The sequence below is a fragment of the Flavonifractor hominis genome (genome assembly GCF_040095835.1).
In the GTDB taxonomy this organism is placed as follows: domain Bacteria; phylum Bacillota; class Clostridia; order Oscillospirales; family Oscillospiraceae; genus Flavonifractor; species Flavonifractor hominis.
Map to the genome: position 1 here is coordinate 172,568 of NZ_JBBMFT010000003.1, position 56,941 is coordinate 229,508.

Consider the following 56,941-nt stretch of genomic DNA (forward strand, 5'->3'; position numbering starts at 1 on the left):
AGAAGAGAGTAAAATAAAACAACTACGATGGGAGGGGATGGAATGGAGCGCTATGATCTCTACGACCGGCAGCGCAACCGCTTAGGGCGGACCGCCCTGCGGGGAGAGGCCCCGCCTGCGGGCACCTTCCGGCTGGTGATCCACGTGGCCCTGTTCCATCCGGATGGCCGTCTGCTCATCCAGCAGCGCCAACAGGACACCCACCGTTGGCACGGCCTGTGGGACCTGAGCGCAGGAGGCGGGGTCGTGGCGGGGGAGACCAGTTGGCAGGCCGCCCAACGGGAAACCATGGAGGAGCTGGGCCTTTCCCTGGATCTGAGCGGGGAGCGCCCGGCGCTGAGCGTGAGCTTTCCCAGGGGATTTGACGATATCTATCTGGTAGAGTATCCGGTGGATCTGGCGGCCCTCACCCTTCAGAAGGAGGAGGTCCAGGCGGTCCGGTGGGCCGGGCGGGAGGAGATCCACGCGATGATTGCGGCGGGGACCTTTATCCCGTATCACGGTGGACTCATCGACCTGCTCTTTGGGATGCAGCGGGTCCCGGGCAGTCACCGGAGCCGGATGGGACGATAGGATCAGCCGTGCAGCCCGTCCTCCTGACGCTGCATGTTTTCCACCACGATGTCGTGAATGTCGCCCAGAGAGGCACCGTACTCCAGTACCTTCCAGGGCTCATTGGTGTGGAAATGGATCTTGATCAGATCCTCATCCCCCACCACCAGCAGGCAATCCCCGGCAAAGTGGGCGGTGATGTAATCGTGAATGTCGTCCTCATCTAGATCGTGCCCTTCGATGAGCAGCTGCGTATCAAACCGATATTCCAGCATAATGTGACTCCTTTCGATGCTCTGTTACAAGAGACATTATAGATATACCGCAAAACCAATGCAATTGCAAGAAGAGGTGAGCCAAACGTCCTACGCAAAGCAAAATGATTTTTCACAGGGAAGTGTGGCCCGGAACATTGTCAACATGGCTCTGCCCATGACGGTGGCCCAGCTGATCAACATTCTCTACAGCGTGGTGGACCGGATGTATCTGGGCCGTCTGCCCGGACATCTGGCCCTGACCGGCTTGGGCTTGTGTCTGCCCATCATCTCGATCCTCATGGGGTTTGCCAACCTGTGCGGCATGGGTGGATCTCCTCTGTGCTCCATCCACCGCGGTAGGGGTGAGGAGGAGGAGGCCGAACGCATCATGGGCAACTCCTTTGCCCTGCTGCTGCTCTTCGGGGTGGGGCTGACCGCGCTGTGTCTGTTGTTCCGGAGGCCCATCCTTTATCTGTTTGGCGCCAGTGACGCTACCTTTCCCTATGCCAACGGCTACCTGACCATCTACCTGTTGGGCACGCTGTTTGTCATGATCAGCCTGGGTATGAATCCGTTTATCAACGCTCAGGGCTTCAGCCGCATGGGTATGGTAACGGTTGCGGTGGGCGCGGTGGTGAACATCGTGCTGGACCCGATCTTTATTTTTGTTCTGGACATGGGGGTACGGGGCGCGGCTCTGGCCACTGTAATCTCCCAAGGGTGCTCGGCAGCCTGGGTGCTCCGATTCTTGACCGGGCAGAGGGCGCTGCTCCGCTTGAAACTGTCTGCCATGCGGCTGCATCCGGACCGGGTGCGCCGCATCCTGACCCTTGGCACCTCAGGATTTGTCATGTCTATGACCAACAGTCTGGTGCAGGTGTTGTGCAACGCTACGCTGCAGAGCTGCGGCGGCGACCTGTATGTAGGCGTCATGACGGTGGTCAATTCCATACGTGAAGTCATCTCCATGCCGGTGCAGGGCATTACCAACGGCTGTCAGCCGGTGTTGGGCTATAACTACGGGGCAGGGGAGTACGAGCGGGTGCGCCGGGGGATCCGGTTTACCACGGTGCTGACTATGGGTTATTCTCTGGTTGTGTGGGGGGTGGTGATGGCCATCCCAGGGCTGCTCATCCGCATCTTCAACAACGAATCGGATCTGCTGGCTGCGGGGATCCCGGCGATGCGCATCTATTTTGCCGTGTTTTTCTGTATGTCCTTTCAATTCATCGGGCAGTCGGTTTTTGTGGCGCTGGGCCGATCAAAACAGGCCATCTTCTTTTCTCTGCTGCGCAAGGCCTTTATCGTGGCGCCGCTCACCCTGCTGTTGCCTGTCATCGGGTTTGGGGTCAACGGCGTATTCCTGGCTGAGCCCATCTCCAATGTAGTGGGGGGCTTGGCCTGCCTGCTGACGATGTATGTGATGGTCTATCGTTCCCTTGGAAGAACCGAAGTGTAATGTATGCGGGGCGCTCCAGTGAGCGCCCCGCTCAATTTTTTTACTGAGCGTGAGATTTTTTGGTGCGCCGGCGGGTATTCTTCATGAAAGGCCTTTCACAGATGATCAGGAAGAAAGGGAGTTCCCATGACGGATGAGACATTTGAACAATTGGCCCGGGCCTATGGCGACATGCTTTACCGGGTGGCGTATCACGCGCTGAAAAACCGAGCGGACGCGGAGGATGTGGTGCAGACGGTGCTGCTCAAGCTTTACCAGCAGGAGGACAGCTTTGATGGGCAAGCGCATATAAAGTATTGGCTGCTGCGGGTGACGGTGAATGAGAGCCGGAGGCTGCTGCGTTCGTTCTGGCGCCGCCGTGCTGTGCCACTGGAGCAGCGGGATGGAACGACAGAACTGCCGGAGATCCAGAAAAGCGAGGTATTTGAGGCGGTAATGGCGCTGGATGCCAAATATCGCCTGAGTATATACCTCTACTATTACGAAGAGTGCTCGGTGAAGGAGGTGGCCGCAGCCATGGGGGTCAATCCGTCTACCGTCCAGACCTGGCTGCAGAGGGCCCGGGCCCGGCTGCGGAAAACACTGTCCGAAGCGGAAGAAGAAGGGGAGGGGAACCCATATGTTCGACCTGAACGCATACCGTGAACGATGCTCGGAGCTGCGCCTCTCCGAGGAAAGATTGCAGGAGGTTATTTCCATGACAGAACAAACCAAGAAAAAGTCTGCCCGCCGCCCTCTGCGTGTGGGCCTGATCGCTGCGGCCCTGTGCACCCTGCTGGTGATCTCCGTCAGTGCTGCCAATCCGGAGGTGCTGGAAGGGATCGTATCCACCATCCGCTCTTCCATCGCCATAGGCGAGTACCGCCAGGATATGACCCTGGATACCGGAGAACGGGTCATTGGCCTGAGCTATCCTGAGGTCAACCTGGAGGAAAGGGAAGGCCGGGTGCTCCTGACTGTGGACGGCCAGGAGACCGACATTACCGATGAGCTGAATGAGAAGGGCAGCTACCTGTGGGAGTATGAGGACGAGGGCGCTTGCGTCCAGGTGGAAGTCACACTGAATGAGGAGGGAAAGCCTGAGGCGGTTACCAGCATTGTGCCCGCCGGCACGGAAATGGGAGAGTGCGAGGTATCCATGGTCACCGAATCTGTCGTCACCACCACAGAGGAATAAACCAGATGGCACCCTGCCGGGCGGCCCTGTTGGGCCGCCCGGTTTTTCTTGCTGTTATGGGGGAAAACTGGTATACTATATTCTGTGATTTTATGTCCCGGGAGCGGGACACAGGAGGTTCTTCCATGAAACTCATGGTCATCGACGGCAATTCCATTATCAACCGGGCCTTTTACGGCATCCGGCTGCTTACCACTAAGGACGGCCAACCCACCAACGCCGTCTATGGTTTTGTGAACATCCTGCTCAAGCTGTTGGATGAGGAGAAGCCGGAGGCTCTGTGTGTCACCTTCGACCGCAAGGCCCCCACCTTCCGCCACCTGGCCTATGAGGGCTACAAAGCCCAGCGGAAGGGTATGCCCGATGAGCTGGCCGCCCAGCTGCCAGTGCTGAAGGATGTGCTGGAGGCCATGAATATCCCGCGCTATGAGCTGGATGGCTGGGAGGCCGACGACCTCATCGGTACCATCTCTGTAAAGGACACAGCGGCAGGCTGGGATACCGTCATTGTCACCGGCGACAAGGATTCCCTCCAGCTGGTCACCGATACCACCCGGGTGAAGCTGGTGTCAACCCGCATGGGTCAGACCACCACGAAAGAGATGACTCCGGATTCCTTCCGGGAGGCTTACGGCTTTGAGCCCATCCACATCATTGACCTGAAGGCGCTGATGGGAGATTCCAGCGATAACATCCCCGGTGTCAAGGGGATCGGTGAGAAGACCGCTATGGATCTGATCCAGCGCTACCAGAGTGTGGAGGCCATCTATGGAGACCTGGACAATATAGAGGCCAAGCCCGCCGTACTAAAAAAGCTGGCGGAGGGGGCGGAGCAGGCCAAGCTGTCCTATGACCTGGCTACCATCCACACCGACGCCCCCATCGACTTTACCCCTGAGGCCAATGTGCGGCAGGAGCCCAATGCAGCCGCGCTGTACGACCTGTTTTTGAAGCTGGAATTTAACAAGCTGATCGACAAGCTGGGCCTGAAGGCCCCACAGGGTGAGGTGCAGCAGCAGGAGGAGCAGTTTACCGGCAGCTGCACCAGCGAGGACGTGACCGACCGGGCTCGGGCGGAAGAACTGCTGGCGGTTTGGCGGGAGCAGGACAGCGTGGACGTGCTGGCCCTGCCCAGTCTGGACGTGGTAGTGGTAGAGCACTGGGAAACGGAGCGGGACAGCCATGCAGCCATCCTGCGCTCGGATCGGTTGGAGGGGTATAACGACGTTCTAAAGGCTCTCTTTGCCCCTGACATCAAAAAGAATACCCATGATGTAAAGACGCTCCTGTCCCGGCTGCTGGACGAGGGGATTGAGGGCGGCGGTTTTGTCTTCGATACTGCCATTGCCGCTTATCTGCTTGCTCCCACTGACGGCGGCTATGAGCTGGAGACCCTGGGAATGCGGTGGTTTAACCACGAGTATCCCAAGGCCAAGGATACCTACTTGGCCAAAGATGCCTTTACTCCACTGGGAGATGAGGTGGCGGTGCTGGGGGCCCTTCTGTCCCACTGCGCCCTGATTGGAGCGCTGAAGGAGGCCATGGCCCCCCGCCTCACCGAGCTGGGCATGGATAAGCTCTACTATGAGGTGGAGCTGCCCCTGTGTCCTGTGCTGGCCGAGATGGAACACCTGGGCATGCTGGTGGACCGGGGTGCCCTCACTGCGTTCGGCTCCATGCTGGATGAGCGCATTCAGGCTGACGAGACCCTGATCTACGAGCTGGCAGGGGAGCACTTCAACATCAATTCCACCCAGCAGTTTGGCCGCATTCTCTTTGACAAGCTGGGCCTGCCTCCGGTGAAGAAGACCAAAACCGGCTACTCCACCAACGCCGAGGTGCTGGAAAAACTGAAGGGAAAGCACCCCATTGTAGAGGCGGTACTGGACTATCGTCAGCTGGCCAAGCTGAAATCCACCTATGTGGATGGCCTGACCAAGGTTATCGCCCCGGACGGGCGCATCCATACCTGTTTCCAAAACACGGTCACTGCAACCGGGCGGCTCAGTTCCACCGAGCCGAATCTGCAGAATATCCCCGTCCGCACGGAATTGGGGGCGGAGCTGCGGAAAATGTTTGTGGCTCCGGAGGGAAAGGTGCTGGTGGATGCCGATTACTCTCAGATCGAGCTGCGCCTTCTTGCCCACATCGCCGGGGATGAGCATATGATCGATGCCTTCCGCAGTGGGGAGGACATCCATACCGTCACTGCCTCCCAGGTATTCGGAGTGCCCCCGGAGAGCGTGACCCACGAAATGCGCCGGCGGGCCAAGGCGGTAAACTTCGGTATCGTCTATGGCATCTCCGATTTCTCCCTGTCCCAGGACATCGGGGTTACCCGGTCCGAGGCCAAGGAGTATATGGAAAAATATTTTGAAAAGTATTCCGGTGTCCATGCTTATATGACCCGGGTCGTAGAGCAGGCCAAGGCAGATGGCTATGTCTCTACCCTCATGGGCCGCCGCCGCTGGCTGCCTGAGCTCAAGTCCTCCAACTTCAACATGCGCTCTTTTGGCGAGCGTGTCGCCCTCAATATGCCCATCCAGGGCACCGCTGCCGATATCATCAAGCTGGCTATGATCCGGGTCCGAGACAAACTGGCGGAGGAGGGCCTGCAGGCCAAGCTGGTGCTCCAGGTCCACGACGAGCTGATCGTGGAATGCCCGGAAGAAGAGGCCGAGCGGGTCAAGAACCTGCTGGAGACCGAGATGGAACAGGTGGTGGAGCTGGCCCTTCCGCTGATCGCCGAGGCCCATGCGGGCAAGAGCTGGGCCGAGGCCAAGGACTGAGAAGGGGGCGGAAAGACCATGACAGAGCTGCGGCCCCTCCTTCCGGAGGGGCTGGAGACCTGGTACAGGCAGGAGCTGTGTACCGCTTTCCCACCTTGTGAGCAGAAACCGCTGTCCGCCATCCGGGAGCTGATGGATCAGGGGAGATATGAGCTGCTGGGCTTGTATGACGGCCCTCTGCTGCAGGGCTACGCCACTCTGTGGAGCTGTCCGGAATATCCGGGTTATGTGCTGCTGGACTACTTGGGTGTCACAGCTGCACGGCGGAACGGCGGTCTGGGCGGAACACTGCTGGCCCTGCTGAGGGAGCGTTTTCGGGACGGGAGCGTCCTGATTGTGGAGGCGGAGGCGCCAGACTCCGGGGGACCGGCGGAGGAGCGGCCTCTGAGAGAGCGGCGGCTGTCCTTTTACCGTCGGAACGGCTGTACACCGGTGTATCTGAGCTTTAACTGCGGCCTGCTGTGTCAGGTGTTCGTACTGGGAGAAGCTCCGGTGGACCTGGATACACTGCAAAAGGCCCACCGTGCCATTTACGGCCCGGCCCGGACCGATGTGGTTATCGACCCGCCGCCTGATGCATCCCCGGAGCTACCCTATTGGATGGAGGAATAAGATATGGAACTGCTGGAGCATGTCCAGGTTTTGGCGATCAGTATCCTATTGACGGCTTTGGGGGTACTGATGGTAGTTCATCCCGAGTGGCTCTGGAAGCTGGAGCACTTTCTGGACACAGTGGGAGGAGAACCTTCCGAATTGTATCTGACGATCAGCCGGGTAGTAGGCACGCTGCTGATGATCTTCTGTGGCCTGCTGACGCTGGTGCTGTTGGTGACCCTGCTGCTTCGGCTGCTGGGCTGAGATAGGAGGGAGTATGTGACTGTAAGAGCGGTATTGTGCCTGTTGGGGCTGGCCTGCGGAGCACTGGGGATCTGGATGCTGGTGTGTCCCCAGCGCTTCGAGAAGCTGGAGCAGTGGTGGGCCAAGGTGTGGTCCCGCCGGGACAAGTGGTATCATTTTGCCCCCCGGTGGATGGGAATGGTCCTGCTGCTGACGGGAACGGTGCTTTTTTTGGTGATGCTCACCGATCTGATCCTGTTGATTCTTTTTTGAAGGAGCGTTTTGCGTGCAGTATAAACTGGTCCCTATGGACAAATCCCACCTGCCCCAAGTGGCGGCACTGGAGCGGGCATGCTTTGCCCACCCCTGGTCGGAGAGTCTGCTGGAGCAGGAACTATACAATGACATGATTTCCCTGGTGGTGGCTGAGGGAGAGGACGGTACTGTGCTGGGCTACGGCGAGGTGCGGGCCATCCTGGATGAGGGAACATTGGAAAAGATCGTGGTAGATCCACGGTTCCGCCGCCAGGGGGTGGCAGAGGAGATCTTGCGGGCCTATCTCCGGCTGGGGCAGGCCCACCTGGCGTTTCTCACCCTGGAAGTGCGGGAGAGCAACGTGGCTGCCATCGGTCTATATGAGAAACTGGGATTTCAGGTGGTCGGGCGGCGGAAAAACTACTATCGGGAGGAGCACGAGGATGCCCTGCTGATGACGGTGGAGTTTGATCGCCATGGCTGAGCTGCGGCTTCTGACCGGAACACAGCTCCGCCAGATCTATCGTACTTATGTCAAAGCCGATTTCCCGCGCAGGGAACGGAGGCCCCTGGCTTCCATGGAAGAACTGCGTCAGATGGGGTGCTATGACACTTGGGGAATGTTCGAAGGGGAGACGCTGCTAGCCTATGCCTTCCTGTGGAGGACAGAAGATGGGCGCTGTGCCCTGCTGGACTACCTGGCAGTATGCCCGGAAGGCCGGGGACAGGGAAGAGGCACCCAGGCGCTGGAGCTGTTGCAGGCCCAGTATGGGCAATCCTGTCCCTTGCTGGTGGAGGCAGAGGCTCCGGAGGAAGGGATACCGCCAGAGAAGGACCACCAGCGCCGCCGCCGGCTGATCTTTTACCAGAGGGCGGGATTCCGCCTGCTGGATTACCAGACACTGATTTTTGGGGTGCGCTATGCCATGCTGGTATGGCCGGGTTCCTGTATGTTGGAACCTGAGGCGCTGCAGGCAGCCCACCGTGGACTGTACCAGAACCATATGCCGCCCGTTCTTTTTCGCCGGATGATCCATATTCCGGCCTCTGACTGCGGAAAGAAGGAATGAACCATGAATATACTTGCCATTGAATCCTCCTGCGACGAAACAGCGGTGGCCGTGGTGAAGGATGGCCGCACCGTCCTGGCGGATGCCATTGCCTCCCAGGCGGATATGCATGCCATTTATGGCGGCGTGGTGCCGGAGATTGCCTCCCGCAAGCACATTGAGGCTATTGCCGGTTTGGCGGACCAGGCACTGACCCAGGCAGGCGTGACAAAAGCGGACATTGATGCTGTAGCGGTGACCTATGCTCCGGGACTGATCGGGGCGCTGCTGGTGGGGGTCAATTTTGCAAAATCGGTGGCCTATGGCCTTGGTGTCCCGATTGTGCCGGTGCACCATGTCCGTGGACATATTGCCGCCAATTACATTGCGCACCCGGATCTGGAGCCTCCGTTTGTCTGTCTGTGTGTTTCGGGAGGCAACACCCTTATCGTAGACGTACAGGATTATACCGAGATGAAGATCATGGGGGCGACCCGGGATGATGCAGCGGGAGAGTGCTTTGACAAGGTAGCCCGGGTATTGGGGATCGGTTACCCCGGCGGCGCGCCCATGGATAGGCTGGCGCAAGGGGGGGATGACAAGCGCTATGAACTCCCCCGGGCGCATGTGGCTGGTGCTCCGCTGGATATGTCCTTCTCGGGTCTCAAAACTGCGGTGCTCAACCTGGCCCATAATGCGGTACAGCGGGGTGAAACGCTGGACCTGCCTGGTCTGGCAGCTTCCTTTGCCGCCGCAGTCAGTGATACACTGGTACCACGGGTCATGGAGGCTGCCGGCAGAACAGGTTATGGAAAGATTGCTGTAGCCGGTGGTGTGGCGGCGAATAGCCGCATTCGTGCCGATCTGGAGCGAGCCTGCCAGGCCAGCGGAAACAAGCTCTATTTGCCGCCGCTGCACCTGTGTGGAGATAACGGCGCCATGATTGGCTGCCAGGGATATTATGAATATCTGGCCGGGGTACGGGGCGACTGGTCGCTCAATGCGTATGCCACCCGGAACATCGGAAAGGGCTGACCTATGGTCAGCCCTTTTTTGAAAGGATTTGGCACAAAACGTGCAAAAATGCATGTTGTGTACATATTATGTAAACTTATGAGAAAAAGAAAGTGGAAAATAAAGTGTGGAAAACGGTGTGGATAATGTGGATAACTTATTGTAGATTGCCATCATAAAAAATTATGTCAATTAACTGGAAGAAAAAGGAGTGATAAAAAAGGGGTAAAAGAATAAAAAAGGGGGATTTTTGAGTGGAAAATAAAAGTAAAAAATAAGCCTTGTTTGTTATTGAAGGAAAGAAAATGCATGGAAGTCTGCAGAGTTAAAATCAAACGATAAATTATACGAGACGTATTAAAAAGAGTACCAAATTAGGATTGACAAAATGGGGGAGAAATGATATTATAACTCACTGACAGACTATATAATGTGCTGGAATAGCTCAGTCGGTAGAGCAGCTGATTCGTAATCAGCAGGTCGCGTGTTCAAGTCACGTTTCCAGCTCCAAAAAATCCCCGTAAACCGCTGTTTATGGGGATTTTTTGTTATTTATTTTATTATGAAGGTTGGCACTAAAAGAACATGGTGCGCGACCTGTTTACATACCGCCTTGCAGTATGCGATAGACGCTTGAGAAGCTCCGATGGATGCGCCAGACGTTCCAGGATATAAAGCAGGACAAGGACTGAATTCCAATAGAAAATAAGATGATTTCCCTATATCAGATATCCAGTGAAAAGTACAAGTTTGATCTTTTTTAAACGTTTGGAAGAACTTTTCTCACCTGTATAGAGGGAAAAAGAGCGAAAAAGGAATTATTTTTCCCCCCTTGGAGCGGGTTATACCGCTATCACACATTCTAAAAAATAAGTGAATGCTATAGATTTTCGCCTAAAAAGTAAGGGGGGTAGCTTGTACTTTTTTGATAAATGTGATAACATGATAAAAATGGTATATATGCCGGACGAAGAAGGAGAGCATATTCGAATGAGAGGGAATGTAAGCGTTCAGGATCAGGTTTATTATATTCTGAGGAAGAATATATTGGATCTTACACTGGAACCGGCGACTTCTATGAGTACACAGGAGCTGGCGGATAAGTTAAAGGTCAGCCGTACGCCCGTCCGGGAGGCGTTGATTCGTCTTCAAAAGGACGGGCTTGTCATCGTACTTCCTCAACGGGAGACCATCGTATCCAGGATTAACCTGAAACGGGTCAAGCAGGAGCATTCTATGCGCCGCCGTCTGGAGACATCGGTGCTGGAAACGTTTATGGAGCAGAAAAAGGAAGAGCAGATGGCCCAGATGGAAGAAGTAATCGACAAACAGCGAGGGATTTGCGGCGAAAATCAGCATGGGCAGATGCTGGAGTACGATGATGAATTTCACTCCCTGCTCTTCCAGTTTGCCGGAGAAGCCTTTATCTGGGATGTGTTGAAGCAGATCAGCACCCACTATTACCGGGTACGTCTGCTGAACTTGAAGGTAGACGGTGTTCCGCCGGAGCTGATCCATCAACACCAGGAGTTGCTGGATGCGATGCGCAAGGGGACCTTGGCGGATGTCCGGCCGCTGCTGGATGCCCACCTCAACCGGGTGGAGCAGGAGATTATTGGACTGCGTCAGATCTTTCCCAACTTCTTCGAGGATCGGGAGGCATCTCCGGGAAACGTGTTTGAATACGGCCTATTTGATTGAGAGAAAAAAGCCCTGCCGGCTGTGCCGGCAGGGCTTTTTTTATGCAAAGGTGGCTTTGGATACGTCCACTGGGTGGTCGCACTGGTTGTCGATATCGGTGCCGTTGCCGGAGAAGGTGCTGCCGTCAAAGTACATCACCACATCGGTGGGCACGTTCATCAGCAGCACGGCGGTGCCGTTGCCGGTGAAGGTATTGTCGAAGAAGCGGTCGTCGGTGGCGGACTGGCCGGTGCTGTTGTAGAACAGCCCCACCCCGTTGTCCGTGAAGGTGCACTCGGTGATATTCACCCAGGCGCCTCCCTGGGTCAGCAGGCCGTTTTGGTAGCCGGTGAAGGAACAGCCGATGGCCCACACCTTGGCCAGGGCGGTGATGCCGGTGTCAGTGCCGTCTCCCACAAAGTCCATGTCATAGAAGTAGTTGATCCAGTAGTATTTGCCGGTCTCCAGCATGGTGAGGCTGCCCTTCAGGGTGGTGCGCTGGTCTCCTTCGGTGCTGCCGTGGAACTCAAAGGAACGCTGCAGCTCCAGATCCCCCTCATAGGTCACCGGCGGCAGGTAGAGTATCACCTCGTCGGTAGGATTGACCTGGGCGGCGATGTCGTTCATCAGGCTTTGCAGCTCTTCCAGAGTGTTCATGGGGTAGTCCTGCCAGTGGTACTCATGGGTGAGAATGAGGCTGATATGGATGTTCTGCCGCACCCGGATCAGATCCCCGTTCTTCATTTGAACCGTCCACACCACCTGGGGCTCCCCGGAATTGCCGGTGAAGTCCAGGGAGGAGACCATGGCGGCGTCGGGGGAGTAGTCCTCCCGGTGGCTGGGCTCTCCGGCCACCAGGGGATCCGCGGCGTTCTCGTCCTGCACCACCTCTACCGTGACCTGCTCCAGCAGGGGCTCAAACTCCCCCCATGCATCCTGGCCGGTAGCGGCGTCGTTGACGTACCACCGGGAGGGCCAGCGGTACTGCTCGTCCGGCGCGCCCTGCTGGTAGATGTCGGGGGCGGGGGCGCACCGGTCGTTGGGCCAGGCCACCAGCAGCTGGTAGGTCTTGTCTCCGGCCTCGTAGTACACCTCGCCCACACCGTCAAACTCCTGGGGCTCATAGGGACGGCTCAGGTACCAGATCCCCACTCCGGCGGCGATCACCACCACCAGGGCCAGCAGGCCCAGGAGCACCTTTTTCCGCAGGGGAGCGGGCGTTCCCGTACCCTTCCGGGGATGGACGTCCTTGGCGCAGTGAGGGCAGAAGGCGGCATTTTCCGGCAAAACCGCGCCGCAGTGGGGGCATTTGTGTTCCATGTTCCTCTCTCCTTTTTACTCAAAAACCGCTTTGGAGGTGTCTACGTCATAGCCGCAGCGGTTGTCGATATCCGTGCCGTTGCCGGAGAATACCGAGCCGTCAAAATAGAGGGTGCCGTCGGCGGGCACATGTTCCAGCAGCACGGCGGTGCTGTTTCCGGTAAAGACATTATTGTCGAACAGGGCCCGGGTGACTCCGCCGTCCGTGCTGTTGATGTGGAAACCCACCTCGTTGTCGGTAAAGGTGCACCCGATGGGGGCGGTCCAGGCAGAGCCGTAGGACAGAATACCGGTTTTGTATCCGGTAAAGGTGCAGTCGATTGCCATGGTGTTGATGGAGGCGGACAGACCCACATTCGTGCCATTGCCCATAAAGTCGATGTCAAACAGGTAGTTGAGCCAGTAACCCTGCTCCGGGGTGGCCATAACGCTGCCGATAAAGACGGTGCGGCCGCTGCCGTCGGTGCAGCCCTGAAGGGTGCAGGTGTTGGGCAGGGTCAGGGTGCCCTCATAGGTCACCGGGGGCAGGTTGAAAATCAGCTCGTCCTCCGGCTGTACCTCCGTTGCCACCCGGTTCAGTAGGGCCTGGAGCTCCTCCAGGGTGTTCATGGGGTAGTCGTGCCAGTCGTAGGTGTAGGTGTGGATCAGGGTGACGTGGATGTTCTGCCGCACCCGGATCACGTCCCCGTTCTTCATTTGAATGATCCACACCACCTGGGTCTCCCCGCACAGGCCGTCAAATTCCAGATAGGACACGCCGGCAACGTCGGGGTAGTTTTCATCGTGGGAGGGGGCTTCGGCGGTCAGGGTGCTGCCGGCATCCTCGTCCTGAACCACCTCCACCGTGACTGCCTCCACCAGAGGCTTAAACTCTGTCCAGCCGTCGGCACCGTTGGCGGCGTCGTTGACGTAGAGCCGGGAGGGCCAGCGGGTCAGATCGTCCGCTCTGCCGTACTGGTAGATATCGGGGGCGGCCTGGCAGCGGTCGGCAGGCCAGGCTACCAGCAACTGGTAGGTTTTGCCGCCAATCTCATAGTACACCTCGCCTACCCCGTCGTATTCCCGGGGCACATAGGGGTGGTTCAGGTACCAGATCCCCACTCCGGCGGCGATCACCACCGCCAGGGCCAGCAGGCCCAGCAGCAGCTTTTTCCGCAGCGGTACGGGATTTCCCGTGTCCTTCCGGGGATGGACGTCTTTGGCGCAGTGGGGACAGAAGGCGGCGTCTTCCGGCAGGCTTGCGCCGCAATGGGGACAGGTCTGTTGGTGCAAGATAATCTCTCCTTATGTTAGTCCAGGGTGGCCTGGGACAGATCCGTGGGCTGGCTGCAGCGGTTGTCAATGCTCATCTGGTTGCCCTGGAACACCGAGCCCTGGAAGTTGAGCTTCACGTCGGTAGGCACGTTGTCCAGCTGCACGCCCACGTCGTTGCCGATAAACTGGTTATCGTTGAACATGGAGTGGTTGGCGTACTCGCCGCTGCTGTCGAAGCGGAAGCCGATGCGGTTGTACTGGAAGGAGCAGCCGATGACGTTGGCCCAGCTGGTGCCGTAGGCCAGCACCCCGGTATCCCAGCCGGTGAAGGTGCAGCCCGTAGCCCGGAAGGAAGCGGAGCCGGACAGACCGTTGCCGCTGCCGTCGCCCACAAAGTCCATGTCATAAAAATAGGTGATGGCGCCGTAATGGGTCAGGACCTGAACGGGGCCGGTGAAGGTGGTGCGGTTCCCGTCAGCGTCGGTGGAGCCGTACAGGTTCATACTCTGATCCTGGAGCGTGATGCCATCCTCATAGGTGACGGGAGGCAGATGGAGATTGATGATGGCCTCGTCGTTTCCAAACTGCGTGCCAATGCTGTCAATGAGGGCCTGAAGCTCCTCAGAAGTGTCCATGGGGTACTCCTCCGGGTAGTAGTCGTACACCGGGATGGGAATGATTTCATAGGTCTGACGGAGATGGATGGTATCTCCGTTTTTCATTTGGAACGTCCACACCAGCTCCGCCGTGCCGCTCTCTCCGGTATAGTCAATGAGGGAGATAAGTGGGCACTCCGATACGCCGGGATTGTAGGCGGGCTGGGAGCACACCATGGGGGAGGGGCTGTCCTCCTGGCCGGTAAAGGCCGCCGACACCGCCTCCATCTCCGCCAGAAAGGCCTCCGAGGCGTCCTGGCCATCGCTGCTGTTGACAAACAGCCGGGCAGGCATCCGGTACTGGCCCTCCGGCTCCCCCTGAACGGAAACTGTGGGGGAGGGGGTGAAGCGGTCGGAGGACTGGCTCAGCAGGATTTGGTAGTCCCCGTAGCGAACCTCTCCGTAGCCGTCATAGGTCTTTGGGGAAAAGACCAGCCACAGTCCGGCACCTACAGCAAGGAACACCGCCAGAATCAAAAGGCCCAGCAGCACCTGCTTTCGCCGGGGCCTGGGAACTGCCGCCTCCTTCCGGGGACGGACAAACTTTGCGCAGTGGGGGCAGAAGGCGGCGTTTTCGGGCAGATCCCCGCCGCACCATGGGCACTTGTGTTCCATCGGTCATCCTCCGTTGCCCTGATAGTCCAGCATGGTGTAGCCAAGCAGGTTATAGTCCTTGTCCAGCAGCAGGTAGCACCGCCACCGACCTTCGTTGGGCAGGAATTCCTCCAGCCGTTCGATCTCCCGGCACTGGCGCTCCGGCTCCGGGGAGTGGAGCAGAGCCCACAGGTGGTAGATCTGGGCGTCGTCCTCCCGGAGCACGGGGCCCTTTCCGGTGTTGTAGCCGTTCAGGAACCACACTGCTCCGGAACTTTCGATCTCCTCCGGCGGGATGTAGGTGGAGAAGTCCGCCGCCCAGTTTTCTTCGAAGGCGGCCAGCTGCTCTTCGTAGAGTTCCGTAAAGTCGTAGTCGCAGGATACCACATCGATCTGCCATTTTCCATCTTCGATCTGGACGGGCTCCCCGATGAAATAGCCCATCAGGTGGGTGTTGCGGTCGAACATCAGCAGGCACAGGCGGGTGCCGGAGCTGCGGGCGTTGAACATACCCCGCTCCTCGTCGGTGCCGTAGGAACCCCGGGAGGCCACTAAGTTGGCCAGCTGGAGGTTTTCCATCAGATAGTCGTCGATGTTGTCGCTGGTGGTGGAGGTGGTGGAGAAGTTGAGCCCGGCCAGCAGGGGGAAATACTCCCTCAGCAGGTCGGGGGTGACGGTGACCATGCCGTTTTCGTCCTCCTCCAGGATCACCGCCGTGGTGTCCCCGGCGGGGAGGCCGGCAGAGGGAGTTTCCCGCCCAAACCGGGCGTAAAGTCCTCCGGCGACAGCCAGGATCAGCACCAGTGCCAGCACCCATTTCAGCCCCTTCCGCCACAGGTGGGAGGGGATTTTTAACGGCTGGCGTTCCCGGATGCTTTGTGTACAGTGGGGGCAGAAGGAGGCGTCCTCAGGCAGAGGTGCGCCGCAATGAGGGCAGTTGTGTTCCATAGAGTTCGTCCCTTTCATTCAAAGGTAGCATAGGAGATGTTGATGGGGTGGTCGGCGGGGTTGGAGAGATCGGCATCATTGCCCGCAAACCGGCAGCCGTCGAAATAGAGGGTCTTGGCCCCGGGCACCCGGAGCAGTTCCACGGCGGTGCCGTTGCGGAGGAAAGCGTTGCCTTCAAAGAGGTTGGCGTTGACATAGCTGCCGCCGCTGTCGAAGCGGAAGCCCACGCTGTTGTCCTCAAAGAGACAGCCTACCGGGTCGGCCCAGTCCTCCCCGCCTACCAGCAGGCCCACGTCCCAGCCGGAGAAGCCGCAGTCCTCCACATGGCAGTCGGCCTCCACCGTGAGGCCCGTGCCGGTGCCGCCGCCCCGGAAGTCGATGTACTCGATCGATCCCTGGGGGTCCTTTTCCGGCTTGTACACCACCGGCCCCAGAAAAGTGGTGCGCATGTTGTCCTCACCAAGGGAGCCGTAAAGGTTGACGGTGCGCTTGTCGATGGTAAGGCCCCCCTCATAGGTGACCGGGGGCAGATGGAGATGCACCACCGTGGGCAGGGGGACCTCCGCCTGGATCTGATCCACCAGAGCCTGAAGCGCTTCGATGGTATCCATGGGCCAGTCCTCCGGGTAGTAGTGGAGGCTGTCCACCGCCTCAAATATCAGCTTCTGCCGCAGGATAATGGTATCCCCGTTTTTCATGTTGATATGCCACTCGAGTTCCGCCGGACCCTGGCTCTCTCCGGTAAAATTGAGAACGGAGTGGAGCAGGCCCTCTGTGGCGGGATCACTGGTATACTCCGGCTGGAGCCAGGTGACGGGGGAGGGGCTGTCCGATGGCTGGGTCACCTGAACGTAGGCGGAGTCGATCTGCTGGTTGAACATTTGTCCCGCGTCCACCCCGGTGCTCACATGGGTAATAAACAGCTTGGCGTCCCGGTCGTAGCGCCCGTCTGTCTCCACCTGAACGGTGTATGACCGCTCCGGGGTGGGATCGTTGCGGAAGGTAACGGCCAGGTGGTAGTCGTTGCCGTCCAAAGTATAGGTCAGTTCGCCCCAGGCGTCATACACATGAGGGGTGAAATGGTGATACAGCCCAGCCGCCAGCAGGATCAGCATCACTAGGATCACAGCGGGCTTCATCCATTTGCGCCACAGGTGGGAAGGTACCTTTACCGATTGCCGGTGCCGGATGCTCTCGGCGCAGAACGGACAAAAAGCGGCGTCCTCCGGCAGGGAGACGCCGCAATGGGGGCAGGGTCTGGTCTTGCCGTTCACGTTACAAAGCCTCCATCAGCCGCAGTACGTTTTTGTACCGCCGCTGTGGATTGACATGGGTACACCGGTCCACGATGCGTCCCATTCGCCCATCCGCCAAATGCTTGGATGGGTGCTCTCCGGTAAGCATCACGTTGATGAGAATGCCTACCGAGTAGATGTCGGTGCGCAGGTCGGACTGGGACAGCCCATACTGCTCCGGGGCTGCGTAGCCGGTGGTGCCCAGGATCTGAGTGTCGTTTTCATGTTCCGGTTTGTGAAGGCGGGCAGCGTCAAAGTCGATGAGCACTGCCTCGCTGCCACGGAGGATGATGTTCTCCGGCTTCACGTCACGGTGCACTGCGCCGATGGAATGAAGTACCCACAGGGCACGGCATACCTGCAGGACGATTTTCCGCGTCTCGTCTGGAGAGAACAGGGCTTCTTTCAACAAAAAGTCCAGAGTATCACCTTGAATATACTCTTCCAGGACCAGGTTTTTTGCTCCGTCTGTCGCCACCTCAAAGACGGTGGGAAGGTTGGGACAGGTGTAGTCCAGCAGCTTTTGATACACTTCAGAGTTGCCGTTGAATTGCCGGAGAATAAATTTTTTGGCAGTGGCTTTGTGGCGGATCAGCCGTACGCTTCCCCGTGGACTTTCCTTAATGAGTCTGCAGGATTCATACTCTGTTTGCAGAATTTGGTTCAGCCAGGTGTAGATCATGATTCCTCCAAAATCTTGTACCCTATGCAGTGAGCATATTGTATCATGCTACAAATTATTGTAGATTTAGTATATACGAATTCCAGTAGAAAGTAAAGCGGCGGAGATTATGTGTATGAGAAGATAGCGCATTGGATCTCCGGACGCGGAAGGGGAGGAAAAGCAGAGTATGAAAGGAAAACGGACATCTGTGCTGGCGGCAGTGCTGGTCTGTGGGATGTGTCTTGGTGCTGTCTCGCCGGCAGCTCTGGCGGCGGAGGGAATGGAAAACTTTCAGACATCGGAGGTCTACCAGGCTGGATTATTTACGGATGTGGCAGCGGGGGCCTGGTATGCTCAGAGCGTAGAAACAGCCTATGAGTTGGGACTGGTGAAGGGAAGCGGTGTTGGGACCTTTTCTCCGGAGGGGAGCATTACGGTAGGCTCCGCGCTGGCGCTGGCCTGCCGGCTGCACAGCATTTATTACACGGGAAGTGGTACCTTTCAGCAGGGAAGCCCGTGGTATCAGGTTTATGTGGACTATGCCATAAGAAACGGCATCATCACGCAGGGACAGTTCTCCGACTACAATGCCAACGCTACCCGCCAGGAGTTTGCGTGTATTTTGGCCCATGCGCTGCCAGAATCTGTACTGGGGGAGATCAACCAGGTGCCGGACAACAGCATCCCGGATGTATCTGTGGGTGCGAATGGATGGGAGGAGATCTACCGCCTCTACCGAGCGGGAGTACTGACTGGCAGCGACAGTGCCGGGACCTTTGCTCCGGGGAGTACCATTGACCGGGCTTCAGTGGCAGCCATCGTCTCCCGTATGGCGGTTCCGTCGCTGCGGGTAACGGTCCAGCAGCCGGCTCAACAGCCGGATGAGACGCCGGTTCCCACACTTTCGGAAGCGGATCGAAACGCTGTGATGGGATATGTTGCAGATGCGCTGGAGTATGTGCACCAAGGGCAACAGGGCTATGGAGAATATACGATGGATCAGTATGACTTCATGGGGGACCGTCTGGCGGTGCTAAACGTGAAAAATGCGGCCAACTGCGGGGGACTTGCCGCCCTCTCGCTGGATTCCGCGCTGGAGATTTTGGATCTTCAGGATCCCATTCCCATCACGGAGAGTGGATACACCTCCTTGCAGGAGTTGACGCATGCTGCCCGGGAGGAAGTCTGGCAGGTCATGCTGGACTGCGAGGATATCACGGAATCTGACTGGGTACTCCATCTGGTGGAAGGAAATAAGGCAATGGCCAGTGCGGAGGGAAAGCTGCAGACGATCCAGCAGATCCTCTCAGAGTTATAAGACGCAGCTTTCATCAAAGCGGTGATCAAGTATGAAACAGAAACACAGCCATGAGGAGGAATCAAAAATGAAACGAAAACTGGTCGGCCTGCTGTTAGTTGGCGCGCTTGTGTGCGGAATGATGCCGGGCGCGCTGGCAGCCGGGGCGGGGTTGTCCAACTTCAAGAAGACGGAAACCTATTCCGCCGGGAAGTTTACCGATGTGGCATCCGGCGCCTGGTATGTGGAGAGCGTAAAGACAGCCTATGAATTGGATCTGGTAAAGGGAAGCAGCGCTACTACTTTTTCGCCCAGCGGCAATATTACCGTAGGGTCGGTCCTGGCGCTGGCCTGCCGCCTGCACAGTATCTACACCACCGGAACGGCGGAGTTCCAGCAGGGAAATCCCTGGTATCAGGTGTATGTGGACTATGCGGTGAAAAACGGCATCATTACCCAGGGGCAGTTTACCAATTACAATGCCAATGCCACCCGCCGGCAGTGCGCGGCCATTCTGGCCAAGTCCATGCCCAGCGAGGCACTGACGGCCATCAATACCGTATCGGACGGTCAGATCCCTGATGTGGCCGCCGGATCGGCCAATTACGCGGATATCTACACCCTGTACCGTGCGGGAATACTCACCGGCAATGATAAATACGGGACCTTTGCTCCTGAGACTACCATTGACCGGGCCTCGGTGGCTGCCATTGTCTCTCGCATGGCCGTGCCGTCTCTGCGCAAGACGCTTACACTGGAAGCGGCGGCTACTGGTGTTACATTGAATAAGAGCAGCCTGACCCTGGCAGTGGGCGGGACGGCCAGCCTGACCGCCACAATTACTCCGGACAGCGTCACCGATAAGACCCTTACCTGGAAGAGTTCCAAACCTGCGGTGGCCACGGTATCGAACGGGACGGTTACCGGTGTATCTGAGGGCACTGCCACCATCACGGTGTCCACTGCCAACGGCAAGAGTGCAAGCTGTACCGTGAAGGTGGAAAAAGCCCCTTCCTTTGCCGATTACCTGGTGGGTCTGGAGATGGGACCCTTTACCGTTACCGACAACCGGTATTCCACGCCAAGAACCACCCGCTTTACCTCTTTTGTGTTTACCAAAATTGAGGAAACCAGCATTGACAAGTACTTCTGTGACCTGAGCATCCAGGGCACCTGTACCGATGATTCGGTGTTTATGTACATTTATTTTTATGACGCCGCTGGACGGGTGCTGTCCAAAGAACTGGTCAGTGAAGACGTAGTACCCAACCAGACGTTCAACTCTCTGGTAGATGTACACGTGGATAAGAACGTGATGGATCAGGCTGTGCGGGTGGAGATCTACTCCGCCGGCAATGACAAAGCGGTTTATGGCAATGGAGGCTCCAACCCCTCCGGAAGCTTTGAGGGAGGCTCTTCCACGTCCACGACATCCCCGGCTTCTGATCTGACCGGCTTTGCCGCTACGCTGCTCAATAAGGAATATGGTCCCTTCCTGATCCGGGATTCCCGCTATTCCGATAACCGGGAGATGGGATTTGACTCCTTTGTATTTACCAATATTGAAAAGACGAACATTGGAAAATATTTCTGCGATCTGAGCATTCAGGGAAAGTCTACCAGCGATTCGGTGTTTATGTACATCTATTTCTATGATGCCTCCGGCCGCGTGCTGGAAAAACAGCTGGTGAGCGAAGATGTGGTACCCAACCAGACCTTCAACACCCTTGTGGATGTACACGTGGATTATGATGTGATGGACAACGCTGCCCGGGTAGAGTTCTATTCTGGCGGAAATGATGCGGCCATTTACGGCAAGGGCAGTGCCGATATTGGTTCTGGTTCCAGCTCCGGCGGCAGCTCCAGTTCTGGTGGCTCCGGCAGTCAGGGCGGCAGCTCCAGCTCCGGCGATTCCGGCAGTCAGGGCGGCGGCAGCACGGAAGAGCCCGACTATGGCTATGAGATGTACTACAACTTTGACGGTATCCCCACCTTTGATCAGTTTACCAGCAGCAGCCGTGTTACTGTGAGCACCAAGACCAATGTGGAGAGTTATATGTATGCCTCCGCGACCACATCGGAACTGGATGCCTATATGCAGGCGCTGGAGGAGTGCGGTTTTACCGAGCTTATGAATCTGGGCGGTACGCTGATCACCTATACCAAGGGCACCTCCGGGGAGAGCAATTATCGTGAGGTCCGCCTGAGCGTCAGTTCTGCACCCACTTCTTCCGGCACGTCTGTGGGTGTAATCATTTCCAAGATCCGGCCCTCCAACGAGTGGTAACCGAATCCTGCGGCCCAAACGATGGGGGGAGCACTTATGCTCCCCCCATTGCTTCCAGAAAAAGAAAAGTATATTATAATCAATAAGGGGCCGGGCACCATGGAAAGGTGGCAGTATATGAAAGAGAAAGATACCAATGACCTTACACAGGAACTGATGAGTCAGGCCAGCTTAACCTCTTATATTAAGGAGAATAGCCCTTATTTTTCTGACCTGAGCATTGCCGAACTGTTAAACGCCCTTTATGAACACAAATCATTATCAAAAGCAGCACTGGCCCGAAAAGCCGGTATGAGCGAAGTATATCTCCACCAGGTTTTTTCCGGCCGCCGCAATCCTTCGCGCGATCGCCTAATTTGCCTGTGCGTTGGCTTGAGCGCTTCGCTAGAGGAAACTCAGCGGCTCCTCAAACAGGCGGGATATGCCCAGCTCTATACCAAAAACAAACGGGATGCTATCATCAGTTATGGTATCCTTCACCAGAATGAGTTGGCAGAGATCAATGATAATCTATTTGCCCAGAATGAAAAAACCTTGTTTTAGTCTTGATGAAAACAAAAACAGCCCCCATTCGACGAGAATGGGGGCTGTTCTTTGTAGAGTAGATCAATGGATTACAGTTAAACAAAAGAGGTCTGAAACTTATGTTTCAGACCTCTTGGTGGAGATAAGCGGGATCGAACCGCTGACCTCTTGAATGCCATTCAAGCGCTCTCCCAGCTGAGCTATACCCCCATATTTGTTTGTCGAACGATCGGGCCGACCGAACGAATTGTATTTTAGCACAGCATAAGAAAGCTGTCAACACTTTTTTTGATTTTTTGAAAATTTTGTGGGAACGCAGAGAAAACCGGGCTTCAGAATAGAGGTACCAAGTCAGGCAGTAAGTAGTGGAAGGGTGACGGTGCGGTACCCAACACCGGCAAGCTTATTGCCCGGATTGAAATTTGTAGGACAGATAGTCAATCTCCGAACAGAGGTTCAGCAGTTGGATACCGGGGCTATAGTAGTTGAGCGGGACTTTGATGTGGACAATGACAATGAGACAGATTGCTCATCCAGTTCCTGGTGCCCCCTGTCAGGAGCCGCCAGAGGAACTGGGCGTGTTCTTCTAAGGAAAACATGACAGCGGATATGACGGTCTCTGCAGCAGTTCATGCGCAGTTGATTTGACACCTTTCTATCAGATTTTCTTTTTTTGAAAAAAGTTGTTGACAAATGGATTTCAGAGTGCTAAAATACAATTCGTTCGGTCGGCCCGATCGTTCGACAAACAAATATGGGGGTATAGCTCAGCTGGGAGAGCGCTTGAATGGCATTCAAGAGGTCAGCGGTTCGATCCCGCTTATCTCCACCAAAAGTCCTGAAGTCAAACGGCTTCAGGACTTTTTGCAATATCGTCTGTGAATGAGAACTGCGGAGCCATATGTGGCTCCGCAGTTTTTTAGTCTGGGTCTGTATCTTCCGATTGCTGTAAGTAGGGAGCAAAGATGCGTTCCAGTATAAATGAGTGCAGCAGTGCTGTGATTGTGGGCAAAAGAATCAGCAGAGGGAAGAAAACGGAACACAGCCAGACGGAAATTACAGTGATTATGGCGAGCATAAGGGTAAAAGGCAGATGAGCAATAGCCAGTTTGGCACAGGTGACCAACAGGCTGGAGACCTGGAAGGCAAACTGAGAGAGTACCGGGAAGAGATAACATGCCATACCGATCGGGAGCAGCAGGAATACACAATAGGCATAGTAGAGGATCTGACCTGTCAAGCTGACAGCAGCAATCTGATAGAGGAGACCATGGAGAAAAGCTAGCAGAAGGGCCACGGCCAGTACCGGCAGGGTGGCCAGAGTTCCTACCCGCAGATTATCCCGAAAGGTGCGGAAGAAGACGCCCCAACTGTTCAGTGCATTCTGGCGCAGACAGCGCACGACTGTGCGGTAGAGTGCTGCGGTGGCCGGGCCGATGGTGACCAGCGGAACGCAGCAGGCGAGCCAGAAGATGCTGAGCATGACCAAATCCACCAGCTTGTCCAGGAAGCGGAACAGTACGTTGTCGGGACTGAAGAAGGAACGGAACATACTGGGATCTCTCCTCCCATGGAATGAATCTGCTCACATTGTAGCGGATTTCCGGAGAAAAAGCAATTGCACTAATTTTGTTTTGAAATATGAGCATATTTATAGTACAATAAACACCACAGTATGACACCGTGGCCGCGGTGTGAGGCGAAAAAAGGGAGGTCGTTACGCTTGGAGGAACAGTATGCCGTTGAAATGCTCCACATCACGAAGCGCTTTCCAGGTATAGTCGCCAACGATGATATCACGCTCCAGCTCAGACGTGGTGAGATCCATGCGTTACTGGGGGAAAACGGTGCGGGAAAGTCTACGCTGATGAGCGTGCTGTTTGGACTGTATCAGCCGGAAGAAGGAACGATCCGGAAAGACGGAAAGGAAGTCCGCATCAAAGATCCCAACGATGCAAACGCTCTGGGGATCGGGATGGTGCACCAGCACTTCAAACTGGTGGAGATATTCTCGGTACTGGAGAATATCATCCTTGGCGTGGAACCCTGCAAAGGCGGTTTTCTGCGCAGAGAGGAAGCCCGCAAAAAGGTGGTTGCCCTGTCCGAACAGTATGGATTGCAGGTGGACCCGGACGCACTGGTAGAGGATATCAACGTAGGTATGCAGCAGCGCACGGAGATCCTGAAGATGCTCTACCGGGACAACGAGATCCTGATTTTTGACGAACCCACCGCAGTACTCACACCCCAGGAGATCGACGAGTTGATGGAGATCATGCGTGGGCTAAAGGCGGAAGGAAAGAGCATTCTGTTCATCACCCATAAGCTCAATGAGATCATGTCTGTGGCGGACCGCTGTACGGTACTGCGCAAGGGCAAGTGCATCGGTACGGTGGAGATCGCCTCCACCAGCAAAGAGGAACTTTCCCGGATGATGGTGGGTCGGGATGTAGAGTTTGCGGTGGAAAAGCAGCAGGCCCAGCCGGGCGATGTGGTACTGGATGTAAAGAATATGACAGTGGCCTCCAAGCTGCATGCAAACAACGCCGTACGGAACGTGAGCTTCCAGGTGCGGGCCGGAGAGATCGTATGCATCGCGGGCATCGATGGCAACGGTCAGACGGAGCTGGTATACGGTCTGACGGGCCTGGAGGGGCTTAAAAGCGGGAGCGTCACCCTCAAGGGCCGGGACATCACGCATGCCCACATCCGCGACCGGTCGGAAGCCGGAATGAGTCACATTCCGGAGGACCGGCACAAGCACGGGCTGGTACTGGACTACACATTGGAGGACAATCTGGTGCTCCAACGCTATTACGAGCCCCAATTCGTCAGCCGCGGAGGCTTTTTGAAGCGGGGGGCCATCCGTGCCTATGCCCAGCGGCTGATCGACCAGTATGACGTTCGTTCGGGGCAGGGACCCGTGACCATCGCACGTTCCATGTCGGGTGGTAACCAGCAGAAGGCCATCATTGCCCGCGAGATCGATAAGGGACCCGAATTACTGGTGGCGGTTCAGCCGACCCGCGGCTTGGATGTAGGTGCCATTGAGTATATCCACCGGCAGATCGTGGCCCAGCGGGATGCGGGGAAGGCGGTGCTGCTGGTCTCGCTGGAACTGGACGAAGTCATGAACCTGTCCGACCGGATCCTCGTCCTCTATGAGGGAGAGATCGTGGGAGAACTGGACCCCAAGACCACTACAGTGGAAGAGCTGGGGCTCTATATGGCCGGTGCCAAGCGGAAGGGAGGAGACCAATGAAGCCAGAGCGTAAACGGGAATCCCTTTGGAAGAACAAGGCGGTCCAGTCCCTGGTGTCTTCGCTGCTGTGTATCATCATCGGCCTGCTGGTGGGGTATGTGGTTTTGCTGTTTATCAATCCAGCTGGTGCCGGAGAGGCCATCCTGACCATCATCAAAAACTTTTTCTATTACCCCAGTCCCGCCGCGGCCCTGAAGTATTTTGGCAATACCCTGGTCAAGACGGCGCCGCTGCTGATGTGCGGGTTGTCCATCCTCTTTGCCTATAAAGTCGGGCTGTTCAATATCGGCGCAGCCGGCCAGTATGTTCTGGGCGCGGGGGCCTGCCTCTATTGCGCGCTGGGTTTGGGCTTGCCATGGTATGTGTGCATGGTGGCGGCAGTGGCGGCTGGCGCGGTATTGGGAGCGGTGGCCGGTCTGCTGAAGGCCTACTGCAACGTCAACGAGGTTATTTCCTGCATCATGCTCAACTGGATCAGCCTGTACCTGGTCAACACATTGCTGACCGGGGTAAAGGAGAGCGCCAGTCCGTATACCCTGACTCTGAGCAGCACCAATCCCTCGGCGCTGCTGCCCGGGTTGGGACTTGGTAAGTTGTTCAGCAACAACCAGTATGTCACCATTGCCATTCCGCTGTGTGTGGTGGTGGCGATTCTCATCTGGGTGCTGCTGGAGAAAACCAAGCTGGGATATGAGCTCAAGGCTACCGGTTACAACAAGTATGCCGCTCAGTACTGCGGTATGCGGGAAAAGCGCAATACCATCCTGACCATGGTCATCGCCGGCGGTCTGGCTGGGCTGGGGGCCTCCATGCTCTACCAGACCGGGTTTGAGCAGTGGCAGTGCACCCAAGCGGCGGTGCCCAACATGGGCTTCAACGGGATCGCAGCGGCCTTCCTGGGCGGTCTCAATCCCATAGGGACCATTTTCTCGTCCTATTTTATCCAACACATTACGGCCGGCGGCGCCTATGTGGACAAGACCATGTATTCTGCTCAGATTTCTGATCTGATCTCGTCGCTGATTATTTATCTGTGCGGCTTTGTGCTCTTCTTTAAGCAGATCATGCAGCGGCGCATTGCCCGCAGAGAAGAGAAAGCACTGGAAGCGGCCAGAGTGTCCGGAGCGGAGAAAGGGGGCGAGGAGTAATGCTGCTGCTGATCCAATACACCCTGATCTTTGCCTCGGTTTTGCTGCTGGTGGCCCTGGGCGGATGTTTTTCCGAGCGCTCAGGCGTGATCAACATCGGCCTGGAGGGCATCATGGTTATGGGCGCGCTGGGTGGTGCGCTGACGATGAAATTCTTGCCTGCCGATACCCCGGCGGCTGGAATCGTACTGCTGGTGACCCTGTGCAGCATGCTGCTGGGCATGGTCTACTCCCTGTTGCTGGCGGTGGCGGCCATCCACTTTAAAGCTGATCAGACCCTGGTGGGGACGGCTATGAATATGCTGGGCCTGGCGGCTGCCACGGTATTTGTTAAGGCGATGAATACCGCAGCCGACTCCAGTAACGTCTCCTCCATCATCCAGTATATCGAGCCCAAGAAGGCGCTGTTGGTGAACATCGGCGGGTTTGAGTACAACTGGTTTATGGCAATGGCGGTGCTGGCCCTCATCCTGTCCTATATCACCCTGTACAAGACCCGTTTCGGCCTGCGTTTGATGGCCTGTGGAGAGCATCCCCAGGCGGCGGATTCGGTGGGCATCAACGTATACAAAATGCGTTATGCCGGCGTGCTCATCTCAGGCGCGCTGGGCGGCCTGGGCGGCATCGTTTATATTACGGCCGGCGTCAGCGAGTGGAAATTTGAAAACGGAGTGGCTGGATTTGGCTTCTTGGCCCTGGCCGTCATGATCTTTGGGCAGTGGAAGCCGGTGCGCATTGCGCTGGCAGCGCTGCTGTTCGGCCTGTTCCGGGCGCTGTCCAATGTCTACGCCGGATTTGATGTGCTGGCCAGTCTGAACCTGCCCAGTACCTTCTACAATCTGCTGCCCTACCTTATCTCTCTGGTGGTGCTGGCCTTTACTTCCAGCAAGTCCCGCGCACCCAAGGCGGAAGGTATTCCCTACGACAAGGGACAGCGGTAACAAAAAAACGGTGTGCTTCCAAACGGGAAGCACACCGTTTTTTTATGATCCGATGACCCGGAGCGTTTTCCATTTTCCCTGCCGATAGCGGATGAGAAAGCAGATTGCACGTACGACCCAGTCGGCCACCATAGCTGCCCAGATCCCCAGCAGACCCAGGTTCAAGCCCCAGGCGCAGGCCAACACATAGCTCAGAGCCACCCGGCAGGCGAACATGGAGATGAGGGAGACCGCCATGGTAAAGACTGCGTCCCCTGCTGCCCGCAGAGAGTTTGGCAGGGTAAAGGACATGGGCCAGAACAGAATATTGCCCACGGCGCATAGACGGAGCACCTGTGCCGCCATTTCGGTGGCCGCGGGACTGAGGTGGAACAACGTCACAAGAGGATCGGTAAATACCAGCAGGGCAGCGCTCATTACCGCCATACAGGCGTAGCTGACAGCTACCAGCTGTTTGGTGTAGCGCTGTGCCTGCCGGATCTCTCCGGCACCCATGCACTGGCCGATGACGGTGATCATAGCCAGCCCCAGCGCCTGCCCCGGGACATTGACCACACCGGCAATGCTGTTGGAGATGGCGTTGGCGGCCACAGCCGAGGTGCCAAAGGTGGTAATGAGATTGAGCACCATCAGCTTTCCCGCCTGGAACATGCCGTTTTCCAGACCGTTTGGGATGCCGATGAAGAGAATCCGCCGGATCATCTCTCCCTGAAAGCGTACATGGAACAACCCGGTCATGCGTACCGGATGCTCCGGATGACGCAGCAGGACCATAATGATGACCGAAGCAGCGATGCGGGAAACCAGTGTGCCGATCCCCGCTCCGGCGGCCCCCATGTCAAAACCATAGATCAAAATGGCGTTGACCGAGATGTTGATGAGATTGACGATCAGGGAGCAGAACATGGAGACCTTGCTGTTGCCCATGGCCCGAAACAGCGCGGCGCCGGCGTTGTAGATGCCCATAAATGGATAGGCTGCGGCAGTGAGGAGAAAATAGATCAGGGCGCTGGACATGACATCGGCCTCCACGCGCCCAAAGATAAGCGACAGGATATGCTGCCGGAAGAGCAGCGCCACGCCCATCAGCAGCAGAGAGGCGGTACACATGGCGTACAGCAGCTGTTTGGAGGCGGTACCGGCATTTTCTGTGTCCCGCCGGCCCAGATACTGGGATACCACCACCGCACCGCCGGTAGACAGGGCGGAAAAGACTTGGATGATCAGCGTATTGATGTTATCCACCAGCGAAACACCGGATACGGCGGCCTCACCCGCTGTGGTGACCATGACGGTGTCTGCCATGCCGACGGTCATCAGCAAAAATTGTTCAATGATCAGCGGCAGAATAAGCCGGAACAGCGCGTCACGGGAAAACAGTGGTTTGACTTGTGTGCAGGTTTCATCCGGCATCTGACTCAGCCCCTTTCCAAAAACGATGCTACCTATTCTACTACTCTGATGGAAAAAAGCAAACCGCCATTTTATACAAAAGTGGTATAAAACGAGCCGGGCTGATTCATACTAGACACGGTATCTCAACGTGAGGAGGCAGTAGATCCCATGATTCTGGATAAAATCGCCCTGGTACTGGCCATCATCGGTGGACTCAACTGGGGCAGCATCGGCATTTTCCGCTTTGATATCGTGGCCGCCCTCTTTGGCGGTCAGACCAGCGCGTTCAGCCGCGTGATTTATACACTGGTGGGTCTGGCGGCCCTGTGGTGTATCACGCTTCTCTTCCGGGACCTGCGTCCCAAGGAGTGACCGGTCAAGGCCCTCGTTTTCAGAGGGCCTTGACTTTTTTTATGATCTGACATATACTACACCCCAGGGGGGTGTTATGACGCGATGATGGCAGACGAGAAAAAGATCCTCCGCCTGCTTCGGACGGCCCGGGGACAGATCGACGGAATCCTGAAGATGGTAGAGGAGGACCGCTACTGCATTGACATTTCGCAGCAGCTGATGGCCACGGAGGCCATTCTTAACCGCGCCAACAAGGAGATCCTGGCGGCCCACCTGAAGCACTGCGTGCAGCAGGCGGCGACCGAGGAGGAGCGCGGGCAGAAGATCGATGAGTTTGTGACCACACTGGGGCGCATTTTGAAGTGACGTCCCGCGATTAGAAAGAAGAACCGTATGAAACAGAAGTTTGATGTGACCGGTATGACGTGTGCGGCCTGTTCGGCCCATGTGGAGAAGGCAGTGCGCGGCGTAGAGGGCGTGGAGGACGTCAGTGTCAATCTGCTGGGCGGCTCCATGCTGGTGGAATACGACGGGCAGACTGGTCCCCAGCAGATCATCCAGGCGGTGGAGAAAGCAGGGTATGGCGCGGCTTTACCGCAGCAGAAGACGGCAGCACCTCAAAAGAAAGAGACCGCCATGGAGGAGCAGGCCGAGGGAATGAAGCGCCGCTTTTTACTCTCTCTGGTCTTCCTGATTCCACTGTTTTACATTGCCATGGGGCATATGATGGGCTGGCCGCTGCCCGCTTTTTTCCATGACCCGGGCAACGGATTCGTGGTGGCGCTGATCCAGTTTTTGTTGACGCTGCCCATTTTGTACCTCAATGACGTCTATTACAAAAAGGGCTTTCGCTCCCTGTTCCACGGTGCGCCCAATATGGACTCCCTCATTGCCATAGGATCAGCCGCGGCCATGCTCTATGGTGTAGCCGCCCTGTTCCAGATCGCATGGGGGTTGGGCCATGGGGATATGGTGCGGGTGGAGCGCTGGTCCATGGACCTGTATTTTGAGTCCGCGGGCATGATCCTTACCCTGATCACCTTGGGCAAGTACCTGGAGACACGCTCCAAGGGCAAGACCGGCCAGGCCATCACACGGCTCATGGACCTGGCGCCCAAGACGGCCATGGTACTGCGGGACGGCCGCGAGGTCGAGATACCGGTGGAGGACGTGGTGGTCAATGACCAGGTGGTGGTGCGGCCCGGCGGACGTATCCCGGTGGACGGTGTGGTAGTGGAGGGCCGCTCGTCGGTGGACGAGTCGGCGCTGACCGGCGAGAGCCTGCCGGTGGAAAAGGGACCGGGGGACCGGGTGGCTGCGGCCTCCATCAATCAGTCCGGGTCGTTTACCTTCCGCGCCCTGCGGGTGGGCGAGGACACGACCCTGGCCCAGATGATCCGCCTGGTGGAAGAGGCGGCTGCATCCAAAGCACCCATTGCCAAGCTGGCCGACCGGGTGGCGGGGATTTTTGTTCCGGCGGTCATCGGTATTGCCGCCGTCACGGCGGTGGTATGGCTCCTGCTGACCGGGTCGGTGGAGCAGGCTCTCACCGCCGGAGTGTCCGTACTGGTCATCTCCTGCCCCTGTGCACTGGGGCTGGCCACTCCAGTGGCCATTATGGTGGGCACCGGCAAGGGAGCGGAATACGGCATCCTCATCAAGTCGGCCGAGGCGCTGGAGACACTGCACACCGTGCGTACGGTGGTGCTGGACAAAACGGGGACCCTCACCCGGGGCAAGCCTTCTGTGACCGACTGCCTGCCGGCCGACGGCGTGACGGAAGAAGAGCTGCTGTGTGTGGCCGCCTCACTGGAAAAGCCTTCGGAACACCCACTGGCCGACGCTGTGGTGAGCGAGGCGGAGGCGCGCAACATCCCGTTGGTCCCGGTGGAGCAGTTTCAGGCCACACCGGGGCGTGGGATCTGCGGGCAGCTCCACGGGGTGGAGGTGCTGGCAGGCAATCGGGCCATGCTGGAGGAGCGGGGCATTCCGCTGGACGGCTTTGCCGGTGCGGCGGAGGAACTGGCCCGGGAGGGCAAGACGCCGCTGTACTTTGCCGAAGATGGCAAGCTCCTGGGCATCGTAGCAGCGGCCGACACGCCCAAACCGACCAGTGCCGCCGCTGTGCAGGCCTTCAAAGAATTGGGCATCCGGGTGGTCATGCTCACCGGCGACAACCAGCGTACCGCCGAAGCGGTGGGGCGGACTGTGGGCGTGGACCAGGTGGTGGCCGAGGTGCTGCCGCAGGATAAGGAAAAGACGGTGGCAGCCCTTCAGGCCGGCGGCCAGCGGGTGGCGATGGTGGGGGATGGTATCAATGACGCCCCGGCATTGGCCCGGGCCGATGTGGGCATCGCCATTGGAGCCGGTACCGATGTGGCCATTGAGTCGGCCGACGTAGTCCTGATGAAGAGCGATCTGATGGATGCGGTGACAGCCATCAAACTTTCCAAAAAAGTGATCCGCAACATCAAGGAAAACCTATTCTGGGCCTTTATTTACAACGTCATCGGGATTCCCCTGGCGGCCGGTGTGTGGTATCCGCTGTTCCACATCCAGCTTTCCCCCATGTTTGCCGCGGCGGCTATGAGCCTGTCCTCGGTGTGTGTGGTAACCAATGCGCTGCGCCTGCGCCTGTTCCGGGCGGAGGGGCAGCCTGCACAAAATACAGAACCGACACAGAAAGGAAGCAATCCTATGAACAAGACCATGGTAATCAATGGTATGATGTGCGCACATTGCCAGGCGCATGTGGAAAAGGCTCTCAACGCCATCGACGGTGTGGAGGCCAAGGTGGACCTGGCGGCAAAGACCGCCACGCTGACCCTGAGCCGGGATGTGTCCGACGAGGTACTGCGCCAGGCGGTGACCGATGCAGGGTATGAAGTGGTGGAGATCCACTGAATTACCAGAATTTTTGATTTGAAAAATGAATAGTGTTTTAGTATGATAACAGCACTGCCCGTGCTGTAGGAAGAGGGGGCCGTCCGGCCCCCTTTTTTTATGCCGGGACATTCCCAAAAAGGAGTATCAATATGCGAAAAATTCCTGCCGCCTTGTTATCATTGGCCTTGACGGCCTCTATGACTGCTATGCCGGTTTCGGCGGCCGATTCCTCCGCCGGTTCTCTGCCGGAGCTGGACGGCCATTGGAGCCAGAGCGCCTTTGAGCGCTGGTACGCCTACGGCGTAGTTGAGGGAGATGACCGGGGAATGCGCCCCGACGCCGACATGACTGTGGGCGAATTTGCCGCTCTGCTCAGCCGCACCATGGGGTATCAGGAGACGGTAGCCAATCCCTATGCCGACCTGAAGGGAGACGAATGGTACGCCCCCTACATTCTCCAGCTCACTGCCGCCGGCATTCTGAAGGGCGACGGTGTCAACTGCAACGCCGAGGAGCCCATGAACCGGGAGCGGGGCACCGTGCTCTTTGCCCGTGCCCTGGGTATCCGCCCCACGGAGAATCCGGATCTGGATCAGTTTGTGGACGGTGACGCCGCGGCGGACTGGTCCGCCGGCTACATCGATGCCATGGCCAAGGCCGGCATCATCCAGGGCGTTGGCAATGGCCAGCTGGCGCTGGATGCCAGCATTACCCGCGGCTCTGTGGTGACCATTCTGAATAACTCCGTGGCCGAGTATGTGACGGAGGAAGGGACGATTGTCAGCGGGGATGTGGACGGCATCCTGCTGGTGGCCGCCGACAACGTGACCGTGGACGGCGCTGCCGTGTCCGGCAATCTGATCCTGGCGCCCAAGGCCGGCGAGGCCAACCTGGACGTAAAGGACAGTCAGCTGGAGGGGGATCTGCTGGTCTCTGCCAGCGGTTCCAGCCTGTCTGTGAGCGGTTCCGAGGTGGCCGGTGAGCTGGCTCTCACCGGTGAGAAGAACCGCCTGAACCTGGGGAAGGGTACTCGGGTGGCCCAGCTGACGGTGGACGGCGATGAGAATGCCGTGGCTGTGGCGTCCGGCGCTTCGGTGGACACCCTCACGGCCCGCGCTGCCGTGAAGGTGGACAACCAGGGCGTCATCACCACCGCTCAGGTCCAGGCGGACAACGTGATCCTGGACGGCAAGCAGCCCGTTCATGTGGAGGTGGCCGAGGATGCGGCGCCTCCCACCGACAGTGCGGGCAACCAGGTCTCTGGTACCGAGGACAGCGGCTCCGGCGAGACGGAGAAGCCCGGCAACGGCGGCAGCAACGGCGGTTCCGGCGGCTCTGACAATGAGGACTCCGACAACGGCGGCTCCGGCAGCGATGGTTCCGGTGACGGGGATTCCGACGGCGGTTCCGGCGATGTGGAGAAGGTGGACGGCGTGCTGGCCGTGCGCCCTGTGGACCAGGATGCCGAGGAGCTGGAGATGCCCAACGTGAGCCTGGAGGCCACCAAGCACAAGGACGAGGACTTTGTCCGTGTGGCGCTGACCACGGACGGCGTGGTACCCATCCATCAGAGCGAGGGCGCCGGCAAGGGCGCCTGGGTGGGCGTGGCGTTTGCCGCTCCCGAAGGCTATGAGGGCGGCACCTTCCACTACTACTTTGGTACCGAAGCCAACCCCTCTGCCTCTCAGAGCACGGCTGTGACGGAGGACCCTGCCATTGGTGAGGGCAAGTACGCGGTGTTCTTTATCAATGCCTCTTCCATTGCCCCCAAGACCCACATTACCCTGCAGTGGGACGGCCAGGAGGCGGTGCAGTATGTTGTGGACCTGTCCGGGGTGCAGACGCCTGTGGTGGAGCTGTCCGGCGTGACGGTATCCACCCATGAGCTGCCCGACGGCGTGAGCTCCACCGCTGAGGGCCTGAGCTTTGACGGCAGCACCGCTCTGGTTCAGAACGGCGGCAGCGGCAGCCTCAGCCAGGAGCAGGTCGCCGGCATGGGCGGCGGCGGTGAGTACACGGTGTACTACTCCGTACCCCAGACCCTGGGCGACGGCGTTCTGAGCTTTGACAAGATTGCCCGCAGCATCAACGGCGGCAAGCTGAATACCTGGGCCATCTCCAGCGAGACCGAGGCGGAGTCCGGCGGCGGCTGGTGGACCAAGGACGGCGAGAACTACTACTTCAAGTGGGGCGCCGTGTTTGCCGAGCAGGCTGAGGGGACCTATGTGATGAAGGACGGCGGTGTGTATGAGTACACCCTCTACTTCATTGACAACGACGGCACCCAGGACAATGTGGTGGCCACCTATACCTTCCAGATTGATCTGAGCGGTTATACCATTACGACCGACGACGGCCTGGAGCAGGAGAGCGACCTGAAATAATATGCGGCGAGCGCCGGGCAATTTGCCCGGCGCTCGTACTTTTTGTTTAACGGGAGAACAGACGGCCCAGAATGGTCCGGTGGAGTTCCACTGCTTTGTGGGGGCACAGCTCATGGCAGCAGTAGCAGTGGATGCAGGCCTTGGGATCGATGCGGGCCCGGGCTCCGGGAGCATCCATAGAGATGGCCTTGCCCGGACAGGAGCGCTGGCAGATACCGCAGCCTACGCAGCGCTGCGGATCTACACTGGGCGTCCGGGAGAAAAGCGCCTTGCACAGCCGCGCTGCGGGCCTGGACAGGGGCCCCAGAATGTCCAGCAGTTCTCGCCGTACGTTGGCAGGAAACCGGTAATCCGGGATACGCAGCTGCTCCAACGGCGGGCCGACGAGTTCCACATCCTCTATCCGGCTGGGGGACAGCCCCCGGCGCTGGGCGGCCAGCAGCAGCGGGTTGGAACTGCGGGGCAGGCCAATGATCTCAGCTGCGACCACGTCCAGCGCCAGCGGATTTTCCGATACCAGCAGCAGCCCCACCGGCCGTGGGGTTCCGGAGGCGCCGGGGCCTTCTCCCTCCATGGCCAGCACCGCATCCATCACGCAAAGCCGGGGAGCGACGTATCCGGCCAGATCCAGTAGTATATCGGCGAACTGCTGCTGATCGGGGTGGGTGGCGTGGAAGCCCACCTTAGTCAGGCCAGGAATGACGCCAAAGAGGTTTTTTACCGCTCCGGTCATACTCATGAACACATGAGTCTTGAGTTTACACAGGTCGAACACGACATCGGCGTCGGCCACGGGGGCGATGATCTCGGCCTGACGGAGCACATGACCGTCTGGCAGAGAGACCGCGCGGATGGTGGTGTCATAGCTCAGCTCCGCCCCGGAGCGGGCAGCGGCCTGCGTCATGCCGGTTTTCTCATAGAGATGCCGCAGGACGGATTCCTTCTGCAGCGCGCCGCCGGGACTGTCGGTGATGACCGCCGTACCGCCTGCCTCGCGGACCAATTTGGCTACCGCCTCCACCACCGCCGGATGGGTACACACCGCTGTCTCCGGTGGGGCCGGGCGGAGCAGGTTTGCTTTGAGCAGCACCCGCTGTCCGGGGTGCACGAAGTGCTCCATTCCGCCCATCCGGGCCACAACTTCCCGCAGACAGTCCTCTGCCTGGCTGTAATCCGGGCAGGGAATGGCATAGACCTGATTGCTTTGCATACTTGGGGCCTCCTGATTTTGCTGGGTTTTGGAACCGATGATGGACCCGCCATCAAACGGGTGGACTCAGTCCAGAGATTTGGGGCCGAAGCCGTGGGGCAGCAGCTGTGCGAGGGACAGCTTTACGAAACGGTGATCCCCCTGCGCTACCAGGACCGTCAGATCAGGGGCGAATTCATAGAGCATCTGGCGGCAGGCTCCGCAGGGCCAGCAGGGCGCGCTGGAATTGCCCACCACAGCCAGGCGCACAAAGTCGTCCCGATGTCCTTCGCTTATAGCCTTCACCAGGGCGGTGCGCTCGGCGCAGATGGTGGAGCCGTAGGCGGCATTTTCCACGTTGCAGCCGGTGAATACCGTGCCATCGGCACACTCCAGGGCGGCTCCCACGGGAAAATGGGAATAGGGGACATAGGAACGCTCCAGCATGGTAAAGGCCAGTTCCACTAACTCCTGATCGGTCATCATGGCCATCTCCTTTCATAAAAGTGGTACCATGGATCAAAAATTTATTATACCACACAGAAAATTTCCCCGCAACGGCGGGCAAAACTCCGATTGTTGTGGGATTTATTGTGCTGTGGCGTTTCCTTGAAACAGAAGACGGGTTTCTTATATAATAGCATTAAGTGGGTTCGAATATCTGAACATAAGGGGGAAAAGATCATGAAAGAATACAAAGTCATGGAGGTAAAAAAGAGAGACGCGGAAAAAGTGATGAATGATATGTCAGCTCAAGGCTGGGAAGTGGTAAGCATGACGTATTGGAACTATTGGAAAATCTGCCTGCTGATCGTTTTTTCCAGGGACGTGTAAAAGGTTTACGATCCCTGGTGCGGTGAAAGAGCTAAGGGAGCAAGCGCGTGTACAACAAAAGGTGCGCCCGGTCTGGGCGCACCTTTTGCTGTATGATGGCTAGTTGGAGCTGAAAGTAAGTTTGGCCAATTTCTGTTTAGAGGGGAATGAAGGAGGCAGAATGGCCAATCTCCAACACGGGCCCGGATGAAAGACGGAACGGTTTACCAGGTGGTACCCAGATTGGGGCGTACATCCAAGTCAATGATCTCCCGTGCATCGTAGAACTGCTTGTACCACTCCAGAGCTTTCCCATTGCGCAGAGTCGTTCCATCAGGGTGGAGCCGGTCACAGATGACCGCTGAAATATCCTTTTTGATATAAGAGAAGGAGTTGATTCCAACGCTGGCGAAGATGCGGAACCCCTGGCTCTGTAAGTACTGGAACACCGGGCCGGTGGTGTGCCAGTCGTCTCCGTCAGGCCGACCGCCGTGGGGATAAAAGAGGATGTTGGTGGGACCTACCAGACTGCCTACCTCTTCTGCCCAGCGGACGGTATCCCGCTGAATGGACTCTAGCGGCTTGCTGTCCAGCCGGATGTGTCCCCAGGTATGGGAGCCAAAAGTCCAGCCGGTTTCCTTCAGACGCTGGATAACGGGCTTGACCGCTTCGATTTCAGCCTGCCGTTTGGCGTCGAAAGCAGGGCGGGCGGGATCATCTGCGGCGATATCGATGTCGTTCTGGGTACGGTAACCCAGAATACCCTCATAGCCGGTGAGGGAGAAAATAGCCTTGGCTCCGTTGAGCGAAAAGTCGGGGTGTTGCAGCACAAACTGGTCCAGAATGGGGGTAGCGTCCAGGTCTTGGGTGAGAGAGACTTCACCGGTAAAGGGGTCCTTTGTCTCTGCCCAGATCTGTCCGTCCTCCCCCAGCACCAGCTTGGAGGTAAAACCTTCGGCCAACATGTATTCATAGTAATTCACATCGTCGAAGGAGATAATCAGAGGTTTTTTCCCTTCGGGCAGCATCAACGTGTTGCGCTGCATGCGGGTCACGCCGTTCTCGTCGGTGACCTCGCTCCATACGTCGCCCATGTTGACCAGAATATAACCGCGATCATAGACGCTCTGGAGAATTTTCTTGAATTCATCGGCCGTGACCATCCAGTCATCCAGGCCTTCCTGGCGGGTTTGGGAGATGGCGCTGGAAAAGGTGTATTCCGGATAGGCAATGACCGGGTGGAAAAACAGGTGTTCCACGACCTGATCCGGGCCCCAGGCCTGGGTCAGCTGGTCTTCGCTCCAATAGGTGCGCACCGCCTCATAAGGGTCTGGAGTAGGGGTAGGCTCCGGTGTGGGGGTAGTCACAGTGGGGGTATTGTTCGGTAAGGTCTCGGTGGTGCCTTCTTTGCCGCAGGCGGCCAGGGAAAGCGCCAATACCGCTGACAGGATCAGTGCAGCGGTACGTGTGAGTCTGGTTCTCATAGCATGCTTCCTCCCGCAGTTATTCTCTGTGGCTCTTATCTTACGACGTAAACATAAGAAAGGAAACAACAAAACAGTGACAAAATTCTTACGATTTTATGTCACCCACGACAGAAAGTCGGTGGACCAGCAAAATGGAGGCGCCGCCGGTGACGGCTCCGGTGATCAGTGAACACAGCAGCAGCGGAGGCAGATAGGCCAGCGGCGCCCTGGTTTCCAGTACGGCCATGGCGGCCAGTATCTGCCCGGTGTTATGGGCTGCGGCTCCGGCAATGGAGACCCCGAAAAGAGACAGCCAGGGTACGCGTACCAGCAGAGCCATGACGGCCAACGCCAATAGTCCACCGGTCAGAGAGAAGGCAAGCGCCATCAGATTTCCGCCCAGCAGAGCGCCCAGGAAGCACCGGGCAAGCAGAATCAGCAGGGCCTCGCGCCCGGACAGGCAGCACAGGGCGTATACCGTGACCAGATTGGCCAGGCCCAGCCGCAGCCCGGGCAGCGGAAACAGAATGGTCAGCGGAACCAGACCCTCCGCCACCGAGAGAGCCAAGGCCAGAGCAGTGAGGACCGCGCAGCGGGTAAGCCGCCGCAGAGGGGAAGACAAGGGACTGCGCCTCCTTTTTTGGAAAAATCATGGAACCATTAGCCGCTGATGGCGTCAAATTCCACAGGGTCGCTCCCTGTCAGGGAAATGATGAGCCGGTCAGGCAAACAGATGATTTGCTGTCCAGCCTGACTGATCCAGCCGGTGTGGACACAATCCTGACTGGGGCATTCGCTCTCCAGTACACAGATCCGCTCCGGCTCGATCTGAATGGTCAGCGGGTAGGGGGCCTGATCCAGGGGCAGTGTCACCGGCTCCGTCAATGTGGTCAGGTCGTATTCGGCAATGGTCTCCCCGTCCAGGACAATGTGAGCGGTGAGGTATTGGCTGGGCGCTGGACGCAGAGCAAACAGCAGAGCAACGGCTGCTGCGGCCACCAGCAGTGCCACCACCACATCTCCTATGCAGGGACGGCGACGCTCAGCGGCGGGCGATCTCATAGGTATAGCCATAGGTATCCTCCCGGGTCTGAAGGCCGTTTTCCAACCCTTCGGTTATCAGTACTGTGCCGTCTGCCTGGCAGAGGACCAGTTCAAAGTCGTCACGGGAGCGCCAGAAATCCAAGGCAGCGTCTGTACCCTCAATGAAGAGAGCAGTAGACAGTGCGTCGGCCAGGATCGGATCGGCCGAGACCACGGTGACGGACAAAAGGCCGCTGTCGGCAGGGTATCCGGTTTTGGGATCAATGATGTGGTGATAGCGCACCCCGTCCTCCTCAAAATAACGTTCATAGCCACCGGAGGTAGAGGCGGTCACGTCTTCCAGGGTCAGCACGCACAGGTACTCAGACGTGTTCTGCGGATCTTTTACCGCGACCCGCCAGGCGCTGCCATCCGGCTTGGAACCGATGACGGTCACGTTGCCGCCCAGATCCAGCATAGCCGACTCCGCGCCGGTGGAGCGGATGACCTGCTGGGCCTGACCGGCGGCAAAACCCTTGGCGATGGCGCCTAGGTCGATCTCCATGCCGCTGGCTTCCAGCCGGGCGGCAGAGGCGTCGGTATCCACAAGAAGCTGCTGGCTGTCCACCAGGTCCATGGCGGTATCCAGCATCTGCTGGGTGGGGACGTGCTGTTCTTCCTTGGTAAAGCCCCAGGCGTCCATGACGGGGGCGATGGTAATATCAAAACTGCCGGGCAGCAGTTCGGTAATCGACTGGGCCCGGGCCAGCAGTTCGGACAAGTCCGCGTCCACGGTGACCCAAGTGCCGTCGCCAGCGTGGAGATTGATCTGGGAGACCTGGCTGTCGGCATCGGTACGGGAGAGAAGACTCTCCAGACGCTGGATCTCACTCCGGGCATCCTGAATGGCCTGGGTGCCCATATCGCCGTACACAGTGATGGACATAACTGTGTCCATGGCAAAGAACGTGTCGGAAGCGCTGGCAGGCTCCGTCTGGGCCGGAGCGCAGCTGCACAGCAGCAGAATAAGAGCGGCAGAGAGAACAGAAAGGCGGCGTTTCATGGCAGACTCCTCACCGAAAAGATAAGCGTATTTTATCATAATTTCCTGCCGCAGAAAAGAGGAAAGGGATTCTTATCTTGCAATATGGCGAAAATTCTGATAAACTATACAAGATTGATGATTGATTGACGCCTGGAGTTAAGGTGGCGTCCGAATACAGGAGATGGACACATGGACAAAAATCAACGGCAGGCTAGACAGGAGGAAGAAGCGCTCTATAAGGCGTTTGGCTGGATTGGCGGCGCGGTAATTTTGGAGATCCTGCTTCTTGCACTCAACCGGTTTTATGTGAACTATACCATAGATCAGATCGATTTGGCAGAGGCGCTTCGGGTGGTATTGGACCGATTGGCGGTGATCCTGCCGGTCTGTTTTGTGGTTTTGCTGGTTGTTACCCTGCTGCTTCACCGGGCAAAGCGGCGGATTCTTCTCCCTGTGGTGGCGACACTGGCGGCTTTTGTCCTGGCGTTGTGTGCCATTATCATTTCGATCTTTGATGCCAGCGGCATCCACTTCCTCTATGTGGCGGTGCCGGTGTTGGCAGTACTGGCGCTGATCTACTATCTGTATCAGCGGGAATTTTTCTTCGGCGCAGTACTGGGAGTGCTGGGACTGGTGGGAGTAAAAGTCATCCCACGTCGGCTGAGCACGGTATGGATGGGCTATGGTTACCTGGTGGCACTGGGGGCGATCCTTCTGGTAAGTGTGATCGTATTCCGGATGCTGCAAAGCGGAGACGGAACCCTGCGCATCGGCGGAAAGCAGAAGGAGATCCTTTCCCGGGGTGCCAATTATGCGCTGCTTTATGCCACCTGCGGTATCGTGGCAGCGGTGACAGTAGCAGTTCTGCTGGTGGGTGCTATGGCTGTGTTTTACGGTGTGCTGGTAGCCTGGCTGCTGATTTTGGCTGTCTATTACACGGTTCGAATGATGTAAAAAATAAAAAAAGGCCTGTCCCAGTTTGGGACAGGCCTTTTTTTATTTTACCTGTGTGGGCATCAGAGGAAGAACATATTTTTCCTGGTATTGCTGAAACAGTGCATCAAAATCCGGATCCATGCCGCCGTGGTGCAGGTTTCGCATGTATGCATGGGAATCGATACGGATGATATCATCCTTGGAGGCGCTCTGGCGTATGATCCGCAGGGCAATGTTCGAACAGTGGTCCGACATACGTTCCAGATTGATCAGCAGTTCCAGAAATTGAGCGCCCGATTCAATGGTGCATGCGCCTGCCTTCAGGCGCTCCACGTGACGGTTTTTCAATGTATTGGAGATCAGATCCACCACTTCTTCCAGCGGCTCCACCCGGGCGGCTTCCGCTCGGCGGCGGGTCTGATAACAAGCCAGGGTATGTTCCAGCGTTTCGTCCACTGCGCTGGTGAGCTGATCAAGCTCTTTCTGAGCATCCGGAGAGAAGGAAATGCCGCGTTCATGAAGAATCTGAGCGCTTTCCGAAATGTTGACGGCGTAGTCGCCGATCCGCTCGAAATCAGACAGGGTATGCAGCAGTTCGGATACCTTCGTGCTTTCTTCGGCAGACAGCGCGCGGTCGGTCAGCTTGACCAGGTAGTTGTCCAGCAGTCCTTCCATCTTGTCCAGAGCGGTTTCCGTCTCGTTGAGCCGCTCCAGCTTTTTAAGGTCGAACTTTTTGATCAGTTCAACGGCCAGGTGGAAATTCTCCTGAGCAAATTCTCCCATCTGCACCACGGCGTCATGGGCCTTTTCCAGTGCCAGAGAAGGGGAGGCGAGGAACCGTTCATCCAGGACAGAGAGATTGCGTTCATCGGCGTCTCCCGGCACGACCAGCTGTACCAGTTTGACCAGCAGCTGGTGGAACGGCAGCAGGAGCAGAGTGCAGGCAACGTTAAAAGCCAGATGAAGGTTGGCAATGGACCCCATATTCATGGTGTTTTCCCAGAACGGGAAATGGAACAAAAGGTTTCCCGCGTAAAGGACGATCAGGAAAAAAACAGAGCCAATCAAATTGAAGAACAGGTGGATCATAGCGGTGCGCTTTGCATTTTTAGAGGCGCCGATGGAGGAGATCAGCGCCGTGATGCAGGTGCCGATGTTTTGGCCCATGATCAACGGCATGGCAATATGAAATTTGACTACGCCGGTGGTGCTGATCGCCTGCAGAATGCCCATGGAGGCGGAAGAGGATTGCAGCAGGGCGGTGACCAGTGCTCCGGCTGCCACACCCAGGAAGGGGTTGGAGAAGGCGGTAAAGACTGACTGAAACTCCGGTATATCCTGCAAAGGAGCTACGGCGGCGGACATGGTATTCATTCCAATGAACAGCAGACCTAATCCCAGGATGATCTGCCCAACGGTTTTTTTGCGTCCGCGCTTGATAAACATATAAAAAATGATACCGACCACAGCAAGCATAGGACCGAGAAAAGAGGGCTGCAGCAATTGCAGGGCCAGCTGGTCGGAGTCTACATCGCCCAAACGCAGCAGTTGGGCGGTGACAGTGGTGCCGATGTTTGCACCCATGATAATGCCGACGGTTTGCTCCAGTTTCATAATACCGGCATTGACGAAACCGACACACATGACCGTGGTGGCAGCAGAACTCTGGATCAGACCGGTGACGACGGCGCCTAAAAGGACGCCTTTGAACACATTACTGGTCAGTCGTTCCAGAATTTGCTCCAGACGTCCACTGGAAAGCTTTTCGAGACCGTCTGTCATGGTGGACATTCCAAACAAAAACGTGGCGATGGCACCCAACATGGCCGCTATATTTACAAGATTCACAATTTTCCCCCCAAAAAATTCGACGGCTTCGCCGAGTTTTCGGATCAGGTCCCTATATTTCTAATGTAAATTATAGCGCTTACAGCGGCGTTCGTAAATGCTTATTTGTATGATTTGTTATTTCTATAAAAATAAAAGGGGGATCAATTGAGGCAAATGTCAGACGTGACAGATGGGAATAGAGACAGGCGCGGAGAGAATAGAGTGGACACATGGAGGTGTGGGCTATGCTGAGTGCCTGGATTTTGCTGATGCTGAACAGTCTCTTTTTTACCCTGCGTTTATCCAGCGGAGGGAGCGGGTCGTTTCCGAAACCCCTTAAAGCGGCAGAGGAACGGATGTATCTGGAACGGTTTGCCCAGGGAGATCTGGAGGCGCGAAATATTTTGATCGAGCACAACCTGCGCTTGGTTGCGCATATCATTAAAAAATACTATACGCCCAATGGCGACCAGGACGATCTGATCTCTATTGGGACGATTGGTTTGATTAAGGGAATCAGCACCTTCAAACTGGACAAGAACATTCGCCTGGCGACCTATGCCTCCCGATGTATAGAGAATGAGATTTTGATGTATTTCCGTGCACAGCGCAAAAATCAGGGAGAAGTATCCCTTTCCGACTCGATCGACAGCGACGATGGGAGCAGCCTCTCCTTGATGGATACCATTTGCGTGGATGACAATATGCTGGAGGAAATGGATGTCAGAGACTCCTGTGTAAAGGTGCGGAAGTGTGTAAAAAACTGCTTGGATAAACGGGAGGCCATGGTAGTGATTCTACGTTATGGACTCAGCGGAAGAAAGCCGTTGACCCAGCGAGAGATTGCAGAGCAGTGTGGAATTTCACGTTCCTATGTATCCCGCATTGAAAAAAAGGCGCTGAAAAAGCTGGAGACAGCCATGCAGCAGCCGGAGCGGGAAAGAAAGACCGACGTCCAGAAAAAGGCTTTACGAAAGGAAATGGAATAAGATATAATAAAAATGAAACGGATGCAATAAAAACGCTGGTCTGAACATTATACAAATGACGGGAGCGCGACACCATGTTAATTCTGCTTGAAATGATGGCGGAGGAGAGCCGCGCCTTAACTGCACCGGCTGTGCTGGAGCCGCTGATGGCAGCGCTGGCGAAGGGGGAGCAGGAGGCTTTGGCGGAGCTGTACCGCCGGGGGCGGACGGCGGTCTATGGTCTTGCGCTGTCCTATCTGAAAAACCAGCATGATGCCGAGGATGTGACACAGGACACCTTTATCCGGGTCTGGGAACATGCAGGGCAGTATCGTCCCAACGGGACGCCACTGGCATGGATCCTGACCATAGCCAGAAATCTTGCGCTGATGAAGCTGCGGGAACGGGGCAAGGCACAGGATATGACGCCGGAGGAGTGGGAGAAGGTGGCGGGAGAGAACCCGCTGCTGACGGCGGAAGACCGGCATGTGCTGAATATGGCCATGAATGAACTGGCTGACCAAGAGCGGCAGATTGTGATTCTCCACGCGGTGACGGGATTCAAGCATCGCGAGATCGCGGCTCTGTTGGAACTACCTCTGGCCACGGTGCTGTCCAAATACCGACGGGCGCTGCAGAAACTTAAGACAAAGCTGGAAGGAGGGGAGAGCAAGTGACGGACTACGACTTGGAAAAGCGTCTGCGTACGGCGTTAGACCATGCCGCTCCGAATGACCTGGATGGGCTGCTCTCCCAATGTACGCCCCAGAGGCAGAAGATCATACCGATGAGCACACCGGTGCGGACATCGCATCGCAAACGTTGGACCGGTCTGATAGCGGCCTGTCTGGCGCTGGTATTGGTGGGAACCGGAGCAGGGATCGGATTTTATCAGACGGCGGGAGCCGTAGCCTCTGTGGTGTCGCTGGACGTGAATCCGGGGGTCAAGCTGGAGGTGAATCGCCGGGAAAAAGTGCTCAGCGCCGTGGCGCTCAACGACGATGCCGACGACATCCTGGACGGGATGGAACTGAAGGGGACGGACCTGAATGTGGCGGTAAATGCTATTGTAGGTTCACTGCTCAAGCATGGCTATGTGGATGAACTGGCCAATTCCATCCTGATCTCGGTGGAAGACAGCGATGTTACCCGTGGGGAGGAACTGGAACAGCGGTTAGCCGCCGAGGTGGAGCAGGTGCTGGAGTCAGCTCAGATCAATGGTGCGATTTTGTCTCAGACGGTCAGCGCCAGCACAGACTTGCAGCAAAAAGCGGACGAATATGGTATTTCGTTGGGAAAGGCAAGCCTTATCCAGTCACTGGTGGACAGCAGCAGCACACTGGATTTTGAGTCCCTGGTGGGGCTGTCCATCAATGAACTGAATCTGCTGGCCAATTCCACTGCCGTCCAGGTGGATTCCACCGGGACGGGGGAGACGGCGGTAGAGAGCAACACGGCCATTCATTCCAGCGGTACGGCCAGTCAAAGCGCCTATATTGGTGCGGAAGCGGCCCAGCAGATCGCTCTGGAGCATGCCGGAGTGACGGCGGCGGATACACAGTATCTGAAGTCCGACTATGATTATGAGGACGGACGGATGGTTTATGAGGTGGAGTTTTTTGCCGGCGGTACGGAGTATGAGTATGACATTGATGCCGCTACGGGAGCGATCGTCCAGTACGAGCGGGAGCAAAAGCAGAACAGTTCCAGTGCATCTGGGACTACTGCAGCGGAGACGGCGGATATCGGGGAGTCTGCGGCCAAGGCGGCAGCATTTGGAAATGCCGGCGTGCAGGAGAATGAGGTCTCCGGACTTGAGGTCGAGCGCGACCGGGAGGATGGCCGCATCGTCTATAAAATAGAATTTTGGGTGGGAAGCATCGAATTTGAGTATGAGATCGATGGGACCAATGGTTCTATACGCAGCGGGCAAAAGGAGGAACATGCTCAGACTTCGGCCTCGAGCCAGCTGATCGGAGAACAGGAGGCGCTCAATGCCGCGCTGCGGCATGCGGGAGTAGCCTCAGATGCTCTCCGCGAATTGGAGATCGAGGACGAGCTGGACGACGACATCCCCCACTATAAGGTGGAATTCAAGGCTGGCGGCGGAGAGTATGAATATGAGATCGACGCCAGAGACGGGACGATCCTCGCGGCGGAACAAGACTGGGACTGAGTCTTAATTATATGTAAGAAAGCCCGGACACCAGTGGTGTCCGGGCTTTCTGTACGTTGAGAGAAGGTGGTTAAATCATGGTGTGGGGGGAGGGAGGGTATTCTCACGCGCGGTATTATTTTACGGTGACCACTTCGGCGTTTGCGATGGCCTCCTCGGTCAGTTCCTGGCCGATGCCGGGCAGGTCCGGAACTTCGAAATAACCGTCTTTTGCCACATAATCGTATTTGCACAGGCGGATGTTGTCTTCGATCAGGGCAGAAGCGTGCAGCTCGTGGATCACAAAGTTGGGGATGACCGCCTCCAGCTGCAGGGCCGCCGCAGCGGAGATGGGACCGCCACAGCAGTGGACCTGGACACCGATATCATAGACATGGGCCATATCACAGATCTTCTTACCCTCCGTCAGTCCGCCGGTGTTGCACAGGTCGGGCTGAATGATACCGATGGAGTGGTCTTCGAAGAACTGGCGGTATCCCCAGCGGGTGTATACCCGCTCGCCGGTGGCCAGGGGAATCTCTACCTTGCTGTTGATCTCCCGGAACAGGGCTGGGTTGAGGGGCTGAGTTGGCTCCTCGTAATAGAAACAGTTGAGCTTTTGCAGCTCGCGGCCCAGTTGGACAGAGGTAGTGGCGTCGGTCAGCGCGTGCAGCTCGATGATAATGTCTACGTCGGGGCCGACTTCCCGCATGGCCGCTACCCGGTCCACCGCCAGCTGGAGCTGGTCACGCTGGAGGATGCCGCGGCTGCTGCGGCCCATCCAGACACCGTTGGCATCAAAGCCCACGGGATCGACCTTGACACAGTCAAAACCGTCCGCCATGGCTTTGCGCATGGCCTCGGCGTATTCCTCAGGCTTGGCCAGGGAGTGACTGACCTTGCCCCAGTCAAACTGGAGCTGGCTGGCATAAGCGCGCAGCTTATGGTTGGTCTTGCCGCCCAACAGCTGATAGACTGGTGCGTTGAGCGCCTTGCCGCGGATGTCCCACAGAGCGATGTCGATGCCGGAGATACCGGCCATGATCACGCCGCCGTTGCCCATCCCCCAGAAGGTGAGTCGGTGCAGGCGGTTCCAGATCTCCTCATTGTTCATGGGGTTCAGGCCGATGATACACTTGGCAAAATCCACGCCCATACCGAAGCCGGCGCTCTGAGCGTTGCCGTAAGCCACACCGATCTCACCATATCCGCTGATTCCCTCATCGGTGTTGATGCGCACAAATACAGGATGCCAGGGTACATTGCCGACAGCCACTTCGGCGGCCACGGAAGGGGTTTTAAAGGCTTTGATGATATCAACACTGGTAATTTTCATAGCGATCCTCCGTTCTTTCCTTTCAATTGTTTATACATGGATCATTGGAGCAAGACATTTAGGATACAGATCACCACCATGGCGACTAAGCCCATGATGACCGAAGTAAGTGTGATCAGCCGGTAACTCTGGGTCAGCTTGAGACCGCCCAGTTTGGTAACGCACCAGAAATAAGAGGAGTTGGTATGGCAGAAGGAGAGAGAACCGGCAGCGGTGGCCAGCGTGGCAACCACGGGGTTCAGACCCAGCGAGGGGAGCATGGGGCCGAGGATACCGCCTACGGTGGTCAGAGCGACGGTAGCGGAACCCTGGGCCAGGTTGATCAGGGCGGCCATCAGATAGGGGACAAACACGGCGGGGAGGCCGGCGTCCAGGACCAGACCGGTCAGCGTGTCGCCGATGGTGGTGGCCTGCAGGACCTTGGCAAATCCACCGGCCGCAGCGGTGATGCACATGATTTCAGCGGCGTTTTCCAGAGACTTGGCTACCCAGCCGTTGGTGACCGTCTCATCCAGCTTGGTGGGGAGCAGGAAGCAGATAGCGGTACCGATGAGCAGAGCCACCCAGGGGGTGCCGACGAAGTTCAGGATCTGCTGAACGACATTGCCTTCAGCGTCGCCGAAAAAGGACTTAAGGATGATGATCAAAATGGGAAGAGCCACGGGAATGAAGGACATGGGAGTGGAAGGCGCGTGTGCTACGACCTTATGGAACTCTTCCTCCTGCTGAGCGTCCAGTTCACTCTCGGTGGCTACGTCGGGAAACGCGCCCTTGACAAAGCGGGAGTTGGCCCAGAGGGAGCAGACAATAACAACGGGGATGGAGACGATCAGTCCATAGAACATGACCTGACCAATCTCCGCACCATAGAGCGCGGCGGCCGCCACGGGGCCGGGCGTAGGCGGAATGAAGGAGTGGGTGCACAAAAGACCGGCCATCAGAGCCACCACCAGAGCGGCATAGGGAATTTTACCCCGGCGGGAGATGCCCTTGATGATGGGGTTGAGGATGACGAAACCAGAATCACAGAACACCGGGATGGAGACAAAGGCGCCGGTAATAGAGGTGGCGTAGGTAGCGCGCTTGATGCCGATTACTTTCAAAATGGCGTCGGCAATTTTCTGGGCACCACCGGTATACTCCAGGAATGTACCGATGACCACGCCGCAGACAATTACGATACCAATGCTGGTCATGGTGCTGCCAAATCCACCGGCGATGATATCGGGCAGTTCGGCCAGGGGGATACCGGCGCACAGACCAAAAAAGACGGAGACGAGCAGGAGACTGAGAAACGCATGGACCTTTAGCTTGGAGATCATGAGGATGAGCAAAACCACGGACAACACAAACCAGAACAACAGCATAAATTCCCCTCCTTGCAATGATAGGTGTGGTACGGGCCCATATGGATAATCAGGTCACCTGTTCGCCTGATTATCTGATTGACAAGCAAATTATTGCACAGGATGACGGCTGTGTCAAGCGAATTCTTGTGCACTCTGTCTAATTTGGGCAAAAAAGAGAGATAAAATGAAAATATTTGTATAATATAGATAAGCGTGTTATAATAAAACAAAAAAGCACGTTCCGAAGGGCGCATAGTTTAGCCGCAGGAGTGAAGAAAATGACGACGATCAAAAAAGTTGAGAAGATCACAGCCGGAGAGCAGGTTTATCAGAATTTACGTGAAAACATCGTTGCCCACCGTTGGAAGGAAAATGAAAAGCTGCCCTCGGAGCTTGAACTGGCCAACTTATACGGGGTCAACCGTTTGACGGTTCGTATGGCGCTGCAGCGGCTGAATGCTCTGGGACTGGTTGAGACCCGTGTGGGCGACGGAACTTATGTGAAAAAGTTTGAATTTTCCGACTATATCAGCGCGGCGGAGGATCTGTTCAGCGATCCAAAGCTGATGGAAGATGTATGTGATTTTCGAAAGCTGATTGAGAAGGAGTGTGCGCATTTGGCCGCATTGCGGGCGAGTGCGGCGGAATTCCGGGAGCTTCATGAGTTGTGCGATGATTACGATGCGTTCAAGCGGAATGTTGCCATTCCTGTGACGGAAGCGGATCTGAAGGAGATGGCCCGGCGGGACTGCGATTTCCACGCGAAGGTGTGTCTCATGTCTCACAACACGCTGTACAGCTACTGTTTTACTGTGGCGCGTTCCACCATTGAGAAGTACATTGCCCTTACCCTGCAAAAGCGGTTGGATACCTGGGAGAAAAAGGGGGTATCTCCGCTGGAAGGGGATTTTCGCCACCGGGCGATTTTGGAGGCAATGGAGAAAAAGGACTTTACATTGTGTGACAAGCTTTATGACGATATGATCGACTACAACATTGAGCTGTGAGGCGACAAAAAGGCGCCGCCCCTGTTTTACGACAGGGGCGGCGCTTTTTGCGTGATGGGAGAGCAGAAACTATTGCTGGGCCTTTTCCAGCCGGAACCGGGTGACCAGGAAACTGGCCAGCACCCGTGCCTGTGAGTCGTCGTGGATGGACCGGCGCGGATTGTCCACGCCGATGAACCCGATCACCTGGCTGTTGTCCAGCAGCGGGACCGCAATGAGACGCTGAATGCCTTGCTGGTGCAGAGTCTGCCACTCCAGGGGAGAGGTTTTTTGCAGCGGTTCCAGGTTGTAGATGAGAATGGAGCGCTGCTGCTCAAACAGGCGCATCCAGCGCTCAAGGGCGTTGGGCGGCACATTTTGCAGATGCTCCCGCTGCGGCAGTACCTGGTGGTCACACCATTCAAACGTATTGTCCCAGTGCCCAGGGTGCAGAGGGCTGGGCTCAAAGAGATAAGCCCGGTCTGCCCGGTAAAATTCTCCGACGGATTTCAGAACCTGGTCCACAGCGTGCCGGTAGTCGGTCTGCCTGGCCAGGGCCTCTACATAGCCTGCCACAGTCTGGGCAAATTCCAGACGCTCTCGGGTGGTCTGACTGATGTATTCCCGCTTGGTGATGTCCACCGCTACTTCCATGCGGAGTTTTTTGCCCTTGAGCAGGAGAAGCTTATCCTTTAGTAAAAAGTGACGGCCGCAGTAATCGTTATGGTCTTCCCAGACATAAAAAGAATCCTGCCGGAGATGCTCGTTGGGGCAAAACGCACATGGAGTGTCCATTCCACGGAATACCTTGTAACACTTTTGGCCCCGATAATCCCGCAGGCCGTAAAGCCGCTGTCCTGCTTGGTTGAGATAGTAGATCTCGTGAGTCTGCATGTCGCAGAGAGAGAGAATGTCCTCGGTTGCATCCAGCAACGCGCTTTCAAGCTCTGCTTTTTCCGGGGAAAAATAGGATGCATCTTCAAGCGTACCCTGACCGTACTGCGCGGCCTGCCCTGCGTTGGAGAGCCGCAAGAGATCTTGGCGGCTCCGATAATGGTGTGCAAACGAATCTGGAACGCTGGGTGTGGCAAACAGAGACCCCTGGTAAAGCGTTGGATGCAGGCGTTCCAGAGCAAGGAGCTCTTCCGGTGTTTCCACGCCTTCACAGCAGACACGAATGTGGCAGCTGTCAGCCAACTCGATCATATTCGAGATCAGGCGGAGGTTATAGGCGCTGTTTTGTACCCCACTGACAAAACACCGGTCGATCTTGATCTCGTCCACGGTCAGCTCCTTCAGCCAGCTCAGGCTGGAGTAACCGGTGCCGAAGTCGTCCACCGAGATGCCGATTCCCTCCTGCTTCCACGCGCTGAAGATGGTGTTCAGATGTTGATAATCCTGCAGCTGCATACTTTCGGTGACTTCAATGGTCAGCGCGTCGCCCGGCAGGCCGCTTGCCTTGAGGATCCGCAGCACATCCGTCTCGATTTCGGCGCGGTAAAGCTGCATGTAGGACATATTCACACTGATGTGGAACGAAGGAAACTGTGCCCGCCAGATGCGGCACTGTTCCAGAGCGCATTGGAGGACCCAAAGCCCAACCTGGTAGATGAGGCCGCTTTCCTCCAGAATGGGGATAAATTCTCCGGGCGGAACCGTGCCGCGGCGGGCAGATTCAAACCGAAGCAGAGCCTCGGCGCCAAACAGATCAAAAGATTCGGAACGGACCTGGGGCTGGTAGCAGAGGGAAAAGCCCGCAAAGCCGCGGCGAACGGCGGTTTCCAGATCCTCGCGCAGTTCGAGGGCGGTCAATTTTTTTTCATAGTCCTCCGGAGAAAAGAAGCACAGACGATTTTTCCCTGAGGCTTTGGCGGCTTCCAGAGAGCTTTCGGCATATTGAATGAGGACAGAGGATTCCGGTACCTGATAGTCCAACAGCGGCACACTGCCGCCAGATATGGTACATTGTCCCCGGAGCTTATCCTGAATGGAGCGAAAATAGCAAACCACATCGTCTGCCGCGGCACCGGGCAGTACCACAGCGAAACTGTCGCCGTTGATGTGGAAGATTTGTTCCACATTTCCAACGGTATCCACAATACCCTCAGCCAGGCTCCGCACCACAGCATCCCCAAACTCCCGGCCGTGTTTGAGGTTGATGCTCCTTAAATTGTCCACACCCATGATAAGCAGAAAACCTTCGCGTGCGGCGCGGCGCAGCTGCTCCAGTTCCTGTCTGAGGGCCGCGTGATGGTATGCGCCATCGGGACGGTCCGGGGAAGACTGAACGGAAAGGCGGCCCAGGACATAGTCCGGCCTGCCGGAAGCATCCAGAAAGCATTTGCCCCGGCTGTTGATCCAGACGGTCTGCCCCAGGCGGTTCCGGACACGGTAGTTTACCGTATAGCAGGTGCGGGAACCCCGGAGCAATTCTTCATAAAGCTTCTTCAATTTCGGCAGATCCACAGCGGTCACGATGCTGCGCCACTGTTCCAGGGTGCAGCGGCTTTCGCCCTGGGGAAAAAGATCAAAAACCTCTTTTGTGTTCTGAGAGAAATGGATTATGCCGCTCTGGCAGCGAAAGAGAAGATAGTAGTCCCCGGTGCTCTCGCTGAATTGATCGATGGAGAGCAAAAGATGGTCTTCTGATGTAGTGACTGTTCCCATACGGTACACTCTTTCTTGGTTTCAAAGCATGCGCCGTCCTTTTGTACAGAAGAGCAAAGGAAAGCACAGGCAAAAATTTGGGATGATTATGAAATATATATGATATCTTAGCCGTTCGCATTGTACCCGGAAACGGGAAAAATTGCAATATGAAAGGGAAAGAAACCTATAGATTGGTACTAAAAAGTATACCGAAGAGAAAAAGAGGAGGGGGTATACTGGCTCAGCAGGTCATATCGTGGTATGCAGAGCGGCGATCAGTGCGTCCAGGTCGGCTGTATCCGGGTGGGAGCAGGCGCGGTCAAAATTGTCCAGCATGGCCTGACGGCGGGGCGTATCCTCCATTGCTGCATAACGTTCCCGCACGGCTGCGGGCATCTTCCCCTGGCACATATAACTGCCGGTCAGCACAGCGCCGGCGGGAAGGTGGGCCTTGACGCGGGCAAGAATATCTGCGAAGTATGCGGGGGAACCGCCAAAACCGGCAGTCCCGAAAAGAAAGAGCTCCTGTGTGGTAAGCGTGGACAAAAAAGCGGCGGTTTCTTCGTCACAATTCCCCTTGTCGGTCCAGAACCCGACATAGATCCGCTCCGCGGACAGTGCCTGAGGGCTGGGCGGCCCAAAGTAGACGCATGCGTCAGCGGGAAGTGTATGGCGAATGGTCTCGGCCAGAAGCTTGGTGTTTCCGGTCCGGCTGCTGTAAACGATGGAATAACTCATAGGTCAGACTCCTTTTCATAAATACAGTGTACGCCCTGATGGGCCATCATACCGCCCAGGCACTTCCGGTTGCAGCGCACACAGCGGCGGATGGCGTCGCAGTTCCCGGAAAACACCTTGTTGGGCCAGTCAGGGTCGGCGATGAGCTGACGGCTCATGGCGGCGCAGTCGATGCGTCCGGCGCTAAGCTGTGCTTCGATAAACCCCGGGTCGGTCAGACCGCCTACACCGCAGACAGGAAGACGGGTCAGCCGGCGCACCTGGTCACACAGGTGCAAAAAGCACCCTTCTCCGCCAAAGCAGGGGTGTCCGGCCGGTGGGATGGTATCGCTCAGCGCGCTGTGGTTGGCCAGTGCTACATGAAAGCTGGTAACGCCTGCCTGCTCCAACAGCGGCACAAAGATCGGCAACTCGGATTCCAGCACGCCGGCATTGCCATAGCTCGGCGTCTGCTGGCGCACGGCCAGCTTATAGTCAATGGGCAGTTCGGGCAGGCGGCTGCGTACGGCACGGACCGCCTCCACGGCAAAGCGGGCACGGTGCTCCGCGCTGCCGCCATAGGCGTCCTGCCGGAGGTTATAGATAGCGGAACTGAAGCTGCCGCACATCCGGTCCCCATGGATCTGGACCATGTCGAACCCGGCCTTTTGAGCCAGAACCGCCGTCTCACCAAAGTGCTCGGTGATGGCATGGATACGGCGGACAGACAGACCGGTGATGTAGGGACCCACCTGTTCGTTGAGCAGGGGGCGCAGCTGCGCCTTGGAGATACGTCCGCTCAGAACTCCGGGTACATATTTTAGCATGGCCCCAAGATTGGAATCGGACTGGTGCAGCTGAGCACACAGGCGGCAGTCGTGGGCGTGGATCCTCTGGGCCAGCTGGGTGTAGAAGGCAAAACCGTCTGATGTATGCAGCGAGGGAGTAAATCCGTGCCGGGACACCGGTACATCGCCGATGATGATCATAGCGCAGCCGCCTGAGGCAATGGCCTCCAGGCGGGCGAGCCACTGCTCCCGGGGCAGGCCCATGGAAGTGGGGGCAAAGAGAATGCGGTTTTTCAGGGTAAGGCCGCCGTAATCAAAGGGGCTGTTTATGGTTTCGTACATGAAATCGCTCCTGACAGGGGAATGTGATACACTTTCTCCAACAGCGCCATCAGCTGAACTTGCTCTTCCGGGGTCAGTCCTGAGAGTGCCTCCGCATCCCAGTCAAAAAAGACCTGGTGGCTGACCTGAAAGGCGCGCAGTCCCTGCTCACTCAGGGAGAGATGGTAGGACCGTCCCCGCTTTTCCCGGAGCAAAAAGCCGTCTTCCACCAGCTTCAGAATGCTGCGCTGACCGTATCCCCAATCCAGGCCCAGCGCATGGGTCAGTTCAGCCTGGGTACATTGGGGATGTTTGCCGATGTAGATCAGCGGAAACAAGGCGCCATAGCTTAATCCCAACTGCTGGAGGCGGCGGGAGGTGTAGGCGGAGAAACTGCGGTAGAGCATAGTACAGTGATAGGAGAGGGTTTGAAACATAGGGCTCACTCCTTTATTACTTGACAAAGTCAAGTATAGACAAGAAGCTTGACTTTGTCAAGTAAAATAAGAAAGCTTGACAAGATGGGAAAAATGTGATATGAGTGAGGTACCAAACAAAGACAGGGGGTGCCGGTATGAACGAGAAAAGAACAACCAAACGTAGAAGCGGTATGCGCATGCTTCTGGTCATTCTGGCATTGTACGCAATGGCACTGGTCGGGCTGCTCTGGGCGGCGCTATCGGGGGAGCATGAGGGCGTACTGGTGGTGTGCATCGCCTGGCTGGCACTTGGCTGGGTCCCCTTGTGCCGCATAAAGGTGTTAGGGTCCCAGCAGGCTTTGGACCTCACGGTGTTTGGCAAACGCATTGGTACTCTGGAGGGAGAGAGCTCCTGCTCTGTGCCCTTCCTGGTTCAGTGCAGTTCCCGACGCAAATAACGATGCCGGGCGGTATGTCGACAGATGGATGCGCCGACGGAATTGGAGAACAAGTCATAAAAAAAGCCCGACCGGAATCCCGGTCGGGCTTTTCCCTTGTTTGCATTCAGGTTTCTTCCGCTGAGCCCAGACTGATCTCAGGCATGAGCTCCTTGCTGATGATAGAGAGCATTTCTTCCAGCTTGGCGCATTCCTCAGGAGTGAAACGCTGACGCATCCGCTCGGTGACCACGTGGACATAGTCGTTGCTGATGTTGTAATAATCCTTGTATTTCTGAGTGACCTGGAGATGGTACTCCCGCTTATCCTGCTCAGACTGGATCTTCTGCACATAGCCCTTGCGGATCAGACTGTTGATCTTGTAGGCCGCATTGGGAGGAGAGATGCGCATGAAGGAGGCAAATTCATTTACCGTCGGAGAGCCCAGGGCCTGGATGGTCTCCATGGCGAAGGTCTCCACCGTGGTCAGGCTGGCCTCCCGGTTTTGAAAGCGCTCAAAGATCTCCTGGTAAAAGTGAAGCTTAAATTTCGTATACACCGTTTCAAATCTCTGTTCCAGCATGCCGCAGCCTCCGCAGAATCTTTAGATGATCGATATTAAGATTATAACAAACGGCGGAGGAAAGGGCAATCAGGAATCCTTTCCCAGAGCAAAGGTGAGCTCCGCCGTGGCGGCCACCTGTCCGTTGACGGTGGCCTTGGCCTCGCCAATGCCCACCGGGCCCTTCTGCTTGATGAGGGTGCACTCCAGCTCCAGCACGTCGCCGGGGGTGACCTGGCGGCGGAACCGGGCGTTCTTGATCCCGCCGAAGAAGGCGATTTTGCCGCGGTTTTCCGGCATGGACAGCAGGGCCACCGCGCCTACCTGGGCCAGCGCCTCCAGAATGAGGACCCCGGGCATGACATGGTACTGGGGAAAGTGGCCCTGGAAAAAGGGCTCATTGACGCTGACGCACTTGATCCCCTTGGCCCATTTGCCCTCCTCGCCGTCCACAATGCGGTCCACCAGGGCAAAGGGGTAGCGGTGGGGGAGGATCTCGGCGATCTGGTTGGAGTTATACTGCATCATGGCTCAGCCCTCCCACTTCTTCAGCAGGACGCAGGCGTTGTGGCCGCCGAAGCCCAGAGAGTTGGAGAGCACATACTCCACCTGGACCGCGCGGCCCTCATTGGGCACGTAGTCCAGGTCGCAGGCCGGATCGGGCACCTGATAGTGGATGGTGGCGGGCAGATAGCCGTCGTGCAGGGTGAGGGCGGAGAAAATAGCTTCCACCGCGCCGGCGGCGCCCAGCATGTGGCCGGTCATGGACTTGGTGGAGCTGACGGCCAGCTTATAGGCGTGTTCGCCGAATACGGTCTTGATCGCGGCGGTCTCGCCGGAGTCGTTCAGGGGGGTGGAGGTGCCGTGGGCGTTGATATAGCCTACCTGCTCGGGGGCCACGCCGCCGTCGGCCAGCGCCTGGGCCATGGCACGGGCGCCGCCCTCCCCGTTGGGGGCGGGAGCAGTCATATGATAGGCGTCGCAGGTGGCGCCATAGCCCACCACCTCAGCGTATACTTTGGCGCCGCGGGCCTTGGCGTGCTCGTACTCCTCCAGCACCAGGATACCGGCGCCCTCGCCCATGACAAAGCCGGAGCGCTCGGCGTCGAAGGGAATGGAGGCCCGGTTGGGGTCGTCACCCACGTGGAGGGCCCGCATGGAGGTGAACCCGCCGATGGACAGGGGAGTGACGGCGGCCTCAGCGCCGCCGCACAGCATCACTTCGGCGTAGCCGTCCCGGATGTGGCGGAAGGCGTCGCCCACCGCGTTGGAGCCGCCGGCGCAGGCGGTCACCGGACAGGTACACATACCCTGAAAACCAAAGGCGATGGCGATGAGGCCGGCGCCCATGTTGGCGATGGTGGAGGGGATATAGAAAGGGGAGGCCCGGTCGAAGCCCTTTTCCGAGCAGCGCATCTGCTCGCTCTCCGTGATGCCGATGCCGCCCACGCCGCTGGAGACGATGACGCCGCAGCGGGTGCGGTCGATGGCCTCCAGATCCAGGCCGCTGTCGGCCACCGCCTCCTTGGCGGAGGCCATGGCCAGCTGAGAGTAGCGGGCCATGTGGCGCACTTCCTTCTTGTCCAGCACGGAGGTGGGGTCCCAGTCCTTCACCTCGGCGGCCAGATGGACCTTCTGCTTGGACGAATCATACTGGGTGATGGGGGCGATGC

At 57.1% G+C, this 56,941-nt stretch carries 54 protein-coding genes and 3 tRNA genes (1 of these 57 only partly in view); 31 read left to right on the forward strand and 26 right to left on the reverse strand.

All coding sequences use genetic code 11. From position 1 onward, the window contains the following. Positions 1-42 precede the first annotated feature (42 nt). A complete protein-coding gene (locus WMO45_RS06705) occupies positions 43-573 on the forward strand; it encodes an NUDIX hydrolase (protein ID WP_349139798.1) in 531 nt (176 codons plus the stop codon). 2 nt (positions 574-575) lie between these two features. Here the strand turns inward: WMO45_RS06705 and WMO45_RS06710 are convergent, their stop codons facing one another. Beyond that, positions 576-827, reverse strand: coding sequence for a kinase to dihydroxyacetone kinase (locus WMO45_RS06710; protein WP_349139799.1), 252 nt, complete (start codon positions 825-827; stop codon positions 576-578). A gap of 58 nt (positions 828-885) precedes the next feature. Here WMO45_RS06710 and WMO45_RS06715 point away from each other — a divergent pair, with 58 nt between their 5' ends. The 12 genes from WMO45_RS06715 to WMO45_RS06770 all read left to right on the forward strand — a co-directional run bounded on the left by WMO45_RS06715 (position 886) and on the right by WMO45_RS06770 (position 11,090). After that, on the forward strand, positions 886-2,268 hold the full coding sequence (locus WMO45_RS06715; protein WP_494337557.1) for an MATE family efflux transporter: 1,383 nt from the start codon (positions 886-888) through the stop codon (positions 2,266-2,268). Between the two features lie 126 nt (positions 2,269-2,394). Then, on the forward strand, positions 2,395-2,913 hold the full coding sequence (locus WMO45_RS06720; protein WP_349139800.1) for an RNA polymerase sigma factor: 519 nt from the start codon (positions 2,395-2,397) through the stop codon (positions 2,911-2,913). Between the two features lie 52 nt (positions 2,914-2,965). Continuing rightward, the gene (locus WMO45_RS06725; protein WP_349139801.1) at positions 2,966-3,445 is read left to right on the forward strand and encodes a hypothetical protein; all 480 of its coding nucleotides are present in this window, start codon (positions 2,966-2,968) and stop codon (positions 3,443-3,445) included. A gap of 125 nt (positions 3,446-3,570) precedes the next feature. After that, on the forward strand, positions 3,571-6,234 hold the full coding sequence (gene polA, locus WMO45_RS06730) for a DNA polymerase I (protein ID WP_349139802.1): 2,664 nt from the start codon (positions 3,571-3,573) through the stop codon (positions 6,232-6,234). Positions 6,235-6,252: 18 nt separating this feature from the next. Then, positions 6,253-6,846 carry an N-acetyltransferase gene (locus WMO45_RS06735; RefSeq protein WP_349139803.1) on the forward strand — a complete coding sequence of 198 codons (594 nt, stop codon included), beginning with the start codon at positions 6,253-6,255 and terminating at the stop codon, positions 6,844-6,846. Positions 6,847-6,849: 3 nt separating this feature from the next. Then, on the forward strand, positions 6,850-7,092 hold the full coding sequence (locus tag WMO45_RS06740) for a DUF6199 family natural product biosynthesis protein (protein ID WP_349139804.1): 243 nt from the start codon (positions 6,850-6,852) through the stop codon (positions 7,090-7,092). A 15-nt stretch (positions 7,093-7,107) separates the two neighbouring features. Beyond that, positions 7,108-7,344 (forward strand): hypothetical protein, encoded by a 237-nt coding sequence (locus WMO45_RS06745; protein WP_349139805.1) that lies wholly within the window; start codon positions 7,108-7,110, stop codon positions 7,342-7,344. A gap of 13 nt (positions 7,345-7,357) precedes the next feature. Then, positions 7,358-7,810, forward strand: a complete 453-nt coding sequence (rimI, locus tag WMO45_RS06750; RefSeq protein ID WP_349139806.1) for a ribosomal protein S18-alanine N-acetyltransferase — start codon at positions 7,358-7,360, stop codon at positions 7,808-7,810. Beyond that, entirely contained in the window at positions 7,803-8,396 is a 594-nt protein-coding gene (locus WMO45_RS06755; RefSeq protein ID WP_349139807.1) for a GNAT family N-acetyltransferase, read from the forward strand. The genes rimI and WMO45_RS06755 overlap by 8 nt, the downstream gene beginning before the upstream one ends. A gap of 3 nt (positions 8,397-8,399) precedes the next feature. Then, positions 8,400-9,410, forward strand: coding sequence for a tRNA (adenosine(37)-N6)-threonylcarbamoyltransferase complex transferase subunit TsaD (gene tsaD / locus WMO45_RS06760; RefSeq protein ID WP_349139808.1), 1,011 nt, complete (start codon positions 8,400-8,402; stop codon positions 9,408-9,410). A 413-nt stretch (positions 9,411-9,823) separates the two neighbouring features. Then, positions 9,824-9,899: transfer RNA gene (locus tag WMO45_RS06765), tRNA-Thr, on the forward strand. A 480-nt stretch (positions 9,900-10,379) separates the two neighbouring features. After that, the gene (locus WMO45_RS06770; RefSeq protein ID WP_349139809.1) at positions 10,380-11,090 is read left to right on the forward strand and encodes a GntR family transcriptional regulator; all 711 of its coding nucleotides are present in this window, start codon (positions 10,380-10,382) and stop codon (positions 11,088-11,090) included. Positions 11,091-11,129: 39 nt separating this feature from the next. On the opposite strand, the gene WMO45_RS06775 is transcribed toward WMO45_RS06770, so the two are convergent. Genes WMO45_RS06775 through WMO45_RS06800 form a run of 6 tightly spaced genes read right to left on the reverse strand, consistent with a single transcriptional unit; the run spans position 11,130 to position 17,818 of the window. Then, positions 11,130-12,389 (reverse strand): zinc-ribbon domain-containing protein, encoded by a 1,260-nt coding sequence (locus tag WMO45_RS06775; protein WP_349139810.1) that lies wholly within the window; start codon positions 12,387-12,389, stop codon positions 11,130-11,132. A 15-nt stretch (positions 12,390-12,404) separates the two neighbouring features. Beyond that, entirely contained in the window at positions 12,405-13,661 is a 1,257-nt protein-coding gene (locus tag WMO45_RS06780; protein WP_349139811.1) for a zinc-ribbon domain-containing protein, read from the reverse strand. A 17-nt stretch (positions 13,662-13,678) separates the two neighbouring features. Then, entirely contained in the window at positions 13,679-14,914 is a 1,236-nt protein-coding gene (locus WMO45_RS06785; protein ID WP_349139812.1) for a hypothetical protein, read from the reverse strand. Positions 14,915-14,917: 3 nt separating this feature from the next. Then, positions 14,918-15,841 (reverse strand): zinc ribbon domain-containing protein, encoded by a 924-nt coding sequence (locus WMO45_RS06790; protein ID WP_349139813.1) that lies wholly within the window; start codon positions 15,839-15,841, stop codon positions 14,918-14,920. Positions 15,842-15,855: 14 nt separating this feature from the next. Further along, complete coding sequence (locus WMO45_RS06795; protein ID WP_349139814.1) at positions 15,856-17,115, reverse strand: zinc ribbon domain-containing protein; 1,260 nt, start codon at positions 17,113-17,115, stop codon at positions 15,856-15,858. Position 17,116: 1 nt separating this feature from the next. Next, on the reverse strand, positions 17,117-17,818 hold the full coding sequence (locus WMO45_RS06800) for a serine/threonine protein kinase (RefSeq protein WP_349139815.1): 702 nt from the start codon (positions 17,816-17,818) through the stop codon (positions 17,117-17,119). Positions 17,819-17,987: 169 nt separating this feature from the next. Here WMO45_RS06800 and WMO45_RS06805 point away from each other — a divergent pair, with 169 nt between their 5' ends. From WMO45_RS06805 to WMO45_RS06815, 3 genes are all read left to right on the forward strand, one after another. Next, a complete protein-coding gene (locus tag WMO45_RS06805; protein ID WP_349139816.1) occupies positions 17,988-19,118 on the forward strand; it encodes an S-layer homology domain-containing protein in 1,131 nt (376 codons plus the stop codon). A gap of 67 nt (positions 19,119-19,185) precedes the next feature. Then, positions 19,186-21,384 carry an S-layer homology domain-containing protein gene (locus WMO45_RS06810; protein WP_349139817.1) on the forward strand — a complete coding sequence of 733 codons (2,199 nt, stop codon included), beginning with the start codon at positions 19,186-19,188 and terminating at the stop codon, positions 21,382-21,384. A 117-nt stretch (positions 21,385-21,501) separates the two neighbouring features. After that, entirely contained in the window at positions 21,502-21,927 is a 426-nt protein-coding gene (locus WMO45_RS06815) for a helix-turn-helix domain-containing protein (protein ID WP_349139818.1), read from the forward strand. Positions 21,928-22,043: 116 nt separating this feature from the next. Here the strand turns inward: WMO45_RS06815 and WMO45_RS06820 are convergent. Continuing rightward, positions 22,044-22,119 (reverse strand) — tRNA-Ala (locus WMO45_RS06820). A 546-nt stretch (positions 22,120-22,665) separates the two neighbouring features. Here WMO45_RS06820 and WMO45_RS06825 point away from each other — a divergent pair. Continuing rightward, positions 22,666-22,741: transfer RNA gene (locus WMO45_RS06825), tRNA-Ala, on the forward strand. Between the two features lie 87 nt (positions 22,742-22,828). On the opposite strand, the gene WMO45_RS06830 is transcribed toward WMO45_RS06825, so the two are convergent. Next, complete coding sequence (locus WMO45_RS06830; RefSeq protein WP_349139819.1) at positions 22,829-23,461, reverse strand: YesL family protein; 633 nt, start codon at positions 23,459-23,461, stop codon at positions 22,829-22,831. A gap of 195 nt (positions 23,462-23,656) precedes the next feature. Here WMO45_RS06830 and WMO45_RS06835 point away from each other — a divergent pair, with 195 nt between their 5' ends. The 3 genes from WMO45_RS06835 to WMO45_RS06845 are packed head-to-tail and all read left to right on the forward strand — an operon-like array spanning position 23,657 to position 27,260. Next, positions 23,657-25,171, forward strand: coding sequence for an ABC transporter ATP-binding protein (locus WMO45_RS06835; protein ID WP_349140001.1), 1,515 nt, complete (start codon positions 23,657-23,659; stop codon positions 25,169-25,171). Beyond that, on the forward strand, positions 25,168-26,319 hold the full coding sequence (locus tag WMO45_RS06840; protein WP_349139820.1) for an ABC transporter permease: 1,152 nt from the start codon (positions 25,168-25,170) through the stop codon (positions 26,317-26,319). The genes WMO45_RS06835 and WMO45_RS06840 overlap by 4 nt, the downstream gene beginning before the upstream one ends. After that, entirely contained in the window at positions 26,319-27,260 is a 942-nt protein-coding gene (locus WMO45_RS06845; RefSeq protein ID WP_349139821.1) for an ABC transporter permease, read from the forward strand. The genes WMO45_RS06840 and WMO45_RS06845 overlap by 1 nt, the downstream gene beginning before the upstream one ends. A gap of 42 nt (positions 27,261-27,302) precedes the next feature. On the opposite strand, the gene WMO45_RS06850 is transcribed toward WMO45_RS06845, so the two are convergent. Then, a complete protein-coding gene (locus tag WMO45_RS06850) occupies positions 27,303-28,673 on the reverse strand; it encodes an MATE family efflux transporter (protein WP_349139822.1) in 1,371 nt (456 codons plus the stop codon). A 150-nt stretch (positions 28,674-28,823) separates the two neighbouring features. On the opposite strand from WMO45_RS06850, the gene WMO45_RS06855 reads away from it, so the two are divergent. From WMO45_RS06855 to WMO45_RS06870, 4 genes are all read left to right on the forward strand, one after another. After that, positions 28,824-29,027, forward strand: a complete 204-nt coding sequence (locus WMO45_RS06855) for a DUF378 domain-containing protein (protein WP_349139823.1) — start codon at positions 28,824-28,826, stop codon at positions 29,025-29,027. A gap of 84 nt (positions 29,028-29,111) precedes the next feature. Next, positions 29,112-29,375: a metal-sensing transcriptional repressor gene (locus tag WMO45_RS06860; protein WP_349139824.1), complete on the forward strand. Its 264-nt coding sequence runs from the start codon at positions 29,112-29,114 to the stop codon at positions 29,373-29,375. A gap of 27 nt (positions 29,376-29,402) precedes the next feature. Then, on the forward strand, positions 29,403-31,913 hold the full coding sequence (locus tag WMO45_RS06865; protein WP_349139825.1) for a heavy metal translocating P-type ATPase: 2,511 nt from the start codon (positions 29,403-29,405) through the stop codon (positions 31,911-31,913). A gap of 131 nt (positions 31,914-32,044) precedes the next feature. Continuing rightward, a complete protein-coding gene (locus WMO45_RS06870) occupies positions 32,045-34,279 on the forward strand; it encodes an S-layer homology domain-containing protein (protein WP_349139827.1) in 2,235 nt (744 codons plus the stop codon). Positions 34,280-34,325: 46 nt separating this feature from the next. Here the strand turns inward: WMO45_RS06870 and WMO45_RS06875 are convergent, their stop codons facing one another. Continuing rightward, positions 34,326-35,489, reverse strand: a complete 1,164-nt coding sequence (locus WMO45_RS06875) for a DUF362 domain-containing protein (RefSeq protein WP_349139828.1) — start codon at positions 35,487-35,489, stop codon at positions 34,326-34,328. 66 nt (positions 35,490-35,555) lie between these two features. Next, the gene (cdd, locus tag WMO45_RS06880; RefSeq protein ID WP_349140003.1) at positions 35,556-35,951 is read right to left on the reverse strand and encodes a cytidine deaminase; all 396 of its coding nucleotides are present in this window, start codon (positions 35,949-35,951) and stop codon (positions 35,556-35,558) included. Between the two features lie 201 nt (positions 35,952-36,152). On the opposite strand from cdd, the gene WMO45_RS06885 reads away from it, so the two are divergent. Next, positions 36,153-36,302, forward strand: coding sequence for a DUF4177 domain-containing protein (locus WMO45_RS06885; RefSeq protein WP_349139829.1), 150 nt, complete (start codon positions 36,153-36,155; stop codon positions 36,300-36,302). Between the two features lie 203 nt (positions 36,303-36,505). Here WMO45_RS06885 and WMO45_RS06890 read toward each other — a convergent pair whose 3' ends face one another. From WMO45_RS06890 to WMO45_RS06905, 4 genes are all read right to left on the reverse strand, one after another. Continuing rightward, positions 36,506-37,765, reverse strand: a complete 1,260-nt coding sequence (locus tag WMO45_RS06890) for a polysaccharide deacetylase family protein (protein WP_349139830.1) — start codon at positions 37,763-37,765, stop codon at positions 36,506-36,508. Positions 37,766-37,853: 88 nt separating this feature from the next. After that, on the reverse strand, positions 37,854-38,369 hold the full coding sequence (locus WMO45_RS06895) for a Gx transporter family protein (RefSeq protein ID WP_349139831.1): 516 nt from the start codon (positions 38,367-38,369) through the stop codon (positions 37,854-37,856). A gap of 38 nt (positions 38,370-38,407) precedes the next feature. After that, positions 38,408-38,821 carry a NusG domain II-containing protein gene (locus tag WMO45_RS06900; RefSeq protein ID WP_349139832.1) on the reverse strand — a complete coding sequence of 138 codons (414 nt, stop codon included), beginning with the start codon at positions 38,819-38,821 and terminating at the stop codon, positions 38,408-38,410. Continuing rightward, a complete protein-coding gene (locus WMO45_RS06905; RefSeq protein WP_349139833.1) occupies positions 38,790-39,833 on the reverse strand; it encodes an FAD:protein FMN transferase in 1,044 nt (347 codons plus the stop codon). Before WMO45_RS06905 ends, WMO45_RS06900 begins: the two co-directional genes overlap by 32 nt. A 171-nt stretch (positions 39,834-40,004) precedes the next feature. Between WMO45_RS06905 and WMO45_RS06910 the strand changes: the two genes are divergently transcribed. Further along, a complete protein-coding gene (locus WMO45_RS06910; protein ID WP_349139834.1) occupies positions 40,005-40,769 on the forward strand; it encodes a hypothetical protein in 765 nt (254 codons plus the stop codon). Between the two features lie 42 nt (positions 40,770-40,811). On the opposite strand, the gene WMO45_RS06915 is transcribed toward WMO45_RS06910, so the two are convergent. Beyond that, positions 40,812-42,599, reverse strand: coding sequence for a Na/Pi cotransporter family protein (locus WMO45_RS06915; RefSeq protein WP_349139835.1), 1,788 nt, complete (start codon positions 42,597-42,599; stop codon positions 40,812-40,814). A gap of 227 nt (positions 42,600-42,826) precedes the next feature. On the opposite strand from WMO45_RS06915, the gene sigK reads away from it, so the two are divergent. The 3 genes from sigK to WMO45_RS06930 all read left to right on the forward strand — a co-directional run bounded on the left by sigK (position 42,827) and on the right by WMO45_RS06930 (position 45,725). Next, positions 42,827-43,570: an RNA polymerase sporulation sigma factor SigK gene (gene sigK / locus WMO45_RS06920; RefSeq protein ID WP_349139836.1), complete on the forward strand. Its 744-nt coding sequence runs from the start codon at positions 42,827-42,829 to the stop codon at positions 43,568-43,570. A 74-nt stretch (positions 43,571-43,644) separates the two neighbouring features. Beyond that, positions 43,645-44,226 carry an RNA polymerase sigma factor gene (locus WMO45_RS06925; RefSeq protein ID WP_349139837.1) on the forward strand — a complete coding sequence of 194 codons (582 nt, stop codon included), beginning with the start codon at positions 43,645-43,647 and terminating at the stop codon, positions 44,224-44,226. After that, positions 44,223-45,725 (forward strand): anti-sigma-I factor RsgI family protein, encoded by a 1,503-nt coding sequence (locus WMO45_RS06930; protein ID WP_349139838.1) that lies wholly within the window; start codon positions 44,223-44,225, stop codon positions 45,723-45,725. Before WMO45_RS06925 ends, WMO45_RS06930 begins: the two co-directional genes overlap by 4 nt. Before the next feature lie 115 nt (positions 45,726-45,840). Here WMO45_RS06930 and WMO45_RS06935 read toward each other — a convergent pair whose 3' ends face one another. Both WMO45_RS06935 and WMO45_RS06940 read right to left on the reverse strand, forming a co-directional pair. Further along, positions 45,841-47,040 carry a mandelate racemase/muconate lactonizing enzyme family protein gene (locus WMO45_RS06935; protein ID WP_349139840.1) on the reverse strand — a complete coding sequence of 400 codons (1,200 nt, stop codon included), beginning with the start codon at positions 47,038-47,040 and terminating at the stop codon, positions 45,841-45,843. Between the two features lie 41 nt (positions 47,041-47,081). Next, positions 47,082-48,407: a GntP family permease gene (locus tag WMO45_RS06940; protein WP_349139841.1), complete on the reverse strand. Its 1,326-nt coding sequence runs from the start codon at positions 48,405-48,407 to the stop codon at positions 47,082-47,084. Positions 48,408-48,667: 260 nt separating this feature from the next. Here WMO45_RS06940 and WMO45_RS06945 point away from each other — a divergent pair, with 260 nt between their 5' ends. Continuing rightward, positions 48,668-49,396: a FadR/GntR family transcriptional regulator gene (locus WMO45_RS06945; RefSeq protein WP_349139842.1), complete on the forward strand. Its 729-nt coding sequence runs from the start codon at positions 48,668-48,670 to the stop codon at positions 49,394-49,396. 69 nt (positions 49,397-49,465) lie between these two features. Here WMO45_RS06945 and WMO45_RS06950 read toward each other — a convergent pair whose 3' ends face one another. The 4 genes from WMO45_RS06950 to bilQ all read right to left on the reverse strand — a co-directional run bounded on the left by WMO45_RS06950 (position 49,466) and on the right by bilQ (position 54,287). After that, a complete protein-coding gene (locus WMO45_RS06950) occupies positions 49,466-52,042 on the reverse strand; it encodes an EAL domain-containing protein (RefSeq protein WP_349139843.1) in 2,577 nt (858 codons plus the stop codon). Between the two features lie 231 nt (positions 52,043-52,273). Next, positions 52,274-52,762 (reverse strand): flavodoxin family protein BilS, encoded by a 489-nt coding sequence (gene bilS / locus WMO45_RS06955; RefSeq protein ID WP_349139844.1) that lies wholly within the window; start codon positions 52,760-52,762, stop codon positions 52,274-52,276. Further along, positions 52,759-53,871, reverse strand: coding sequence for a bilirubin reductase (gene bilR, locus WMO45_RS06960; protein WP_349139845.1), 1,113 nt, complete (start codon positions 53,869-53,871; stop codon positions 52,759-52,761). Before bilR ends, bilS begins: the two co-directional genes overlap by 4 nt. Next, positions 53,856-54,287, reverse strand: a complete 432-nt coding sequence (gene bilQ, locus WMO45_RS06965; protein ID WP_349139847.1) for a bilirubin utilization transcriptional regulator BilQ — start codon at positions 54,285-54,287, stop codon at positions 53,856-53,858. The genes bilR and bilQ overlap by 16 nt, the downstream gene beginning before the upstream one ends. 137 nt (positions 54,288-54,424) lie before the next feature. On the opposite strand from bilQ, the gene WMO45_RS06970 reads away from it, so the two are divergent. Then, a complete protein-coding gene (locus WMO45_RS06970; protein WP_349139848.1) occupies positions 54,425-54,727 on the forward strand; it encodes a hypothetical protein in 303 nt (100 codons plus the stop codon). Between the two features lie 106 nt (positions 54,728-54,833). Here the strand turns inward: WMO45_RS06970 and WMO45_RS06975 are convergent, their stop codons facing one another. The 3 genes from WMO45_RS06975 to fabF form a co-directional block, all read right to left on the reverse strand. Next, entirely contained in the window at positions 54,834-55,289 is a 456-nt protein-coding gene (locus tag WMO45_RS06975) for a MarR family transcriptional regulator (protein WP_349139849.1), read from the reverse strand. 69 nt (positions 55,290-55,358) lie between these two features. Beyond that, positions 55,359-55,793 (reverse strand): 3-hydroxyacyl-ACP dehydratase FabZ, encoded by a 435-nt coding sequence (gene fabZ / locus WMO45_RS06980; protein WP_349140004.1) that lies wholly within the window; start codon positions 55,791-55,793, stop codon positions 55,359-55,361. Between the two features lie 6 nt (positions 55,794-55,799). Beyond that, a protein-coding gene (gene fabF, locus WMO45_RS06985; RefSeq protein WP_349139850.1) for a beta-ketoacyl-ACP synthase II crosses the window boundary here: on the reverse strand, positions 55,800-56,941 show its 3' portion. It continues 100 nt past the right edge of the window; 1,142 of the gene's 1,242 nt are visible here — the last part of the coding sequence; its start codon lies off the right edge, out of view — the gene reads right to left on this strand; it ends in the stop codon at positions 55,800-55,802.

Coding starts and splice junctions, on each gene's coding strand:
- WMO45_RS06945 (WP_349139842.1), top strand. CDS start 48,668: ATGACGACGATCAAAAAAGTTGAGAAGATCACAGCCGGAGAGCAGGTT.
- WMO45_RS06860 (WP_349139824.1), top strand. CDS start 29,112: ATGATGGCAGACGAGAAAAAGATCCTCCGCCTGCTTCGGACGGCCCGG.
- tsaD (WP_349139808.1), top strand. CDS start 8,400: ATGAATATACTTGCCATTGAATCCTCCTGCGACGAAACAGCGGTGGCC.
- WMO45_RS06785 (WP_349139812.1), bottom strand. CDS start 14,914: ATGGAACACAAGTGCCCATGGTGCGGCGGGGATCTGCCCGAAAACGCC.
- WMO45_RS06710 (WP_349139799.1), bottom strand. CDS start 827: ATGCTGGAATATCGGTTTGATACGCAGCTGCTCATCGAAGGGCACGAT.
- WMO45_RS06850 (WP_349139822.1), bottom strand. CDS start 28,673: ATGCCGGATGAAACCTGCACACAAGTCAAACCACTGTTTTCCCGTGAC.
- WMO45_RS06865 (WP_349139825.1), top strand. CDS start 29,403: ATGAAACAGAAGTTTGATGTGACCGGTATGACGTGTGCGGCCTGTTCG.
- WMO45_RS06830 (WP_349139819.1), bottom strand. CDS start 23,461: ATGTTCCGTTCCTTCTTCAGTCCCGACAACGTACTGTTCCGCTTCCTG.
- fabZ (WP_349140004.1), bottom strand. CDS start 55,793: ATGCAGTATAACTCCAACCAGATCGCCGAGATCCTCCCCCACCGCTAC.
- WMO45_RS06755 (WP_349139807.1), top strand. CDS start 7,803: ATGGCTGAGCTGCGGCTTCTGACCGGAACACAGCTCCGCCAGATCTAT.
- WMO45_RS06890 (WP_349139830.1), bottom strand. CDS start 37,765: ATGAGAACCAGACTCACACGTACCGCTGCACTGATCCTGTCAGCGGTA.
- WMO45_RS06925 (WP_349139837.1), top strand. CDS start 43,645: ATGTTAATTCTGCTTGAAATGATGGCGGAGGAGAGCCGCGCCTTAACT.
- WMO45_RS06835 (WP_349140001.1), top strand. CDS start 23,657: ATGCTCCACATCACGAAGCGCTTTCCAGGTATAGTCGCCAACGATGAT.
- WMO45_RS06725 (WP_349139801.1), top strand. CDS start 2,966: ATGACAGAACAAACCAAGAAAAAGTCTGCCCGCCGCCCTCTGCGTGTG.
- WMO45_RS06705 (WP_349139798.1), top strand. CDS start 43: ATGGAGCGCTATGATCTCTACGACCGGCAGCGCAACCGCTTAGGGCGG.
- WMO45_RS06970 (WP_349139848.1), top strand. CDS start 54,425: ATGAACGAGAAAAGAACAACCAAACGTAGAAGCGGTATGCGCATGCTT.
- WMO45_RS06720 (WP_349139800.1), top strand. CDS start 2,395: ATGACGGATGAGACATTTGAACAATTGGCCCGGGCCTATGGCGACATG.
- WMO45_RS06805 (WP_349139816.1), top strand. CDS start 17,988: ATGAAAGGAAAACGGACATCTGTGCTGGCGGCAGTGCTGGTCTGTGGG.
- WMO45_RS06735 (WP_349139803.1), top strand. CDS start 6,253: ATGACAGAGCTGCGGCCCCTCCTTCCGGAGGGGCTGGAGACCTGGTAC.
- WMO45_RS06845 (WP_349139821.1), top strand. CDS start 26,319: ATGCTGCTGCTGATCCAATACACCCTGATCTTTGCCTCGGTTTTGCTG.
- WMO45_RS06855 (WP_349139823.1), top strand. CDS start 28,824: ATGATTCTGGATAAAATCGCCCTGGTACTGGCCATCATCGGTGGACTC.
- WMO45_RS06770 (WP_349139809.1), top strand. CDS start 10,380: ATGAGAGGGAATGTAAGCGTTCAGGATCAGGTTTATTATATTCTGAGG.
- bilR (WP_349139845.1), bottom strand. CDS start 53,871: ATGTACGAAACCATAAACAGCCCCTTTGATTACGGCGGCCTTACCCTG.
- WMO45_RS06800 (WP_349139815.1), bottom strand. CDS start 17,818: ATGATCTACACCTGGCTGAACCAAATTCTGCAAACAGAGTATGAATCC.
- WMO45_RS06885 (WP_349139829.1), top strand. CDS start 36,153: ATGAAAGAATACAAAGTCATGGAGGTAAAAAAGAGAGACGCGGAAAAA.
- WMO45_RS06775 (WP_349139810.1), bottom strand. CDS start 12,389: ATGGAACACAAATGCCCCCACTGCGGCGCGGTTTTGCCGGAAAATGCC.
- WMO45_RS06940 (WP_349139841.1), bottom strand. CDS start 48,407: ATGCTGTTGTTCTGGTTTGTGTTGTCCGTGGTTTTGCTCATCCTCATG.
- WMO45_RS06715 (WP_494337557.1), top strand. CDS start 886: ATGCAATTGCAAGAAGAGGTGAGCCAAACGTCCTACGCAAAGCAAAAT.
- WMO45_RS06790 (WP_349139813.1), bottom strand. CDS start 15,841: ATGGAACACAACTGCCCTCATTGCGGCGCACCTCTGCCTGAGGACGCC.
- WMO45_RS06815 (WP_349139818.1), top strand. CDS start 21,502: ATGAAAGAGAAAGATACCAATGACCTTACACAGGAACTGATGAGTCAG.
- WMO45_RS06950 (WP_349139843.1), bottom strand. CDS start 52,042: ATGGGAACAGTCACTACATCAGAAGACCATCTTTTGCTCTCCATCGAT.
- WMO45_RS06975 (WP_349139849.1), bottom strand. CDS start 55,289: ATGCTGGAACAGAGATTTGAAACGGTGTATACGAAATTTAAGCTTCAC.
- WMO45_RS06935 (WP_349139840.1), bottom strand. CDS start 47,040: ATGAAAATTACCAGTGTTGATATCATCAAAGCCTTTAAAACCCCTTCC.
- bilS (WP_349139844.1), bottom strand. CDS start 52,762: ATGAGTTATTCCATCGTTTACAGCAGCCGGACCGGAAACACCAAGCTT.
- WMO45_RS06840 (WP_349139820.1), top strand. CDS start 25,168: ATGAAGCCAGAGCGTAAACGGGAATCCCTTTGGAAGAACAAGGCGGTC.
- WMO45_RS06870 (WP_349139827.1), top strand. CDS start 32,045: ATGCGAAAAATTCCTGCCGCCTTGTTATCATTGGCCTTGACGGCCTCT.
- polA (WP_349139802.1), top strand. CDS start 3,571: ATGAAACTCATGGTCATCGACGGCAATTCCATTATCAACCGGGCCTTT.
- WMO45_RS06740 (WP_349139804.1), top strand. CDS start 6,850: ATGGAACTGCTGGAGCATGTCCAGGTTTTGGCGATCAGTATCCTATTG.
- WMO45_RS06900 (WP_349139832.1), bottom strand. CDS start 38,821: ATGGCTATACCTATGAGATCGCCCGCCGCTGAGCGTCGCCGTCCCTGC.
- WMO45_RS06810 (WP_349139817.1), top strand. CDS start 19,186: ATGAAACGAAAACTGGTCGGCCTGCTGTTAGTTGGCGCGCTTGTGTGC.
- cdd (WP_349140003.1), bottom strand. CDS start 35,951: ATGACCGATCAGGAGTTAGTGGAACTGGCCTTTACCATGCTGGAGCGT.
- sigK (WP_349139836.1), top strand. CDS start 42,827: ATGCTGAGTGCCTGGATTTTGCTGATGCTGAACAGTCTCTTTTTTACC.
- WMO45_RS06875 (WP_349139828.1), bottom strand. CDS start 35,489: ATGCAAAGCAATCAGGTCTATGCCATTCCCTGCCCGGATTACAGCCAG.
- WMO45_RS06905 (WP_349139833.1), bottom strand. CDS start 39,833: ATGAAACGCCGCCTTTCTGTTCTCTCTGCCGCTCTTATTCTGCTGCTG.
- WMO45_RS06910 (WP_349139834.1), top strand. CDS start 40,005: ATGGACAAAAATCAACGGCAGGCTAGACAGGAGGAAGAAGCGCTCTAT.
- bilQ (WP_349139847.1), bottom strand. CDS start 54,287: ATGTTTCAAACCCTCTCCTATCACTGTACTATGCTCTACCGCAGTTTC.